The following is a 57,671-nucleotide window of genomic DNA, read 5'->3' as shown; positions in this document are numbered from 1 at the left end:
AGAAGTCGAAAACAATTTTAAAGTGTCGCCCAATGTTTCGGTGCCTGCTTCAGATTTATTAGCGCAGTTGCAAGGTATTGTTGCAGCATTAATTGAGCAACATAAAGAAGTGAGTGCTGAGCTTACGGAGTTATTTGTTGATATTAAACCAACACCTGATCAGCAAACCATCGCCAGTGAACTTCGAATAAATGATAACGCCTGTTTGTTAGTAGGGCAGTCGGCACTGGAGCATTCAAAAAGCAGTCATATACGATGGCTGGCGAAAACAATCAGTGATTTGTCCGGTTGCGCCTTTGGTGAATTGACCGCGGGTGCCAATACCGCAGGCGGTTACATTGCCGGAGCATTACCACACCGTTTATCAGCTGCAGAAGAAAGTAATATTTGTGGTTGGAATACTCAGCAGATGTTGCAAAAAGGCTTGTCGGCTTATTTATTAATGAATACTGAGCCGGAACTCGATTCCAGTTACCGCGATGCCGCAAGAGTATCATTATTAAAATCGAAGTTTGTGGTTATGATGACGCCATTTGCGAAAGGTGAGTTTCTCGATTATGCCGATGTATTATTACCAATTGCCGGGTTCACGGAAACCTCAGGTACCTTTATCAATGTGTGCGGAGAATGGCAAAGCTTTACCGCTGCAGTAAAAGCAAAAGGCGAAGCAAGACCAGCCTGGAAAGTATTGCGGGTATTGGGTAATTTACTGGAGCTCGATGGGTTCGATTATGTTTCGTCGCAAGAGATAAACGCAGCCGTAAAAGAACGCTTTGAAAGCACAACCGATGCAAGGGTGGGACATTTTCAGCGGCCTGATTCGCTTGAGTCCGGTGGCGAAAAACCTCGTCCTTTGTCCATGTACGACATGGACAGTTTGACGCGTCGCTCCTTGTGTTTGCAAATGTCGGTGCAGGGGCAGGACAACTGGCGCCGGGATCAAATTGAACATTTGGTGGCTTCTCAATCATTGCCAGAAACCGAGTCGCCCGACAGTCTGATAAATCTTTCGGCATCGTCTGCTGAATCAGAAACCGCTTCATTGCAGGAGTCCTCCGATGCTTGAATGGTTTAATGAGTTAATGTGGATCCTGTTGAAAATAGGATTTATTTTATTGCCATTGATCCTTGCGGTTGCTTATACCACTTACGCCGAACGCAAAGTGATTGGCTATATGCAACTACGAATGGGACCTAATCGAGTTGGCCCAAAAGGTTGGCTGCAACCGTTTGCCGATGTTATCAAGTTGGCAACAAAAGAGATTGTACTGCCATCTGGTGCTAACAAACCGATGTTTTTATTGGGGCCAATTTTATTTATTGGGCCATCGCTTGCTGCTTGGGCGGTTATTCCGTTTGATGCCGAGTTAGTATTGGCGGATATCAACGCAGGATTGATTTATTTATTGGCGATGACGTCGATTGGAGTTTACGGAATTATCATTGCCGGGTGGGCATCCAACTCCAAATACGCTTTTTTAGGCGCTATGCGTTCGGCATCTCAGGTGGTGTCCTACGAAATAGCAATGGGCTTTACATTGGTTGGTGTTTTGATGTGCGCCAACAGCATGAATCTTGGCGACATTATTACTCAGCAGTCGGGCAGTGTTCTGGACTGGTTTTTTATTCCACTGTTTCCACTTCTGGTTATCTTCTGGATTTCAGGTGTGGCAGAAACCAATCGCGCACCCTTCGATTTACCTGAAGGCGAATCGGAAATTGTGGCCGGTTTTCATGTTGAGTACGCCGGTACGGCTTTCGCTTTATTCTTTCTGGCTGAATACGCCAATATGATTCTGGTTTCCTGTTTAACCGCCATCATGTTTTTTGGTGGTTGGCTCTCGCCGTTTCAGGGCATTCCGTATCTTGATGCCATGACCAGCTGGATTCCGGGAACCTTCTGGTTATTATTAAAAGCCGCATTTTTCTTATTCGGTTTACTCTGGCTTCGCGCCACGTTTCCACGGTTTCGGTATGATCAAATTATGCGGCTGGGCTGGAAAGTATTTATTCCGGTGACTATTGTCTGGATTGTGGTACTGGCGGCCTGGATAAAATTGCAATGGTGGCCCTTTAATGGTTAATCGAATGTCGCTTAAACAAGTCAGGTGTCTTTATGCTGCTTAAGTTAAAACAGTTTTTTGATACATTTTTTTTGGTTGAGTTGTTAAAAGGGCTCAGCGTCACCGGTCGTCATTTGTGGAAACAGAAAATTACCGTTTTATACCCAGAAGAAAAAACACCCATGTCACCACGGTTTCGTGGGTTGCATGCGTTACGTCGTTATCCTAATGGTGAAGAGCGTTGTATTGCCTGTAAATTATGTGAAGCGGTATGCCCTGCGCTTGCCATTACAATTGACGCAGGGCCAAGGCAAAGTGACGGTACTCGTCGAACAACCAAGTACGAAATAGATTTATTTAAATGCATCTATTGTGGCTTTTGTGAAGAGTCATGCCCGGTGGACTCAATCGTTGAAACACGCGTGTTTGATTATCATTTTGAAAAACGCGGTGAGCACATTATGACCAAGGCAAAATTACTGGCCATTGGTGATAAGTTGGAACCACAAATTGCGGCTGATCGGGCTGCCGATGCTAAATATCGATAATGATGATTAACGATAACAATAAAATGACAATCCATAAAAAGATAAACCGAGCAAAAATAATATGGAACTGACTTTTCAACAACTGGTTTTTTACGGCTTTTCAACGCTACTGTTGTTGTCTGCCCTGATGGTTATTCTTTCGCGCAACAGTGTTAAAGCCGTTATGTTTCTGGTGCTTTGCTTTGTCGCAACGTCAGGTTTGTGGATGTTGTTACAAGCAGAGTTTTTAGCCGTTGCATTGGTGTTGGTTTATGTTGGTGCAGTGATGGTGTTGTTCCTGTTTGTGGTGATGATGCTCGACATCGACATTGCCGCACGTCGACATGGTTTTACGAAATTATTGCCATTGGCATTGCTGGTTGCTATTGCGTTTTTATTTATACTGCACTGGCTTGTGGGTGATAATCACTTTGGGCTTGAGCAAATGGAAGCGCCATCGGATCATGATGCCAGCTACAGTAATATTCGTGAGCTTGGAAAAATGCTCTACACCGATTACTTTTATCCATTTGAGTTAGCTGCCGTTATATTGCTGGTGGCAATGGTTGCTGCCATTAGCTTAACGTTTCGAGGCAAGCGCAGTCGCAAAAGTCAGGATATCGATAAGCAGGTGAGAGTAACCAAGGCGGATCGATTAAGAGTGATAAAAATGGAATCCAGTTCATCGAGCCAGCAAACCGACAGTAAATCAGACGAAGAGAGCAACGAAAATAAAGATAAGGAGCAGGACAAATGATAGGTTTATCGGATTATCTGTTTGTTGCTGCAATATTATTCGCCATTAGTGTTGCGGGCATTATTATTAACCGAAAAAATGTCATCACTCTGTTGATGTGTATTGAGCTGATGTTGCTATCGGTCAATATCAACTTTATTGCATTCAGCCGTTACCTTGATGATCTTCAAGGTCAAATTTTTGTGTTTTTTATTTTAACGGTGGCGGCCGCTGAGGCTGCCATTGGTCTTGCTATTTTGGTGGCACTTTTTCGAAACCGTTCAACCATAGATGTTGAAGAGCTTAATCAGCTAAAAGGATAAGCCATGCAAACCACACTTCTGACCATCGTTTTGCTGCCGCTTATGGGAGCCCTTATTGCCGGATTGTTTGGTAAACAAATCGGCGAGCGAGGAGCGCATGGGGTCACGATTATAGGTGTCGGTGTTGCCTGCTTATTATCGTTTCAGTTGATGTGGGGAATGATTGAAGGCGATATTCCAAATGTAAACCTGACCATCTATCAGTGGGGAACCATGGGCGGTTTATCGCTTGAAGTTGGGTTTTTACTGGATTCTTTATCCGCTTTAATGCTTTGTGTTGTGACTTTTGTTTCCTTGATGGTTCACATTTACACCATTGGGTATATGAAAGGTGATCCGGGTTATCAACGTTTTTTCAGTTACATAAGTTTGTTTACGTTTGCCATGTTAATGCTGGTATTGGCAAATAACTTTTTACAATTGTTTTTCGGTTGGGAAGCCGTTGGACTGGTGTCTTATTTACTGATTGGATTCTGGTTTAAAAAAGACTCCGCTGTTTTCGCAAATTTAAAAGCGTTTCTGGTTAATCGTGTCGGAGACTTCGGCTTCTTAATCGGTATTGCCGGCGTTCTGTATTATTTTGGTTCACTCGATTATCAAACCGTTTTTGCTCAGGCGACAGTTGTTGCAGCAGAAGGCGCGACCTTATCATTAGGATTTGGTGAATGGTCGGCGATAACGTTTATTTGCATTTGTCTGTTTATTGGCGCCATGGGTAAATCAGCGCAGGTGCCTTTGCATGTCTGGTTGCCAGATTCAATGGAAGGCCCAACACCCATTTCAGCACTGATTCATGCGGCGACTATGGTGACGGCCGGTGTGTTTATGGTGTCGCGAATGTCTCCATTATTTGAGCTGTCGACTACAGCGTTATCCTTTGTATTGATCATTGGTGCCATTACCGCCTTTTTTATGGGGCTGTTGGGTATTGTACAAAACGACATAAAACGAGTGGTGGCCTATTCGACCTTATCACAACTGGGGTATATGGTGGCAGCACTGGGCGCATCCGCTTATGCAGCAAGCATGTTCCATCTAATGACCCATGCGTTTTTTAAAGCGTTACTGTTTTTGGCGGCAGGCTCGGTTATCGTTGGCATGCATCATGTTCAGGATATTCGAAAAATGGGGAATATCCGAAAGTATATGCCGATAACCTGGATCACCGCATTAATCGGTACACTGGCGTTAGTGGGTATGCCGTTTTTCTCCGGCTTTTATTCGAAAGACGCTATTATCGAAGCGGTTGGTCATGCATCTCTGGTTGGCAGTGACTTTGCCTATTACTGTTTATTGTTTGGGGTTTTCTTTACCGCACTTTACAGCTTTCGAATGTTCTTTCTGGTGTTCCATACCAAAGAACGTATGAATGCCGATACCCGGCAACACTTGCAGGAATCTCCGCGAGTTATCTGGATACCTCTGGTGCTGTTGGCGATTCCTTCGGTGATGATTGCCTGGTGGACCGCAGAGCCGCTGCTATTTGGAAACTTCTTTAATGACGCGATAAGGGTGCAGCCAGAACATAATACCTTGGCCATGGTTTCGCGTCAGTTTGTTGATGTCTGGAGTTTCGCACTGCATGGCTTTCAAACGTTGCCTTTCTGGTTGATGATGGCCGGTCTGTTTACCGCGTTGCTGGTTTACGTCATCAAACCCTCTTTGTCCGAATCAATAGCCAATCAGTTTGCGCCGCTCAAACGTCTACTCGATAACCATTATTATTTTGATGCCTTTAATCAGAAAGTGATTGTGCCGATCACCATGATGGCCGGTAAAGGGCTCTCCAAATTCGGCGATGAAAAACTGATTGATGGATTGGCCGTTAATGGCAGCGCTAAATTAGTCAATGCTGTTGGTCAAATCAGTCGTAAATTTCAAAGCGGCTATTTGTATCACTACGCATTAATGATGTTGATTGGATTGTTGGCCGCATCGATATGGTTCTTTTGGCCACAACTTAATGTTTAATGCAGTTATCAATTGAACTAAACGTTTAAAAAGGTTAGTGCTATTCGCATGATGAATCAGAACAACAAAAAACGGATGATGGCATGACATATCAAGTCCCATGGTTAAGCCTGTTAATATGGTTGCCGGTAATCGGCGGCTGTATATTGCTGTTCAGCACGGGTGAGAAAAAACAAACCTTCAGTAAATGGTTTGCACTTACCGTGGCGATTGCAACCTTTTTACTGACCATTCCGGTTTATCTGGCGTTCGATAATACAACGGCAGCATTACAATTTGTTGAGCGGGATATCTGGTTTGATTCGTTAAACATTGAGTATTTTCTCGGGATAGATGGTTTCTCGTTGCCCCTGATAATGCTGACATCGTTTATTGCAGTAATTGTTGTGATTGCTGGCTGGCGTTCCATCGAACATCGGGTCGCCATGTATCTGGCAGCTTTCTTAATGATGTCCGGATTAATGAACGGTGTTTTTGCCTCCGCCGATGCGATTCTTTTTTATGTGTTCTGGGAAGCTATGTTGATCCCGATGTTTCTGGTGATTGGCATCTGGGGTGGTCCAAACAGAGTTTATGCCACCATTAAGTTTTTCCTTTATACCTTTTTAGGTTCGGTTTTAATGTTGATTGCCCTGATTTATCTGGGCATAGAGGCGCAAAGTTTTTCGATTAAGTCGATGCAGCAATTGCCATTGCCGATGAATGCGCAACATTATATTTTCTGGGCTTTTCTTTTGGCATTCGCCGTAAAAGTGCCAATGTGGCCAGTGCATACCTGGTTACCTGACGCTCATGTCGAAGCGCCTACTGGTGGTTCGGTTGTGCTGGCGGCCATTATGCTGAAAATGGGCACCTATGGATTTGTTCGATTCAGCTTACCGGTGACGCCCGATGCGTCATTTTACTGGGCCGATATGATGATTGTGTTGTCGCTGGTGGCCATTGTTTATATCGGGCTTGTGGCTCTGGCACAAAAAGACATGAAAAAATTAATCGCCTATTCGTCCATCGCTCATATGGGATTTGTGGTACTTGGATTTTTTATTGTGTTTGCTTTAGCGACAGACAATAAAACAGACGCAGCGATTATGGGGTTGCAGGGCGGCTTGGTACAAATGTTGTCCCATGGGTTTATTTCTGGCGCTTTGTTTTTGTGCATAGGCGTGCTGTATGACCGGTTACACAGTCGACAAATTAACGATTACGGTGGCGTCGCCAATGCGATGCCTAAATTTGCCGCTCTTTTTATGGTGTTTGCTATGGCCAACGCAGGCTTACCCGGTACATCCGGTTTCGTCGGTGAGTTTTTGGTTATTCTGTCCTCTTTTCAAACGAATATCTGGTACGCGCTCCTGGCGGCAACAACTTTAATTCTGGGCGCTGCCTACACCTTGTTTATGTACCGACGGGTTATGTTTGGCGCTGCTAAAAATAAAAAAATTGCGGCACTGGATGATTTGTCTCCGCGCGAGTTTTGTATGTTATTGCTGCTTGCCATACTGGTGATTATGTTTGGCGTATGGCCGGCGCCTATGTTTGATGTAATGAACAGTTCCGTTGAGCATTTAGTGGAGTGCGGCATACAAAGTAAATTAACGCTGGAAGGGATGTGCATAGAATGAATTCGTTTGATATTACCCCTTTTCTGCCGGAAGTATTGATGTTGATACTGGCGTGTCTGGTATTGATGATCGATCTTTATTCCAATGATCGAGAAAAACAATTGTGTTACGTGACCACTCAAATTGGTCTGGTGGCTATTTTGGTTTATTTGTTGGGCCAGGTAAATATTGAACCGGTAGTTGCATATGGCGGCACCTTTGTTAAAGACTCTCTGAGTCAGTTATTAAAAATAGGGATTATTATTATTTCGGGTGTGTCATTGGTTTATGCTCGGGTATTTATTCGAGGTCGCCGCTTTTTAAGAGGGGAGTATTACAGCCTTACTGTTTTTGCGGTACTCGGTATGATGGTGATGGTGTCGGCTAATCACATGCTATCACTGTATTTAGGATTGGAATTATTATCGTTAACCTTGTACGCCATGATAGCGATGGAGCGTGACAATAAACTGGGCGTTGAGGCTGCGATTAAATATTTTGTCACAGGCGCTATTGCTTCCGGCTTTTTGCTTTATGGGATATCGCTGCTTTACGGGGTTACCGGTCATTTACAACTGGATTCCATGGCAAAAGCTCTGGCAGTTGAAGGTGACTTTTCGTTGGTTGCAAAATTTGCAGTTGTGTTTGTGGTGGCTGGTCTTGCTTTTAAGCTGGGGCTGGTTCCGTTTCATATGTGGCTTCCTGATGTTTATCAGGGTGCACCGGTGTCGGTTACTGCTTTAATTGCTAGTGCACCAAAAATTGCCGGATTTGGCTTTGCCATTCGGTTGTTGGTAGATGGACTTGAACCATTAGCCATAGACTGGCAGCAATTACTTCTGGTGGCGGGTATTGTTTCCATTGCATTAGGTAATCTTGTGGCGATAGCACAAGATAATTTTAAACGGCTGCTGGCTTACTCTGGTATAGCTCATATGGGCTATTTTATTCTGGGGTTTTATGCTGGCGATAATGGCGGCTATGCCGCATCTATGTTTTACGTGCTGGCCTATGCATTAATGGCACTTGCCGCATTTGGTTTGATTGTGTTTATGAGTCGCAGCGGCTATGAATATGAAACACTGGACGATATGCGCGGGCTGGGTCGCAAAAATCCCTGGTATGCATTAATGATAACCTTTGTCATGGTTTCTATGGCAGGATTACCTCCGTTTATTGGCTTTTGGCCAAAGCTCGAAATTTTTCGCAGTTTAGTTGCTTCGGGTTATTGGCAACTGGCCGTTTATGCCATCGTCTTTTCAGTGGTTGGACTATACTACTATTTACGAGTTATAAAAGTGGTTTACTTTGATGCGCCAGAGCAGGAGTTTTCATTTTTACCGAGCCGAAGCATTCGTTTTGCCATTACCTTTAACTGTATCTCGTTACTCTTGTTAGGATTGATTCCGGACAGTATTTATCGTTACTGCCTGATGGCACTGAGTTAATATGTTTGAGCAACTGCAGACTTTCGCAGACTTTATCAAGTTGTGGTTACCCAATCCCTGGATACAGGCAACACTATGGTTGGTTGCAGGATTGGTGTTATCGTCTTTTTCAACTTTTATTTTTCGTCATTTGCATTGGCGTGGTTCTTCAAAAACAGAAAATAAACTCGATGACCTGCTGGTTGAAAACTTAAAGACACCGGTACGTTGGAGCATTATTTTTATAGCGCTCTACTTTGCTTTTCAGAGTTTCTCTCTTGAGCCAATCTGGCTTGAAATTTTAGTGTCTATAGAAGCAACCTTTGTGGTTATTTTGTGGGGCAGCTTTATTTATAAGGTGGTCCACTTTGCGTTAAGTAAATCTGCAAACTCAGAGCGCACCAGCCGATTTGTGCAAAAAAGAACATTGCCTCTATTTGAAAATCTATTGCTGATTTTATCCATTGTTACAGGCGCTTATTTTATTCTTGTGGTATGGGATATCAATGTTGGGCCAATTATTGCGTCTGCCGGGATATTGGGTCTGGCCATGTCATTGGCAGCCAAAGATACCATGGCCAATTTATTTGCCGGTGTGTTTATTATGGCAGATGCGCCTTATCAAATTGGTGATTATATTGTGTTAGATGGAGGTGAGCGCGGAAAAGTGACGCATATTGGTATTCGAAGTACCCGAATTTTGACCAGGGATGATGTTGAAGTCACCATTCCCAATGCCATCATGGGCAACAGCAAAATCACTAATGAGTCTTCAGGTCCCCATGAAAAATACCGTATCAGGGTTAAAGTTGGACTTGCTTATGGATCTGATATTCAATTGATTCGAAAAGCACTGATGTCAGTCGCAGAAAATAATAAGTCGATATGTGATGATCCGGCAGCACGGGTCAGGTTTCGAAATTTCGGAGACTCATCTCTTGATTTTGAGCTACTTTGCTGGGTGCCTAATCCTGAGTTAAGAGGACGAGTTTCCGATGAATTAAATGAACAAGTGTACAATGCATTAAATGAAAATAACTTGTCCATTCCTTTTCCACAGAGAGATGTGCATCTGTATCAAGTTCCTGAAAAGAATAATCACTCCGACTAAACAGAGCGACTTGATAAAGTTTTAATGGTTTAAACTACTGTTGTCATTGCCAATGAGCTTTAATAACTGGTTTTGATTCAGCGGCTTTGACAGTAAGTGGCCTTGAAAGTAACTGCAGTTATTAGCCTCTAAAAACTTAAGTTGCTCACTGTTCTCGACTCCTTCGGCGACCACCTCTACACCAATGGTTTTGGATAACTGAATAATTGTTTTGATGATAGCTTCGGTATTGCCATCAATGCCAATACCGCGAATAAATGAACGATCAATTTTGAGTCGATCAATATCAAAATCTTTAAAGTGGTTCAGCGAAGAGTAACCGGAACCAAAGTTATCAATAGCGATTTTTAGACCAAGATCCTTTAATTCTGAAAGCAGTTGTGCAGAGTTACTTTTATTTTGCATTAAGGTACTTTCGGTAACTTCTAGTTCAATATTGCTATAATTAATGTCATGTTCACGCAAACGGTTTTTGATAACGCCAACCAGATCATAATTTAAAAAGTGGTTGGCCGATAAGTTGATTGAAAACTGTAAATGTTGCAGTTCTTCTTCATGTTGCTCTACCAGGTAACATACATCAGTTAATAGCTTATCAGTAATTGGTAATATTAAGTTGAGCTTTTCTGCTACCGGTATAAATTTATCGGGCTCAACATGTTGTCCTGATGACTTTCTCCACCGAAGCAACACTTCAACTCCAATAACTTTTTTCGATTTGCATTCATATCGAGGATGAAATACTGGATAGAGTTCATTGCTTTTAACAGCAGCTCGAAGCTCTTGCTCCAATGTATGTTGTTCATCAGCCAGCAGAGTCATTTCTTCCGAGAAATAATTGAAAGTATTTCGACCATTACGTTTCGCATGGTACATGGCCATATCGGCATGCTTTAGTAGTTGTTGAGTGTTTCGGCTGTTATCAGGATACTGACTTATTCCCATGCTCGGTGTCATAATCACCGTATGGTTTTGCAGTTTAAATGGCTGCTTCATGATTTCTAGTAAACGCTGGCAAAGAAAGTCTATCTGCTCTTCATGAGCAATCTTTTCAAGCAAAATGACAAACTCATCACCATTAATTCGTGCTAGTGTATCATCTCTGTGCAAACAATGCTTCAGTCGGGAAGATACTTCTATTAATAATTCATCCCCGGAGCGATGCCCAAGAGAGTCATTGATGGACTTAAAATGATCCAGGTCGAGCAAGATAATTGCCAGACTGTGTTTTAAGTGGTTCGCTTTATCAATCGCGTGATCAATTCGTTCTATAAGAAGCTTTCGATTGGGTAGCTGTGTTAATGCATCATAATTAATCAGTTGTTTAAGTTTATGACCGGTTTGTTTGAGTGCACTAATATCGTTCCATATAAAATAATAAAGCCGTCTGTCTTTTGAAGTGGTTCGGCCTACTTTCAAATAAGTAGGAAGGTTAGATGTTTTCTGACTTCTAAGCCAACTTTCACCAGACCAATGTTCATCCTCATCAATAATTGATATTATCTGACTGAAAAAATCCACCGGCTGTTGCGCTGTTTGCAGAAACTCAATGGAGTTGTTTAGTAAGTCTTTTTCTTTGTAGCCCGTTAATGTAAGCAGTGTTGGGTTGGTTGACACGATTTTTAAGTGTTGATCGATTATGGCTACGGCATCATTAGTATTTTGAAAAGTTTGCTCATATAAATTGGAACTATCCTGATAGTTTTTACTCTGGGTGATATCTGTATATGTGCCCATTGCGTGTAAGGCAACTTCTTTTTTAACATCAGTCATTTCTCCTAAATCATGTACCCAGATAAAGTTACCTTGATGGTTAAGTCGATAAACACAATCGAAGCTATTGCTTTTTCTCTGAACAAAAGCACTCCACTTTTCGATAAATAAGTTTTTATCGTCGGGGTGTATTTTACTAATATGATCAGACAGACTCATGGCTGTAAAGTTGTCTAAATAATCTGCTCGCTTATATACTTCGTCATGCTTAAATTTACTCCAGTCCCAAAGCCCGCTGTTAGAACTCGTTAGTGCCAGTTGCAGTCGTTTTTTATTTGCCTGGTATGAAGCCGTATATTGTTGTTTTCTTTGTTTGTACTTGAAATAAAAAGACAAGCTTAAGCCAGTCATTAATAATAAGACCAGTACATAGGCAACTAAAGCAGCATCTGTAAGCCATAGTGGCGGTGCAATAGTAAAAGGTAGTGACAAATTTGCCGTTTCTGGTTTGCCAGATACACCAATATGCAAAACGTGGTCACCATAGGGCAAGCCAGCAAGCGTTATCATGTTTTGCGTGGTAGCTATTGGATCCCGTTTTGTTTTTCCTTCAATCCAATAATAAAAGTTTGTCTTTTTAGTGCTGAAATAATTTTGGTCGGTAATAAATACATTAAAGCCAATGGCGCTGCGATCAAGAGTGAGCGTTTCGACCGATGGAATGAAATAGTCGTGGGTTTGAAAAGGTTCTATTAACTGAATTTGACTGATGGTGACCGGATAAGCACTTTTTGATTCTCGGAAAATATTTTTGGGTTGTATTTTAAATAAACCGTTAACACTACCAAAAATTAATTCACCTGAAGGGAGCTGGGTATGTGCTCCCTGATTGAACTCTTCTTCGGCAATGCCATTAAAGGCTGTCAATTGAGTAAAACTATTATTTTCAGTGTTGAACTTAATGATGCCCTGATGGCTGGCGATCCAGAAATTACCCTGATGTTTATACAAACTGTAGAGTGTTGAATCTGGCAGTCCATTCTTGCTGCTGTAATGTTTTATTACTTCGCTGCCTTCGTCTTTAACTCTTAATTTATACAGCCCCGCCCCCGAATAGGCGACCCATAATTCATGCTGATTTTCACGATGGATGGCAGATGCCGTTAAAAAAGGATCGTCGGGTTTAAAGGTTTGCTGGAAGATTTTTTTAAGCGTAAAGTCTTTTGTATTTGCACGATATAGTCCTTTGTTGGATGCTAGCCAGATATCATCAAAACTGTCCTGTTGTATAAAAAAGACCGTTTTATCAAATGGTTGGTCAGCAGTGTTGGTAAAATCATTTAAAAACTTTTTCGTCTCTAAAGAATAAACAGAAACGCCGTCACTGTGTCCAATCCATAAGTTGTTGTTATTATCTTTATGTAAAGCGGTATAGCTGCGTTGCTTTATAAGTTGTTTAAGTGCCTTGTGTTTGTCTGGTAACTCGGCGGTTTTTTGAGAAACAGAATCAAATACCCGAATGCCGTGGTAGGTGGCAAGCCATAGTTGATAATCAACATCGACAATTTTATAAACCGCTCGTTCAGTGTGATGCCAGTCTTCAGGAGTTATCTGGTATTCATTGATTAATTCAAAATCGCGGTTAAATTTAAATAAGCCGTTTTCTGTACCCACCCAGGTGTTGTTCTCGTCCGCATAAATCGACCAGATATTTGAAAACTGACCATAGCGAGAAGAATCTTGTTGATTTCGTAAATAAGAGGTAACCGATAAGCTCTGTGGATCCCACTGGAATACACCGTTGCCAGATGTGCCCATCCATAGGTAGCCTTGTTGATCAAATAGCAGACTGTAAACCGCATTGTTCTGACTGACGAAGTTACCATTATTCAAATTAAATACTTTGGATAAATGTTGAGTACTGTGATTAATTTTATAGACACCGTCTGCAGTGGCGACCCATGTTTCATTATTAAATTGACGAAACGAATAACTAATAGCAGGTACCAATACGGGCGTTCGTGTGATCTGGTTATCGATAAGTGCATCAATTGAAAGCTGGAATAAACCTTGTTCTGTGGCGATCCATATATGCTGCTGGATTACTGCTATATCACGAACAGCCGCGTCATTAAGTGCAGGGTGGTTAAGTTCGGCAAAGCGTACTTTTTTTAAGCGCTGTTGTTTTTTGTCGGTGACATAAAGTCCCCGTGTTGTGCCGATAAATATTTGCTGTTGAAATGCGGCTACACTTAAAATTCCTTCGTTGTTGAAATCTATTTCGGTCAGAGGTGTTTTAAATGCTTTGGCAACCTGCGTGCCTTGTTCCAGATAATAAATACCATCCCATCTGGCAAACCAGAGAGTATCATTGCTGTCCTGTTTGATTTGCAATACAGGGTGAGAGGTCGTTTGGCTGAACTGATCGCCTTCAAATAACTGTTCTTTAATATTAAGAGTGCCTGGATCTATGGAATAGGCTGATTTTTCGTTGGCTACCCATAAACGGTTACTTGAGTCGAGAAATAAATCTGAAACTAGGGAGCCTTCAAAAATATTATCCGGCCCTTTAATATCGATAACACGGTAACTGTCGTATCGTTGTAAGCCGTTAGCAGAACCAACCCAGATAAAGCCATAGGGATCCTGAGCCAGGGTTTTGACCCAGCGGGAATTCAATCCTTGTTCTTGCGAAAGTTGCTTAAAATAGGGGGTTGAATGAGAAGGCTGGTGTTTTGCTGAAACAGTAATACTGAACAGTAGTACACAGAGGCTTCGAAAAATAACGCTCATCATTAAGTATTAATATCCTGTTTGACGCATGGCTTACTGTGGCCAAAAATTTATTCGTCTTATGCGAATTCAGGTTAATTATGCCTTATACTTGTGATTCTTGCTCGTATTCGTTAAAATTCCGGCACTTTGATGCGGGGTGGAGCAGTCTGGTAGCTCGTCGGGCTCATAACCCGAAGGTCGTTGGTTCAAATCCGGCCCCCGCTACCACAGGTTTTTATATCAAAAAGCCCCGTTTTATGGGGCTTTTTGTTAGGCAAAGCGAAAATAACGGTGCGGTATTTCGCCCACAGGTTGTTTGAAAAATGGGCGTTTTATGCCCATTTTTTGTTTATACACACGGTTAAGAGGTGCTCTGGTGGCGGTTATAGAAGAACTGAATGGTCTGATTGAGCCTGCCGTTGAAGCGGTTGGCTTCGAATTTGTCGGGCTTGAGTACGTAGCAGAAGGACGCCACTCGGTACTGCGCGTCTTTATTGACCATGAGCAAGGCATAAATGTTGATGACTGTGCCACCGTCAGTCGCCAAGTCAGTGCCATTCTGGATGTCGAAGATCCTATATCGGGTCATTACAATCTGGAAGTGTCTTCGCCGGGAATGGACAGGCCATTGTTCAAGCTTGAACACTTTCAGCGGTTTGAAGGTGAAGAAATTAAATTAAGAAGTCACGCACCCGTTGACGGGCGGCGTAACTTCCGCGGCGTACTGCTTTCTGTAGAAGGTGAGCAAGTACTAATGAACGTCGATGGGCAGGTGTTTACCATTGCCTTCGACAATGTCGATAAAGCTAATATTGTCCCAAATTTTGGTGAGAAGTAAGTACAACCGAGGTTTAACCTATGAGTAAAGAAATACTATTGGTAGTTGACGCTGTATCCAATGAGAAAGATGTTGAGCCAGAATTGATTTTTGAAGCTCTGGAAGCAGCTATTGCAACAGCGACCAAAAAGAAAAATGGCGGTGAAATTGATGTTCGCGTTGCCATTGATCGCGTCTCGGGTGAGTACGATACTTTTCGCCGCTGGGAAGTGGTTGAAGATACCGATACCGGCCTTGAATCGCCTTATACACAGATCAGCTTATCGGCTGCTCAGGTTGAAGAGCCTGAAATTGAAGTTGGCGGCCATGTTGAAGAGCAAATTGAATCGATAGAGTTTGGTCGAATTGCGGCACAAACTGCAAAACAGGTTATCGTACAAAAAGTTCGCGAGGCTGAGCGAGCTAAAGTTGTTAAAGCATTTGAGCACCGAGTGGGTGAGCTGGTCACTGGCGTGGTTAAAAAGGCCAACCGCGAAAGTATCATTCTTGATTTGGGTAACAATGCCGAGGCAATTATTCCGCGTGAAGAAATGATGACGCGCGAATCCGTTCGAACCGGCGATCGTATTAGAGGTTTACTCTATGCGGTTAAGCCTGAAGCCCGTGGTCCGCAATTATTTGTCAGCCGTACACGGCCTGAAATGCTGATTGAATTGTTCCGTATAGAGGTTCCTGAAATCGCTGAAGAAGTGATTGAATTGAAAGGTGCCGCTCGTGATCCTGGTTCTCGCGCCAAGATAGCCGTTAAAACCAATGATAAACGAATTGATCCTGTGGGTGCCTGTGTTGGTATGCGCGGTTCTCGTGTTCAGGCTGTCTCAGGGGAACTTGATAACGAACGTATCGATATTGTTCTGTTTGATGATAACCCGGCACAGTATGTGATTAATGCCATGGCACCTGCTGAAGTGGCGTCTATTGTTGTGGACGAAGACAGTCACAGCATGGACATTGCGGTGGATGAAGATCAGTTGGCACAAGCCATTGGTCGTACCGGTCAAAACGTACGCTTAGCCAGTGAGCTAACCGGCTGGACGCTGAATGTTATGACCGAAGCCGATTTTGAAGCGAAAAATACGGTTGAAAGCGAAAGTATTGTTAAGAGCTTTATGGACGATTTAGGTGTTGATGAAGACTTGGCGGCTGTATTGGTGCAGGAAGGCTTTACCACGATGGAAGAAGTCGCTTATGTACCGCTGGCAGAAATGTTAGAAATTGAAGACTTTGATGAAGATTTGGTCGAGGAGTTGAGAGCTCGTGCCAAAGATGTTTTATTAACCAAGGCGATTGCCAGCGAAGAAAAGTTAGATGCTTCTGAACCTGCTGAGGACCTGCTTAATATGGATGGTATGGAAAAGCAGCTGGCTTATAAATTGGCAGGCATGGGCATCCGTACCATGGAAGATTTGGCAGAGCAGTCTGTCGATGAGTTGATTGAAATCGAGGGGATGACCGAACAAAAAGCAGGCGAAATAATACTCGCAGCTCGGGCACCCTGGTTTGAAAATGAAGAATCTTAATTCTGGGGGCCGTAACGAATGTCAGAAGTAACAGTCGCAAAACTCGCTGAAACCGTTGGCACTCCAGTAGAAAAGCTACTGGAACAGATGAAAAGTGCCGGACTCAGCATGACCGGAGCCGACGATGTTGTGTCCGATGAGCAGAAACAAACATTGCTCGCGTACCTCAAACAAAGTCACGGTGAGAAAGAAGGTGGTGAGCCACGGCGCATCACTCTAAAGCGTTCAAAAAGAAGCTCGCTCAAGGTTACAGGATCCACCGGTAAGGCGAAAACCGTAACCGTTGAAGTTCGAAAAAAGCGCACCTATGTGAAAAAAGGTGGGGCTGAAACGGCAGAACCAGAAGTGCTTGAAACAAAACCGGAAGAGCAGGTTACCGAAGCTCCGGTTGACACTAAAGCAGAAGCAGTCAGTTCAGGTGAGTCAGAGTCTGCCAAAACCGAAAGCACAAAAGATACGGCTCCTGCTAAAGCTGAAGACGCTGCTACCGAGCAGCAAGAAACTGCGAAAGCCGAGCCATCAGCAGCGGATATTAAAGCGCAGCAAGAAGCCGAAAAAGCGGCTGCTGAACGCGCGGTTATGGCCGATAAAATGAAAGCCGAAGCCGAAGCCATGACACAGGCAGAAGTTGAAGCGCGCATTACCGAGCAGGTTAAGCGGCAGGCAGAAGAAGCAGCCAAAGCCAAGCTTGAAGCAGAAAATGCAGCGAAAGAAGATAAGAGTTCAGGGCCTAAGCGATTACGTCCTGCAGCACCGCCAGCGGATGCTCGAGCAGACGCTACGCCATCGAAGAAAAAGCGCAAAAAGAAGAAGCGTGGTGGCAGTGAGTCGGATAATGATGACATCATCAGTCGTTATTCATCGTCGCGCAGAAAGTCTGAAAAAGTAGACTTGGCGCCGCGCTCTGCAAAACCAATGAAAGCCCCTAAAGCACTGCAGCACGGCTTCTCAAAACCACAGGATAAAAAAGTTATCAACGTAGAAGTTCCTGAAGAAATCACCATCGGCGATCTGGCTCAGTTAATGTCGATCAAAGCGGCCGAACTGATCAAAAACTTAATGAAAATGGGCACCATGGCAACCATCAATCAAATGATTGATCAGGATACCGCTATGTTGCTGGTTGAAGAGATGGGTCATACAGCAGTCGCAAAACAAGATGTTTCCGCTGAAGCCGAGTTAATGAGTCAGGCTGATGAAAGTCAGGATTCCGGTGAGTTGTCACCGCGTGCTCCGGTTGTGACAATTATGGGTCACGTTGATCACGGTAAAACATCGCTGCTGGATTATATTCGAACCGCTAAAGTTGCCGATGGCGAAGCCGGTGGTATTACCCAGCACATAGGTGCCTACCATGTTGAAACCGCTCGTGGCGGAATCACCTTCCTAGATACGCCAGGTCACGCAGCGTTTACTTCTATGCGTGCTCGTGGTGCCAATGCAACGGACATCGTTATCCTTGTTGTTGCTGCAGACGATGGCGTTATGCCTCAGACTATCGAAGCCATCCAGCATTCAAAAGCGGCCGGTGTGCCAATGATTGTTGCGGTTAATAAAATGGATAAGCCTGAAGCGGATCCAGATCGTGTGAAAAATGAATTATCACAACAGGATGTACTGCCAGAAGACTGGGGTGGTGACACTCAGTTTATTCATCTTTCTGCTAAGTCTGGTGAAGGTGTGGATGAGCTGCTTGATGCTATTTCACTTCAAGCAGAACTGCTTGAATTTAAAGCGCCACGAGAAGGGCATGCCAAAGGTCTTGTGATTGAAGCAAGACTCGATAAAGGCCGCGGTGCGGTTGCGTCGGTATTGGTTCAGTCCGGTACCTTACGTAAAGGCGATATTATGTTGGCCGGTCATCATTATGGTCGAATTCGGGCATTAATTGATGATCAGGGACAACAGGTTCAAGAAGCCGGTCCATCGACTCCGGTCGAGGTATTGGGTCTGTCTGGTGTACCTTCTGCGGGCGATGAAATGCTGGCGGTTGAAAATGAACGTAAGGCACGAGATGTTGCGTCATCTCGTGAAAGCAAGCAGCGTGATGACAAGTTGGCCAAGCAGCAAAAAGCCAAGCTGGAAAACATGTTTGCCAATATGACCGAGTCGGAAAAGAAAGTACTCAGTGTTATTGTTAAAGCGGATGTTCAAGGTTCGGCGGAAGCCATTGTTAAATCGTTAACCGATTTATCCACTGATGAAGTGTCGGTCAATGTGATTGCCACAGGCGTTGGCGGTATTGCTGAAACCGATGTGTCATTAGCGGCAGCTTCAGATGCTTTTATTGTCGGCTTTAATGTACGTGCTGATGCCGCTGCCAGAAAAGTTGCCGAAAACGAAGCGGTGGATTTACGCTACTACAGTGTTATTTATGACGTTATTGATGAAATCAAAGCGGCTATGTCCGGTATGTTATCACCAGAACGTCGTCAAGAAATTATCGGTCTTGCGGAAGTTCGTGACGTGTTCCGCTCACCCAAGTTTGGCGCCATTGCCGGCTGTATGGTGACTGAAGGTTCCGTAAAACGAAACAATCCTATCCGTGTATTGCGCGACAATGTTGTGATATACGAAGGTGAACTTGAGTCATTACGTCGATTCAAAGACGATGTGCAAGAAGTCAGAAACGGCATGGAATGTGGTATTGGTGTGAAAAACTACAATGATGTTAAGTCTGGCGATCAAATCGAGTGTTTCGAAGTGATTGAAGTTGCACGTACCATTTAATCGACTGTTACTTGAGGAAAACGAACCATGAATCGAGAGTTCAGTCGTACTGATCGCGTTGCAGAACAACTGCAGCGCGAACTGGCACTCATACTACAACGCGAGATCAAAGATCCTCGCGTTGGTATGCCAACGGTGCTGGCCGTAGAGATCACCCGCGATCTCCAACACGCCAAGGTGTTTGTTTCCTTTTTGGGTAAAGATGAACCTGAGGAAATTACCGAAGCCTTGCGTGTTCTGGAAAAAGCGGAAGGATTTATACGCACTACTCTGGCGAGTAAGGTGCGTATGCGTGTAATGCCGCAATTACACTTTAAACACGACACCTCAATTGTCCGGGGGCAGGTCATGTCCTCTTTGATTGATAAGGCTCGTTCGAAAGATACCGATGTGAATAACAACGGAACTGACGAAAACGAATAATCCTTATTCATCATCTATAACTTACAAGATTACCTTAATATATGGCTCGTCGAAGAAAAGGTCGCCCATTGGATGGCATACTTCTGTTGGATAAACCCACCGGAGGCTCGTCTAATTTCGTTCTGCAACAGGTTAGACGAATGTATAACGCTCAAAAAGCCGGTCATACTGGCAGTCTTGATCCTTTAGCAAGCGGTATGTTGCCTATTTGTTTTGGTGAAGCCACCAAGTTTTCCCATTATCTACTGAACTCAGATAAAGCCTATAAAGTCACCGCTAAATTAGGTGTCACCACGACAACTGCTGATGCCGAAGGCGACGTAAGAGATGTTCGGGAAGTTTCGGCGACAGAACCAGAATTACTTAAAGTAATCCAGTCATTTGCTGGCGAATCGATGCAAATTCCATCGATGTTTTCTGCACTAAAACACAATGGCCAACCGCTTTACAAACTGGCTCGTCAAGGAATTGAGGTAGAAAGGAAAGCAAGAGCCATCCATATTTACCGCATAGAACTGACCGAGTTTACAGCCGATTCGTTCTCAATGTATGTTGAGTGCAGTAAAGGGACCTACATACGCAATCTGGTGGAAGACATTGGTGACCAGTTAGGTTGCGGTGCCCATGTAACAGCCTTGCGACGTGAGTGGGTTGCTCACTTTAAAGCACAAGATATGATTACCATGGCTGAGCTCGAGGCTCTGAGAAATAACGATGCTTTTACCGATATGGATGATTTATTGTTGAGCAGTGATGAATCGTTGATGGGGTATCCTCATGTGACTCTGGATGACGAGTCTGCAAACTTTTTTCTACAAGGGCAGCCAGTAAATTCTCCTGATGCAAAAGATGAAAACAGCCCGGTTATCAAAGTTTACGATGAAGCCCATCGCTTTTTAGGTGTGGCGGCGCTTAACGATGAGTTCCTGTTAGCACCAAAACGACTGATTGCTAATTTAACGCGTTAAGGTTTTTGTGGCCACCAACTTGGTGAGTTTGTATCAACATTATAGTGCGGTGTTTCATTCGCTTCATTTTGAGTTTTTTCTTGTTGCATCAAAGGTTTAACTTTCAACTGATAGCCCGTATTTAAAACGGTTTCAATGGAAACACCCGATGCACCCGGTTGCTTGAGTATGGTTCGCAACATACAAATGGCATGGGTTAAGCCTTTTTCGCCAATGTAATAATTTCCCTTCCAGACACGATTGATCAACTCTTCTCGTGTCACAGGTTTTCCCTGATATTCCATCAGAACGATCAATAGGTGAAACAGTTTAAGGCGTAAGTGATGTGAGGTTTCATTGATGATTAGAGTCTGGTTTTGAAGATTTAGTGTAAGGTTACCGAGCGATATTATTGAGGGAAGATTACTGTTGTTGCCTGACGACGATAATTGAGATGACCGCTGCTTTGCATGACTATCTGGCTGATTCATTATTGTAGGTTCCATTTGTTGTTACGACCATGATTATTATTTAAGCAGTTATAATCTGATTAATGCGTGTCGGGCTGTAATAAATTGTGTCAAATGTGTATCTGGATTCAAAGCTGCGTTGGAAAGTTGCGCTGGATTGTTATTGCAAATTTGGGTAGGAATTGGAGTGTGTTTTTTAAGTTAGTTCATACCTGTTTATCTCAGGGCGCGCAAACCTGTTGAATACGACAAAAGTGTGTAAAATATAGAAAAAATTTTAGAGTGATTGATACATGGTTTCCCAGAATATTGAACATTGGAGCGGCTACTGGTCGCAAGGCAACATCACGTCGCTGCCGGTTGGTTTTCGTGATAATTACGATCGAGAAATTAAACACTTCTGGTTCGAGCAATTTAAACAACTGCCTGAAAGCGCGGTCATATTGGATGTTTGCACCGGTAATGGCGCTATCGCATTGTTAGCGGCGGAGTTTTCCGATATCCATCAAAAGAACTTTTCTATTATTGCGGTTGATGCCGCTTCAATCGATATTGCAGCAATTAAGGCACGTTACCCTCAGTTAGAGCCGTATTTAAATCAGATCCAATTTAAGCCATCGACAAGAATTGAAGAGCTTAGCTTTGATGATGATTCATTTGACTTGATATGCAGTCAGTACGGTATTGAGTATTGTAACTTAGGTGTTGTCGGAGTGAAGTTATCTAAGTTATTGAAAAGTAAAGGTACAGTTGCAATTGTTTCACATACTAGCGACGCACGTATTCTTGAAGTTACAACAAACGATTATAAGCTACTTGAACCTATATCTTTTTTTAGTCGAATTAGAAAGTTAGTTCGAAATGATGCAAGTCAAAAAGAACTCCAGCCTTTAATGAAGCAAACCTTCGATGAACTAGATAGAAGTTTACTTACAAAAGCATCACCGATGCTTAAGCTGTTATTAGAGTCCTGTAAATTTGTTATTTCTGCTGAACCTACTGTGTTTATGCAGAATAAGCACAGATTATTTGATTTTTTTCAAGCGCTTCAAAATGGCAAGGCTAGAATGCTTGACTTAGTAAATGTGCATAAAATGATGAAGGATAATCCAGTTTGGTATAAGAAAATCGAGAACAATGGCGTTGAATTAATAGAGAAAGGCAACTTGATTTATAATAATAGTCATACCGCTGGTAATTACTTTATTTACAGAAAGGTATGACTGTTATTGCTCTGAGGCTTGAGCTCAGGTAGAATCGCGTCCGATGTTGTAGCTTTGAACTGAATTAGTGATTGGTTCTGAGCTATTTTTTGAAAAGTCACTAACGGAGAAATATATGTCATTAAGTGCAGAAGCGAAAGCGAGCATTGTTGCTGAACACGGTCGTGGTGAAAACGATACTGGATCACCTGAGGTTCAAGTAGCGCTTTTAACCGCTCAAATCAATCATCTTCAAGGCCATTTTAAAGCCAATAAACACGACCATCATTCGCGTCGTGGATTATTAAGAATGGTAAGCCAGCGTCGTAAGTTGCTGGACTACTTGAAGAAGAAAGACCAGGGTCGTTACAGTGACCTAATCAGCAAACTGGGCTTACGCCGATAAAAGTTTGAGTTTAAAGGGGCTTATTAAGCCCCTTTTTGCTACTGAATAATCGCACTTTTCAATAGACTACACTGGCATTTAGAGCAAGGTTCGTTTTTAGCCAGAAAGTGACTGATTTTTTTATCAACAATTACCCGTCGTTCGGGTTTCAATAAAAAGTCAGTCACTTTCTGGTTAGTCTAAAAACACCATTCTTTGCTTGTGAAGTCTAATTTAACTACAACGAAAACAATTGCATAAGCAATTAAGGACTTTAATAAGTGAATCCAATTAAACGAAGTTTTGAATTTGGTGGCCGTACCGTCACTATGGAAACTGGTGAAATCGCACGCCAAGCATCATCTGCGGTTATGGTTGATGTTGATGGAACAACCGTATTGGTATCGGTTGTCGGTAAAAAAGAGGCCAAAGAAGGTCAGGGCTTTTTCCCATTAACGGTTAATTATCAAGAAAAAACCTACGCGGCAGGTAAAATTCCTGGCGGATTTTTCAAGCGTGAAGGGCGTCCATCTGAACGTGAAACATTGATTGCTCGTTTGATCGATCGACCAATCCGTCCTTTGTTCCCCGAAGGTTTTATGAATGAAGTTCAGGTTATCGCAACGGTTGTGTCTATCAACCCTGACGTAGAGCCTGATATTGTTACCATGATTGGTACATCAGCAGCATTAGCGACTTCCGGTATTCCATTTAGCGGACCAATTGGTGCGGCCCGTGTTGGTTATAAAAGCGGTGAATACGTACTTAATCCTGCTCTAAGTGAAATGGATGACAGTGCTCTTGATCTGGTTGTTGCCGGAACTAAAGACGCAGTATTGATGGTTGAATCAGAAGCTGACCAGCTGTCTGAGTCTGTAATGTTGGGTGCTGTCATGTTTGGCCATGCAGAAATGCAAGTGGCGATTAAGGCGATTCAAGAGTTTGCTGATGAAGTTGCGACACCTGCGTGGGACTGGAAGCCTGAAGCTGAAAACACCGAGTTAACAACTCGCGTGGCCAGCATGGTTGAAGCGGAAGTAACAGAAGCTTATCAGATAGCTGATAAAATGGCGCGTAAAGATAAGCTGAACGAAATTTGTGATAAAGCGGTTGAAGCTATTGCCAGTGAAGAAGGTGAGCCTTCTGCTGACGAAGTTCGTGATGTTTTCCACGGCATTGAAAAATCCGTTGTTCGCAGTCGCATCGTTAACGGCTCTCCTCGTATTGATGGACGTGATAACGATATGATCCGTGCCTTATATGTAAAAACAGGCGTTCTGCCACGGGTACACGGTTCTGCGTTATTTACTCGTGGGGAAACTCAAGCATTGGTTGCAGCCACATTAGGCACCGAGCGTGATGCACAAATCGTTGATAACTTGCTTGGTGATTCTAAAGACACCTTTATGCTTCACTACAATTTCCCTCCTTACTGTGTCGGTGAGACAGGTTTTGTCGGTAGCCCTAAGCGTCGAGAAATTGGTCATGGTAAGTTAGCGAAGCGTGGTATTCAGGCGATGATTCCGGATCAATCTGAATTCCCTTACACGTTACGAGTGGTATCAGAAATCACAGAGTCAAACGGTTCAAGCTCAATGGCATCTGTGTGTGGCACCAGTTTGGCGCTTATGGATGCTGGTGTGCCTCTTAAAGCACCGGTTGCCGGTATTGCAATGGGTCTGGTAAAAGAAGGTGAGAAGTACGTAGTCCTTTCAGACATTTTGGGCGACGAAGATCACCTGGGTGATATGGACTTTAAAGTGGCTGGAAGCGACGCCGGTATTACCGCTTTGCAGATGGACATTAAAATTGAAGGCATCACCAAAGAAATTATGGAAGTGGCGCTACACCAGGCAAAAGCCGGTCGTTTGCACATACTTAAAACCATGAATGAAGCGATTCATACACACCGTAGCGATATTTCTTCTTACGCGCCGCGTATTACATCATTAAAAATTGACCCAGAGAAAATTTCCGAAGTGATTGGTAAAGGTGGTTCAACCATTCGATCCATTACTGAAGAAACGGGCGCTACCATTGAAATTGATGATGACGGTACCGTGCGAATTGCAGCGGTTGATAAATCGGCGGGTGATGCCGCGGAACAGCGTGTTAAAGATATTGTTGAAGATATCGAAGCAGGCGCAATTTACGAAGGTAAAGTGGCCCGTTTAGCAGACTTTGGTGCGTTCGTTAACATTAAACCTGGCAAAGACGGTCTGGTGCATATTTCACAAATCGCTCACGAGCGTGTGAATAAAGTAACCGATCATTTAAGCGTTGGTGATGTTGTAAAAGTTAAAGTACTGGAAGTGGATCGTCAGGGACGCGTGCGTTTAAGCATGAAAGAGCTGCTTGATCCGCCAGCTAAAGATGATAACGCTGGCAACGAATAATCTTCAGGATTTATTCAATGTTGATAAAGCCGTTTACTGAAAAGTAAGCGGCTTTTTTTTACCCATAATTTACAGGTTTAATTTAAACTGCAAACTTTAAACACTGAAATTAATTAAACAAAAACACGTTAAAAAATTCTTATGGACAAAGTTATTAGGTTGAATCAGTTATTTATTTATCCGGTTAAGTCGCTGAAAGGTATTGAGCTTGATGAATCAGTGGTTACCGAGAAGGGACTTTTGCACGATCGTCACTGGATGATCGTGAACCCAAAAGGAATGTTTATCACTCAGCGGCAGTTTCCACAGATGGCGCTGTTGAGCACTCACATTAATAACGATTACCTCGTTATTGCCAATCAACAAAGCGGCCAATCAATAGAGGTTCCGCTAGTACCAACCAAGCCGCTCCCAAAATGCGAAGCTACTGTCTGGAAAAATAAGTGCCAAGTTTTGCAAGAGTGTGATGATGTTGGACGTTGGCTTACCGAGCAGCTAAAAACCCCTTGGCCGGTGCGCCTGGTTAGGATGGCTGAAGGTTTTACCAGACAGGTTGATCAATCGGAAAAATTTGGTGTTGGCGATCATTTTGTCGAAACACAATTTGCAGATGGGTTTCCATTTTTAATCGCTAACCAGGCTTCATTGGATGAGCTTAATCGTCATCTTGAAATGCCGGTTCCAATGAATCGTTTTCGGCCGAATATGGTGATTGAAGGTTTGGAGCCGTTTGAAGAACACAGAATTAAGTCATTAGTGAATGAAAGCATAAGATTTGACTTACGGTATCCCTGCGAGCGCTGCATTGTCACCACCGTTGATCAGAAACTGGGTACCAAACACCCATTGCAAGAACCATTAAAAACGTTAATCAAACTTAACCCCATGCCGAATAATAACAATGCTGCGGCGTTTGCAGAGAATGCGACCGTGGTGATAAAGAATAACCACCCCCTAAAAAGAGGCGAGCAATTTTACTTTACTTAGAACTATACAAGTGCTGTTTGTAAGTGAGCTTTCTAACGGTACTTGGGTAGATCTCAATGATGCCATTATCTGTACTGTTATTATCTGAGAATGCTTTAATTATGTCGTTTGTGTGAATTTTATACAGGCTAAATGGTAGTTTATCTGCTAAATTTGATAACAGTGTTTGTTTTTTAAACAAGGTTGGCGGTAATGCGGGTAACAACTGTTCTTAATATAATTATTTTTCTGACAATGGTGGTAGTGAACGGATCTGCTGTTGCAAAAAACACAAAAAAATACGGTAATACAAGCACTTACATGGTTCAATTGACTCAGCCTCCTCTGGCTCAATACAAAGGTGGGATTGGTCATTATAAAGCCACAAGTATCGCGGTAACCGGTAAACGCAAGCTTGACGTTAAATCGGCAAAATCGAGAGCCTACACCAATTTCCTTAAAGTTAAGCAGGATGAGCTTTTGGTCGCCGCGAGTAAGGCGTTAAATACCACACTTACACCAAAGCGCCGCTTTTCAGCGGCTCTAAACGGTTTTACGGTTGAGCTTACTGCCAAGCAAGCGCAAACACTGCTGCAATTGCAGGGGGTTAAATCGGTACAGCCGACAAAAATCTATAAGGCTCACACCGACCGTGGGCCAACAATGATTAAGGCGCCAGATGTCTGGAACGGGATATTTAATAGCACTCAGGCCAGAGGCGAAGGTGTAGTTGTTGGTATCATTGACACAGGTATCCGTCACGATCATCCTTCATTTGCGGAAGTCTCTCCTTCTGACGGTTACACCCATATCAATCCATTGGGAAACAACGTTTTTCTTGGAGACTGTGTTACACAGCCCAGTTTGTGTAATAACAAGTTGATAGGCAGTTACAACTTTGTTGATGGTAACTCAGAGCCTGGTGATGAAGGCGGCCATGGTACACATGTTGGTGCGACAGCTATTGGAAATACGCTGGATTTTGATTTAGGTAATGGCAATAGTTTTGAGTTATCTGGCGTGGCGCCAAGAGCGAATGTTATCGCCTATAAAATAGCCGATGCAGAAGGGACTTCTAGTGGTGGCGCATCTTCTTCAGCAATTGAACAAGCCATTTTAGATGGCGTTGATGTTATCAACTATTCCTTTGGTTCCGACTCGGTGGGTTCTCCCTGGAATGATTCCACTGCTATGGCTTATTTATCGGCCAGAGAAGCAGGAATTGTGGTTATGACCTCTGCAGGTAATTCAGGACCAGCGGCAGAAACAGTGGGATCGCCTGCCAATGCACCCTGGTTAACCAGTGTTGCTGCAACCACACACGATCGAGGTGCTTTCCCTGATAAAAATTTAACCTCAATGACCGGTGGTAGCACCACACCACCGTCCGACATTGTCGGTCGAAGCCTTACCGGAAGCATTACCGCTCCCATCGTATATGCCGGTGATTTTGATAATGGTGATACCAACCCTGAGCAGTGTCTTTCTCCTTTTCCTGCAAATACATTCAGTGGCCAAATTGTGCTGTGTGATCGCGGTGAAATTGCTCGGGTAGCAAAAGCGAAAAACGTTGCTGACGGCGGTGCCGGTGGCTTTATTTTGGCTAATTTACCGGGCGGTGCGAGCAGTATAGTCGATGATATTTATGTTATCCCCGGCATACATATCGGTGCGTCGGATGGTACTAATGTGCGTAACTGGGTAACCGATGGTGGTAGTGGTCATATGGCTACAATTACCGGCACCAATGGTTCTGTGGGGGTTGATCCTTCTGCGGGTGATATTGTTGGTGGATTCAGTTCAAGAGGACCCAATGTTAATCCTTCATCGATTCTTGCGCCATCACTGGCAGCACCGGGTGTCTCCATTCTGGCTGCCGATATATTGCCAGTAGATTATGGCTTTAAAAGCGGAACCTCCATGGCCAGTCCTCACGCAGCTGGTGCCGCTGCGTTATTAATACAGTTGCAGCCTAGTTGGACGCCAGCGCAAATTCATTCCGCACTATCGACTTCAGGTTCTATTGCACTGACGAAAGAAGATGGTACAACAACCGCGGATGCTTTTGATATTGGCGGTGGCCGGATCGATATTCCCTCAGCATTGAATGCCGGTTTGCTAATCAGTGAAACAGGCACTAATTTCAGAAACGCTGATCCGGCTTCTTCGAGTCCGACTCTGGAGCCAAAGGAATTAAACCTGCCTTCCATGGCAGACAGTAACTGTTTGTCGGACTGTGCATGGTCTCGAACGCTTACTGCAGTTGGTGCGACAACGTGGAATGTTGATATTACTCAGCCAGCAAACGGCACCATTTCTGTATCGCAGAGTAGTTTTTCTTTAAATGCCGATGACTCCATTACTCTGGATGTTGATTTGACGGTCAATGGGGCAGCTCAAAATGAATGGTTAATGGGCGCGGTAATTTTAGTTCCAACAGGTGGTGGCTTTACGTCAACCAGACTGCCCGTTGTTGCAAAAAATATTAACAGTTCTTTTGCGGGTCATATTGATTTGGTCAGTAGCGATACATCTGGTGCGCATCAATTTGCAGATGTCATCAGTATTGCTGAATCAAATGCTACCACCACCGTTTTCTCTAATCAGGCAACAGTCGAAACACTGAGTTTAGCGGAAGATTCCGATAATACCGATGTTTATGATGACTTATCGGATGGTGTTGCTTTTCGTACCGTAACGGTTGCTGCAGGGACTCAGCTTCTAGTGGCTAAAACGGATAATTCCAGTGCGACTGATATGGATCTTTATGTGGGTCTTGATCAAAATGCCAATGGTCAACCCGATGAGTTCGAAGAGCTTGAAAGCAGTACTTCTCCGGATGCGGATGAAGCGATTGTGATCGATTTTCCTGCTGCGGGTACTTACTGGATTCTGGTGCAAAACTGGAGTGCGAGTGGTTCTTCAAACGATAGTGTCGACTTAAGCTATGGTGCTGTTGGCAATACTGAGAGTACAAATATTACATTAAGTGCGCCAACCACTTTGGATGGAACAACCAGTTTTAACATTGATATGGCCTGGTCTGGGCTGACTCAATCGGGGGGTAAATGGTTGGGGGTTGCTGCTTTAGGTAATGCATCGGATCCGGATTTTCTGGGAAGGCATTCGTTTGTTATTAGCAGACCTACTGAAGCTAATGCGCCAGAAGCAGACTTTAGTTTTACAACAAATGATCTAACGGTTACTTTTATCGACGCAACCAGTGGCGGGCAGGGAGCTTTGAGTTACGCCTGGGATTTTGGTGATGGCAATAGCTCAACGTCTCAGTCTCCAACTCATACCTATAGCACTGCCGGTAGCTATGCCGTGCAGCTGACAGTAACAGACAGCCAGAGTATTAGTGATACTGTCAATCGTTCCGTTACTGTTACAGCCCCTGCAGATTCCGGTGGTGGCGGTGGTGGCAGTATTCCACTGTTAATGCTATTGGGGTTATTAGCGCTTTATATAAAACGTCGTTAATTAAACGCTAAAACCAAAAAAGCCGTTCAATTAATTGAACGGCTTTTTTATTAGTGCGCCAATAATAATGGGATTTTTTCATTATCGAGCAACTCTTTGGTGGTGCTGCTGAACAAGAGTTCTCTTATGTTGGAGTGGTCGTAGGCGCCAGTGACTAATAAGTCGTAATGATGATTCGTTATTTGTTGCTCTAATAATTCACTGATGTCTTTGTCTGACTTATCTTGATCAATCATGTCAATTGAAAGCCCATGCGCGTGCAAATATTGCAGCATGCTTTTTTTCGAGGCTTCGTAATCAGTAATGGAAACATGTTCGCCACGAGCACAAAATAACGTGATGTTATTTGCCATGGTTAAAAAAGGAAGTGATTGATGTATGGCACTTGAGGATTCAACACTGCCATTCCAGGTAAGAAGAACATTATTGGATGATGCTTTTAAAGGTTTGTTGTTTGGGATCACCAAAACAGGGCAGCTTGTATGCACGGCTATGTCGGTGGCCGGAGGTTTTACTTGTAATAGCGGATCACCATCTATTTCATTGGTCATTATGATTAAGTCATTAAACAAACCCAGCTCGGACAATACACGTCTTGTATTACCCCGTTTAGATTGCCAATGTATCGATTGCAAAGACGACTGGCGAATCGATTCAAGTTTGTCTTCTATGCTTTTCTTTTGCTGTTTTACCCGCTCAATGTGTGGCGTTAATTCATGAGTGACCGGCTCCGAAAATTCATTCATGCAGTTGGTTTCACTGGCTAAAGAAGCAGGAATTTGAGGCTCTACATAAACACCATGTATATCCGCATGAAAACTATTGGCGATCAAAAGAGATGTTTTCAAACGATCATCACAGGTATTGCTGTCATCAAGATGAACCAGTACGCGTCTAATACTCATAAGCTTACCTCTATTGATTGCCGTGTTTCATTGATCGGTTCTTTCTTCATTCCAGAGAATTAATGTTCAATTAATTTGGGTTGTTTTACCACTCGATTAGGCAGCACACCAAAGGCCTCTGTAATTAGCTCGAGCAAATATTCTCTGATGGTGTAAAAGTGATCATCAAACATTTGCTGCATATCACCGCGTAGCTTAAGTAACGAACGGTGATTTGCCTGTGTTTCCTTTAATAACCGGTTAATCAGAACCAATTGTCGAGTATTATTGTTGTTCAATGACCGTGTTTTACTTTTGCTTAACACACGCAGTGTACTTGCAGTTTCTTTGAGCGCATCATCCAGTTCAACCATGGCCTTTTTATGTTCCAGATAATGAGCCTGATCAAATATTTTATTGTTTGGTAACGGATTGGTTATACGGATAGTGAGCTCCTTTAAAGCTGTAAATCAGTGAGCGAATTAAAATTCGTTTAATTTTCTGTGTAAGATGTTGCATGTTATATGCCAATCATAAAATTAAAAAAGATAGGCATTTACAGGCGGTTTAAACGCTTGGCAGGATTTTGAAGTTTTTTATGCGGGGGATATGAGCCAGCCCGCAGGGGGATATGGCTCTATTAATTAGAGAGCAAGTTGATCCAACAGCGAATTGATCAGACAATTAATCAAACAGTAAATTTTGCTTCGTTGCTGCGGTTATTGTTTCAAAGCTCAAACTTTTTCATTCGGTAACGCATGGTCTCGCGAGTAATTTTTAGCCGCTTGGCGGCAGCGGTGACATTATTATCTTCAAGTAGCAGTGCTTTGGTGAGCATGGCCAGCTCAACATCTTCCAGCCCCATGGTGCCGTCAATAGGGATAGAGATATGGTCTGCACTGGGCGCTTGCTGTGCATTGTAGGAGCCGCTAGAACTCAGTTGTAACCATTCATCGGGTAAGTGTTCATTGTTGGATAACAGTACACATCGCTCCAACACATTGCGCAGTTCTCGCACATTGCCGGGCCAGTCATAGCTTAAGAGTTTTTCCCATGAGGCATCGGAGATGTGGTTAACACGTTTATTGGCCTTGGTATTAAACTCGCCAATAATACGTGGCACCAGCTCCATTAAGTCATCTTTGCGCTCACGCAGTGACGGTAAGTGGACTTTAAATACGCTGATCCGGTGATACAGGTCATCACGAAACTGACCCTGGGCAATGGCTTCATTCAAATTAACACCGGTTGCGGCAATCACCTGTACATCAACATGGATTTCTTTTTCACTGCCAAGGCGGCGAATGGTTTGATCTTCAATGGCTTTGAGTAATTTAGATTGCAACTCAATATCCATATCGCCAATTTCATCGAGAAACAGTGTGCCACCATCGGCCTGTTCAAATAGACCGCGAAACTTTTTCGCCGCACCAGTAAATGCGCCAGACTCATGACCAAACAGTTGCGACTCAAGCAAATCTTTGGGTAATGCCGCACAATTAAGCTCAACTATTGGCCCATCGCTGCGCAATCCGGAGTGATGAATAATTCGAGCGACCAGGCCTTTACCTGTACCGGTTTCTCCGGTGATGATCATGGCACTGATGGGAATATCCACCAGTTTATTGAGCATGGTTTTTAGCGATTTGGCCTGCTGACTTGAGCCATAAAAACTGTCCACATGATATTTTTGTTTATGCTGGCTGGAGTAGCTTTGCGCCAGCCGTTCGGTTAATACCGTTCGCAGTGCGCGCCGGGTGATGGTATCGAGGCGTTTTATATCGTAAGGCTTGTGTAGAAAGTCGAAGGTTAAATCGTCAATTCGGGAGTCATCGCTGCTACTGCCGGGTTCATAAAGAAATACCCATTCGGTCAGGCCTACCTGTTCTTGCAGTTCTTCGAGATGATCGAGAATGTTGCCATCGGGTAAACCCAGATCAGCAATAATGACGTGAGGGTTAAATTCATCTTCGAGCAGTATCGACTTTGCATCGTTAACACCTAAAGCGGTTTCAACCTGCCATTGCCGTTGACGAAAGTGCTGCACAAGATGATCGTTCGATTCGGCATCATCTTCAATTATCAACAGTCGGTGGGCCATAAATATCCTGCATTATCAATATTTTAGACATTATGACCGAATAGCGGTTGTTTGCAAAGTAGCGAGTATTTAAAGAACGCTCTAGTGTGTTTGGTTAAGCAGAAAATCTCGAGTTAAATTTATGTTTGCCTCAAAGGTGAATTTAATTTTCAGGCAAAAAAAAGGCGGTTGGGGAAACCGCCAAAGTACTACTGGACTAAAAGAATTACTGGATTAAAAAGAGCTACTGGATTAAAAAGAACTACTGAATTAATTTACGACAGTAGCAATCAGGAAATTGTCGCGCGCAGCATCCAGGCATTTTGTTCATGTTGACCAATACGATCGGTGAGTAAACCGGCGGTCATAACATCATCGCAATTTTCCGCTTCGGCTACCGCCTCTCGAATACGTCTAGCGCACATTTCGTTGCCCTCCACCAAAGAGGCAATCATTTGTTCGGCGCTCATTTCTTTTTTATCTTCTTCCAGAGCGGAGTAGTTCATAAACTCGGTAAATGTACCGGGTGATGTAAATCCAATGGCGCGAATACGTTCGGCGATATCATCAATGGCGTCTGCCATATCGAGGTACTGCTTTTCAGTCAGTTCGTGGATGCTGAAAAACATCGGACCCATGACATTCCAGTGAACATTCTGGGTTTTTAAATACAGCATATAGGAATCCGCCAGAGCTTCTGACAAACGCATGGCCAGCATTTTTCGATCGCCTCGTTTAACGCCGATATCCATTTTTGATTCTTGAGATACTGATTTTAGAACGGCTGTTTTTGTCTTACTCATATTGTCTCCTATGTTTTATAAAAATAACTGACTAAGAGTTGTTAGTGTGTAAAATATAATTGTATTTTGTCTCTAGGTCTGAATAGTGCAGCTTACATGCCAACCTATTAAAAACCATGGTGTAAGGGCTGTAGAGACGAGTCGGATTAGACGAAATAAGTAAAAGGGGCATATCACCCGCTGGTAACAGCAAATCCACAAGGCTGCGGTGATTTATAATTCGAATGATAAACACGCTCTAATCTTTGGTTTAATTTTTTTGAATTGAAAAAGCCGACACATCTGATCATTTTAAGGAGTAGCAGTTATTAATCACTTAAATAATCTTAAAATAAAACTTTTAAGCACCGAATATCCCAGGTGGCGAAACTTACTTTCAAACAGCATTCTTGCGGTATTGGTAACCGGTATGGTGTTTGCTTTTTGGACTGTTTACTTCACCACTCCTGAAGCTACTTGTTATCAATGGATGCTTTATTTTTCTGGCTTCTGGTTGATTGCGCAATGGTTGGTAATTGGGTTTATGGTGATGAGTCATCAACTACCAATGATCGCACGACAATCCATAACCTTGTTGATATTGATCAGTAATATCTGGTTTGGCTTATTGATATTTTCTTTACAACCCTGCGGCGGTTAAATGTCGTTTGTTTATTTTTTCGTAAGGATTGCCAAATCTCAAATTGCTGCTTAAACAATTAAACCGTTAACCTATTCATTGTTTTGAAATAGAGCGTGTTTATCTTTCATTCTTTGAGATGTTGAGAGTTAAAATTAAGCCAATCGAGGCGTGAATTTTGAGGTTTAGTTATTCTAAATAAGAAATTCTCAACAAAGAGTGGTTTAATTTTAGCCTCAACCCTTCGGGCAGGGGTGATTTTATGACACAAATGCGTTATCGGTCATTCAAATACGACTACAGGACGTAGGTGGTAGAACGACTCAGGAGACAAAGTCGAGAATAACTATTCATCACTCCCTCAGCCTTGTTGTGCCATAAAATAACCACCTGCATCTCAAATAATGAAAGATAAACACGCTCTAGATATAACCATTTAATCTATTGTTAATTGACATCGCTGTCACAAAAGTGAAATCATATGACAGCGATGTCATTTTGTTGCTGTTATGGTTTTAAATGACGCAGTTCGCCAATTCTACCTTTGGCAAAGGATGGCTTCGTTGTTGGGTAGCTTATTCAATGACCAACCAACCAGTCATCGGCAAATGATGAAAAGCTGCTAGTCCGATGAGGCGATATTTTTACTCCTCACGTTACGGTGTATTGCCCGGTACAAATGTTGGTTTCGATCACAGTAGGGCAGGTTTATGAACACTCGTAATTCTTTCTGGCTGCTAATTGGCAGTCTTTTGTTTGCAACACCCTTGTTAGCGGTTGATTGCTCCCCGATAGATGTTTGGCAAAGTAATCAGGTTTATACCCAGGGTGATCGGGTTAAAACCGATCAACAGGCGTATCAAGCTAACTGGTGGACGCAAAATCAAAACCCGGGTGATAACTCAGGGCAATGGCAGGTGTGGCAGCGTCTTGGTAGTTGTGATGGTGGCGACGGTGGAAATCAGAAGCCAGTAGCCGAAGCCAATGGGCCTTATTCTGCCCTGGTGGCGCAAGATATAACATTTTCCAGTGACGGATCGTCTGATCCGGATGGCACTATCAGCCGTTTTCAGTGGGACTTTGGCAACGGGCAATCCAGTACACAAGCCAATCCTGTCTACCAATATGCGCAAGCCGGCCAATACACCGTATCGTTAACAGTAACGGACGATGACGGCGCAACGACAATGACTGAAACTCAGGTAGCTATTACTACCGAAGGCGGTGGCGGTAACTGTGTAGCGCCGCAATATGTGGCGGGAGCCAGCTATCAGGTTGGCGATGAGGTCAGTAATGTTGGACGTCGTTTTCAGTGCAATATTGCAGGCTGGTGTTCCTCCGATGCGGCCTGGGCCTATGAGCCCGGTGTTGGCGCTCATTGGCAAGATGCCTGGCAGGATCAGGGGCCATGTAATGATAATGGCGGCGAAAATCAGTTACCGCAGGTAAGCATAAATGGTCCGTATACAGGGCGAGTCGATCAGGCCGTGTTGTTTAGTAGCCGGGGATCGGTTGATGCCGATGGCAATATTGTTGAATATCTGTGGCGCTTTGGCGATGGAGCCGAAAGTAATAATGCAAATCCTTCCCATGTTTATCTGGCGTCGGGTGTTTACACCGCGCAATTAACGCTCACCGACGATCAGGGGGCTATGGCCAGTGAAACGACCCGGGTTACCATTTCTGAAAAGGATAGCGACTCGCCATTACCGGAACATTTGCTGGTGGGCTACTGGCATAACTTCGATAACGGTTCTGGCGTTATTAATATGGCCGATGTGGATACCGCATGGGATTTTATAAACGTTTCCTTTGCTGAAAATAAACCCGGTGGCGCAGAAGGCGAGGTTGCCTTTGTTCCTTTTGCCGAAACCGATGAAGCGTTTATCCAGGGTGTTCGTTATCAACAATCACTGGGCAAAAAAGTATTGATTTCGTTGGGTGGTGCTAACGCGCATATTCAACTGAACAGTGAGACTGCACGAGAAAATTTTGTTCGAACCATGGGCGATATCATCGAACGCTATGGTTTTGACGGAATGGATATTGATTTGGAAGGCGGCTCGTTAAACATGACGGCTGGCGATACCATCAATAACCCGAAAACACCGGCAATCGTCAATCTTATTGCAGCAACGAAGCGTTTAAAGTCTCGTTTTGGCTCTGGCTTTATTCTCACCATGGCACCAGAAACCGCCTATGTTCAAGGTGGTTTAAGTAATTTCTCGGGTATTTGGGGCGCCTACTTGCCGTTAATTCATGCACTCAGAGATGATCTTACCCTGTTGCATGTTCAGCATTACAACACCGGCTCGCTTACCGCCACCGACGGTAATATTTACAGCCCCGGAACGGTGGACTTTCATGTGGCCATGTCCGATATGCTACTGACAGGATTTAATGCTGGTGGTGAACCCGATAATTATTTTCCACCACTGCGACCGGATCAGGTAGCCGTTGGTTTACCTTCCGGCACGTCGTCAGCCAGTAGCGGTTACACCTCCCCAGACAAAGTACATCAGTCGCTGAACTGTTTAATGGAGCAGTTGCAATGTCAAAACTATCAGCCTGCGCAAGCCTATCCCATGTTTCGCGGATTGATGACCTGGTCAATCAACTGGGACGCTCATCGCGGTAATGAATTTTCGGCACCGCATCGTGCGTTTCTGGATCAAAAATTTTAGAGCAAACAAAGCGAATGCAAAAGCAATCGGCCGGTTTATATCGGTCGATGTTTTTGCACCTGAAATCGCGTACACACTGTGTGGTGCGCAACAGGATTATTAAACAAAACACAGTTAACAAGAACGTTTATTAGCCAGAATGTTTGTTAACAAAAGCGTTTAGAAGAATAGAGTTAACAGGAGACAAATTATGAAAATTAAAATTAACATCACCGGCTTGGGGTGCCTCGCCGCTTTATTATGCCTGCCACAATTGTTGCAGGCTCACGGATATGTGAGCAGTCCTGAGTCACGCTCATTGCTTTGTCACGAAAGAGTCAATAGCAACTGCGGGCCAATTCAATGGGAGCCGCAAAGTGTTGAAGGCCTGGATCGATTTCCGGAAACAGGACCCGCCGATGGTGAAATTGCTTCGGCAGGGTTGGAGCAATTTTCTCAGCTTAACGAGCAAACGATTTCTCGCTGGAGCAAAGTAGACATCGCCAGTGGGCAGCAATCTTTCAGCTGGCGTTTTACTGCAAACCACGCCAGTCGGGATTGGCGTTATTACATCACCAAAGCAAACTGGAATCCGAACCAGCCATTAACACGGGCATCATTTGATTTGAGTCCGTTTTGTACGGTAGACGGAAATTATCAGCGACCGCCAAAACAAATGACTCATCAATGTTATGTGCCCGAGCGCAGTGGTTACCATGTGATTTTAAGTGTTTGGGATGTGGGCGATACGGTGAATTCGTTTTATCAGGTAATTGATGTGATGTTCGCTGGCGATCAACCTCCACCAGAGTGGAACGATATTGGTGATATTAATCCGGTTATGGATTTACAAGTCGGTGATAGCGTCGGCGCACGATTTTTCAGCGAGCAGGGTGAGCAAACTGATTTACGAGTCGATACCAATATTGAAACCGCACAACAAGGTGATAAAAACAGTTGGCCAAAACAACTGGCAGAAGCGGTTAACCGAACCCACAGTCATTTGAAAGCTGGAATAAAAAACAACAATGGCGATATTGTTCCCAGCAATGGTAAAAATGATGTTTTTGCGGCTGTTGGCAGTAACATCGTACGGGCCGAAATAGAGATATCTCCGGCAACACAGCAGCCGGAATTTACTGTGACAGGCTTAGCGTCTTCCTACGACATTGAAAATGGCTCTGCGACTTTATCTTTTGAAGTGCATCCTGAAACGGCATCGGCGGATAATGTTATTTCTCTTAGTGCAGTCTTGTACAACAGCAGCAGTGCAGAAGTAGTCTCTGACACAGCAGAAGCCACGTCATCACATTCGTTTACTTTAACGGCGCAAGCGGTTGAAGCGGGTGATTATACTCTGGTGATCATTGCAGAAAACAGCGATGGACAACGCGAACAACAAAGTTTTGCTTTGGTGTTGACGGAGGTAGGCGATCAGCCATTTGATTTTGTTTATCCTCAAAATATTGAACAGTATGAGGCGGGTACTCGAGTGAAAGCTTCCGATGGCAGTATCTACCAGTGTAAACCTTACCCGTATGATGGCTGGTGCAGAGTTTACTCACCAAATGCCAATCATTATGAGCCAGGTGAGGGCAGTCATTGGCAGGATGCCTGGGTAAAACTTTAGTGCAATAAAAAGATAAACCCGTTTAAAGGATATCTTGGTTTCAAGTATTGTTTTAAACGGGTTTTATCGATTTTTTTGATACTCAAATTTAACCCTGTCCGGATTAAGTATCAATGTTGATACATTTCACAGATGTTTTTATTGATAAGTAATTACATTCGCAGCTGTTACATACGTAAGCTGTTACATACGTAAATATGACGCACCATTCACATCGATAATGGTGCCGCTGCTAAACCGACTTTTATCTGATGCCAGAAACAATACTGCGTTGGCCACTTCTTCTGGTTTGGCAACGCGGTTCAGCGGACTTTGCGAGCGAATGGCATCGCCTTCGGTGCCTTTTAATTTGTGAGCGGTCAGTTCGGTATCGACAAATCCGGGGGCCACGGCTGCAACAGAAATATTAAATGGAGCGAGTTTAACCGCCAGTGACTGGGTCAATGCATTAATCGCAGCTTTCGATGCGCCGTAGGCTGGCTTATCCGGTTCACCACGAAAGGCGCCGCGGGATGACACATTCACTATACTGCCTCCACCATGATCCATCATATATTTTGCTGCGCAAAAACATAGATTGCTTGGGCCAGTTAAATTGGTGGATAAGGTTTGCTGCCAGGCTTGTTGCCATTGCTGATAATTAATTTGTTCAAGCGGATGGTAATCGCCAATGCCGGCGTTATTCACCACAACGTCCAACCCTCCCAGTTCACGGGTTACCTGTGCGACCATTTGCTCAACTTGATCAGGTTGACTGATATCGGATTGCACTTTTATATGATGACTGCCGTTAAGCGATGATAATGTTTGCTCTGCAGCGGATTGATTCTGTTTATAAACAATGGCTACGTGAGCTCCTTGTTGGGCAAACGCCTGAGCAATGGCTTTGCCAATTCCCCGGGAACCACCGGTGATTAATACTTTTTTATCCTGAAACGACGTCATAGAAACCTCATATCAAATGAATGATTGTTATATCTAATTTGCAATAAACGATTGTGATCGAAATTGCCGATACGTTTAATTGATTAAAGTGTGCCGAGTTATAACTTGAGTTTAAACCCTTCGTGCGTATCTTTGAAACCCAGCGAGCGATAAAAAGCCAGGGCATCGGTTCGTTGTTTATCGGACGTTAACTGCACGATGCTGCATTGTTTTTGTGTCGCTTGTTGAATTGCCCAGAGAAACATTTGTCGGCCATAGCCTTTACCGCGAAAACGTTCATCAACCCGTACGCCTTCAATTAAACAGCGCCAGGATCCCAAGTGCGTTAAGTAGGGAATAAACGTCAACTGTAAGCTACCTATGATTTGGTCATCCCTTTCAGCAATAATCAATTCATTGTTGTCGCTGTTGTTAATCGCTTCAAAGGCTTTTATGTAGTTTTGATGAGGCGGTGACTGAACTTTTTTACGTGTTTTACCGATAGGATCGGCGGCTAATAATTCAACCAAGGTTGTTAAGTCATTTAAAGTTGCGTGTCGAAAAGTTAAAGACATAGTAAACATCCTGTTGCTGAAACGGTGATATAGCGTTTAGTGGTAACCAAGATTTGATCTTATGATGGTAACATTTTACTGTTAAGCTATTCATTTCCATTAAAAATGTTTGTTAAAAACTTCTTGTAAGAGTGTCTATTAAGAGTTTTTATTAAGCACTTATGGATTAACTCCATGTTTAATTAACACGGAATCAGGAGAGAGTGTAAAACACCATGAATCAGCTGGAGCAATTAAAACGATTCACCAAAGTTGTCGCAGATACCGGAGACTTTAGTGCCATTGAGCAATACCAACCTCAGGATACTACCACCAATCCGTCACTGTTATTGAAAGCCGCAGAGCAGCCCGAATATTCCGGGTTGATAGAATCCGCTATTGATTTAGCAAAACGTGATTTAGAAAAATATGAATTAGCAAGCAATGAATCTGATATAACGGATAACCGCAGTTCTAATCATTTGGTCGAAGCGGCGTGCGATCACCTGAGTGTGTTGATTGGAGCGCAATTAATCGAACGCATACCGGGACGTAATTCCACCGAAGTCGATGCGCGTTTGTCGTTTGATAGCGAAAAAACCGTGGCCAAGGCAAAGCGGTTAATCGATTTGTACCAGCGACAAGGTATTGCGGCGGATCGGGTATTAATTAAAATTGCTGCGACCTGGGAGGGCATTAAAGCTGCCGAGCAATTGGAGCAACAAGGCATTCAATGCAATTTGACGCTGCTGTTTAGCATGGCACAGGCACGGGCCTGTGCAGAAGCGGGCGTGTATTTAATTTCACCCTTTGTTGGCAGAATATTAGACTGGCATAAACAAAAACATGGGTTAAGTTCGGTATCGGTGGAGCAGGATCCGGGTGTCATCTCGGTGACCGACATTTACAATTATTATAAAAGCCGTGAGTTTTCCACCATTGTTATGGGCGCCAGCTTTCGCAATAGTGATGAGGTGTTGGCGCTCGCCGGTTGCGATCGCTTAACCATCAGCCCTGCGCTACTAAACGAGTTGCAACAATCAGAGCAATCGGTTCAGCAAAAATTATTCGCCGAGCAGACCATTGTGCCGCGCGATAAGCTGCTAACGGAAGCCGAATTTCGTTGGCAGTTGAATCAGGATGCCATGGCGACGGAAAAAACTGCTGAAGGCATAAGGGCATTTGCCGCCGATCAGGTTAAGCTGGAACACATAATCTCGGCACGGCTGAATTAAGCTTTGTTCAGTGTGTTTGTGCCGTTGTGCAAAAAGACAACGTCCTCATCGATAATTTCAAGCGACATTTGCCAGTGTCTGGCAATCCAGTTAAAGGTCTGTTCGCTGTAAAAACAAATATGCGTGGGATCATTTTTATAGTGCCAGTTTTGAAACCGGGCCTGATCAATCACCCGTTTGGTCATAATGGCTATCAGGCCTTCAGGTTTAAGCAGCTGCTTTAGTTGGCTCAAGACTAAATCGGGTTTGCCCAGATGCTCAATCACTTCGGTGCAAGTAATGAAATCGTATTTTTGTGATAGCACATCATCATCGGGAAAGTAGTAGTGATCATACAGCGCCATTGAGTGGCCATGTTGCTTGAGTTGTTCTGCCAGCGCAGGTGCCGGGCCACAACCAAAATCAAGTCCAGAGCTATTAGCAGGCAGGCGCTGCAGAAGCGGTTGATAAGTTCGCGATAAAAAATTCAGATAGCCTTTATCATCCAATGCATTTTGATGCTTATCGTACTCGGCTTTTTCTTGCTCGGCGGTCAAGTGCATGGACTCTGGCACAAACACCAATAAACACTCGGGGCAGCGCATATAGTCGCGTCGCTTGTCATGGGCAAAGCGATCAAAGGTTTTGCTGTGGCATAAGGGGCACGCCAGTGGCTTACTCATAGTCAACAATCTTTTAAACAATCATTCAGTCAGGGTGTCTATTATGACAATAATTCAGCAATCTGGCGAAGAGTTGACTATATTTAAACTCAGATATTTAAAGTCTGGCGATAGTTTGATGATTGTTTGATGATAGCTTGGTAGCCGTTTTGAATGAAAAGCCGCCTTTAAAGATCTTCAACAATAAAGCATCAATTGAACATCAAGTGATGAATGGAAAGTCGCCCAATTATCAACGCAGTGTATTTCCAAAACTTAAGCATTAGAGCCTGATTATTATTCATGTCAAAAAACCTGTCTTATTCCACACAATCCTTATTGCATAAATTTAATGAATTTCAGTTGCCGGTCAGTTGTGATCTTGAAAACGTAAAGTCGGTTATTAATCAACCGGGCGCTTCAACCAGTGATATTATCTCGCTTACCCGGCACGACCCTGTGTTTTGTTTATACGCACAAAAACTGGCGGGAGAGCGACAAAAGAAACGGGCGGGTGAAGTCTCTGGATTAACCCATGCGTTAAGCCTGTTAGGCGTTGATGGTGTGCGCCAGCTGGTTGCCCGGTTAGCTATTCCAGAAAAACATAAGTATCCAGAGTTAAAACAAGTTCTGGCAGAAAGTGTTTTGGCATCCAGTATTGCCGCAAAATTGGCGGAACTTAAGGGCAGTCCCATTCATGAAAATGAAACCAGCGCTTTATTTTCCCGCACTACCGAATGGCTAATGTATTGGCTGCATCCTCGCAAAAGCTGGCAGTTACGACGCATGTTTTATCGACGTCCATTCAGTGCGGATCATGTCAGCGAAATATTGTTCAACTTTAAGTACAGTCATCTGCAGCAGCAGGTCGCAGAGTCATTCCACTTACCCTATTTAAATCAACGGCTGGCAAACTTTTATTTTTTTAAGGATACACGGGAGTTGCTTACTGCAGTTCGACTGCATCGACAGAAGCAATTGTTATTGGAAGACTGCTCTCGTTCATTCCGGTTAAAAATTGGTGCGCCTGAAATGTTGCCTGTGGTGGCTAATCGGTTGGCTCAGGCTGTCTGTTCACCCTGGTTGAGAAATGCCTGGGGACGATGGTTGGACATTGCCTGTATTCATACCCATAAGTCTAAAAAGAAGATTCAAAAATGCGTGTTGTCAGCTTGTCGCGAAATGATTGAGCAGGGCGTCGATTTTCAGCAGTTTTTCCCAACCAGTGCGCTGCTGAATAACGCATCGGAAACTCCGTATCAAGGCTATATGGTTAATCGAAAAAAAGTTCGAACAAAGGTGCTGTCTGCACTTAATGCCCTTGAGCTGGAAAAAGGTTCAGCAAAAAAACAATCAAAAGCAATTAAAAGCAAGCCGTTAAAAAAATCTTTGTCAGATACTTTGACAGACTCTTCGAGAGAATCTTCAGTAGAGAATTTGACTGACACTTTGAGTGAGTCTCTCGATTCAAAAAAAACGACAATGGAAGCCATTTATTTACAGTCGCAAATCAATAAAATAAGAGCCTATTGTCGACAATTAACCGACAAGCCGGAACGATTTAATAATACAAAGCAGGTTCTGCAAAAAAGTCTAACCGAACTGGTTGAGTCTACGCCCATTGAGCGTGTTGCATTTTTGGTGATTCAACCCAATGGAAAGATACTCAATTACTTATCCACGCGAGCCAAAAAATTATCGGCAGGCAGCCAAGTCGATGAGCCAGAGCTTGATCTAACCACCACTTTTAAGCAAACCCCTATATGGTATAAATTTACTCAGAAAGCTTCGTTTTTGTGTTTTGAAAAAGTAAAGCACGCCAAGTATTGGTCACAACTTCCGGACGCTATTGACAGCGATGAGCGAGTTAACCTGTTTTTATTCAACTCACTGGCTTATGGTGGTCAAGTAAGAGCTTTTTTGTATGCCGATATGGCACTTAGTCAACAATTACCATCGGAAGAGTTAATGAAGGATTTTCGACGACTCGCTCGTGCGTTAAGTGTTGCGCTAAGGTATCATCGAACACAAAAGGCACATTCCTGATTTTTGGCATAGATTTTTAATATAGACATGCAACATAGATTTTTGGTACGGACTTTCAGCATGGATTTTCAGTATCCATTTTAAAATGAATGTCTTGCCAAATGCAGAGTTTAAAATAGAACTTATCGAGTTTAATATGTTGAGCAGAAGGATAAAAAAAGCGGTTGCATCACTGAGTAAATTTATCCGGCAACCGAAACGGCGATGGCAGCAACTGCAAATTGGTGTCGGTATTTTCTTTCTTGCACTGACTACTTTTTTTGTTGCAGCCTACCTGCAGTGGCAATGGTTGTTTTATGTGGCTGTGATTATTTTTACCGTGGCGGTTCTGTTTGTGCTTCCAGCTTATCTGGCTTTATTGATTTGGCGGTTAACAGAAAAACCGGAGGATAAAAACAGTTGAATTTGTTATTAAAAATTGATGATATTTGAAATCTAGATGTCCTTTCTTAATAAATCATCAATAATTGCACAAGTCATGCACTGGTTGGATAAAATTATCCTTGAGGCATGAACCGTCGAGGCATGCAAGCGTAAGCCATGAAAAAGTCGTTTCATGCAACTGTTTTAACGTGAATAGTTGCGTGATTTAAAAGTCATATGATTTAAAAGTAGTATCATTTAAATGTTATAGCACTTAAAAATTGTGTCACTCAACAATAGGAGTTGACCGAATGAAAATATTTATTACCGGTATCAGCGGCTTAATAGGCCGTCACTTAGCAAAAACATTCAGACAATCGGGGCATACCGTATCGGGTCTAACACGCAATACTGAGCGAGCGTCAAAAGTGTTGCCCGCTTCTGTTTCTCTGGTTGACCGTTTGGACGATGCTCAGGACTATATGCCCGATGTGGTGATTAATCTGGCTGGTGCACCCATTGCTGATAAGCGCTGGAGTGATAGCCGTAAGCGCGAACTGAAAAGTTCTCGAATTAAGCTAACCGATGAACTGGTTGACTGGATGCGGCAGATGAAACAACATCCAGATGTCTTTATATCAGGATCGGCGGTTGGGTATTATGGACGACAAGGTGATAAAGACATTACCGAAACCAGCGAGCCGCACCCTGAGTTTACACATGAGCTGTGTCAGGAATGGGAACAAGCAGCATTAAAGGCAGACGATATTTGCCGAGTTTGTTTGCTGCGTACAGGATTGGTGGTCGCACCAAAAGGTGGCTTTTTAGACAAGATGAAACTGCCTTTTGCACTTGGACTTGGCGGACGCATTGGCAGTGGCCAGCAATACATGAGTTGGATCCATCTTGACGATATGGTGAGCGGAATTGAACATTTGATTCAAGACAGCACGTTAAGCGGAGCGTTTAATATGACCGCCCCAAACCCGGTTACCAATCAACATTTCAGTCAGGCTTTGGCGTCCAGCTTAAATCGTCCTGCTATTTTTCCAGCGCCGGGATTTGCACTTAAGTTACTGCTTGGCGAAATGAGCGATCTATTATTAACCGGACAAAAAGTGTTGCCGCAACGACTGACACAATCGGGGTTTCAGTTTCAATTCCCCAATGTCGAGCCTGCTTTGGTGCAAGTGATGGATAAATAATGAAAGATAAACACGCTCTAGATGTATCCGAAGTTGTTTCAATCTATCACGATGAAATAGACGTAAGTACCAGAGTCAATAAATGATTAAAAATAATTAATGCTAAAAGCAAAGACTGTTGAAAAGCGATAGCATTTAAAAATCTGAATAGACTTTGTATCAATCTGTTTCCAGCGACTCAAGGGAGTTCGGTGATTATGATAAAGTCGATGGCTAGTTTTTACAGCTTAAGCTGAAAATTAGCGACAGAGTGTTGTTTATAAAGAGGCAATAATGAATTCAATCGATTCCAGTTACATTAAGCGTTTTTTTCAACAAGAGTCCGCCGCCGGTATTTTATTGATGGTCACGGCTCTGTTAGCCATTCTGGTGGCTAACTCTCCTCTAAATTATTGGTACGATATGCTTATGGACACACCCGTGAGCATTCAGGTTGGCGCTCTGATTATTGCTAAACCATTGTTGCTCTGGGTTAATGATGGCCTTATGGCGGTGTTCTTTTTATTCGTTGGTCTGGAATTAAAGCGCGAAATTGTTGAAGGTGAACTTTCCGATAAGCGAAATATGATCTTGCCGGGTTTAGGGGCATTAGGTGGCATGGTGGTGCCTAGTGTTATTTATATTTTATTAAATAGCCACGATAAAACTTACCTTGATGGTTGGGCCATTCCTGCCGCAACCGACATCGCTTTTGCTCTGGGTATATTAACGTTGCTTGGCGATAGAGTACCCACCAGCTTAAAGGTATTTTTAACGTCACTGGCCATTTTTGATGACGTTGGAGCGATCGTTATTATTGCTTTGTTTTATAACGATCAACTGTCGTTGATGGCGTTAGTGGTTGCTGGTATCTGCTTATTGGTATTGGCCTATTTGAATTACCGTCAGGTTATGGCAAAAAGTATGTACCTTTTTGTTGGCTTGATTATGTGGGTCGGACTATTAAAATCCGGCGTTCATGCAACGTTAGCAGGCGTAATGTTGGCTATTTTTATTCCGATTAAGTCGAAAGACAATCCTGCAGAATCACCGCTAAAAGAATTGGAACACGATTTACACTCTGCTGTTGCGTTTTTCATCTTACCGATATTTGCATTCTTTAATGCAGGGCTTAACTTAAGCGGTGTTGGACTTGAACAAATTACTCATTCTGTTCCATTGGGCATCATTTTAGGATTGGTCGTCGGTAAGCAGCTGGGTATTTTTGGCTTATGCTGGTTAGGTGTGAAACTAAAATGGGCCGAGTTACCCAAAGGTATGGACTTGGGTAGTTTGTATGGTGTTGCTGCCTTATGTGGCATCGGTTTTACCATGAGTCTATTTATTGGTTCTTTGGCGTTCGAAGAGACCGGGGTAAATCTGTTATTTGATGAACGACTGGGTATTTTAATTGGTTCAATCGTGTCTGGAATAATTGGCTTCCTGGTGTTAAATAAAACCCTATCGAAACAGTCGGGCTAATATTTTTTAACGTCGGCTATAAAAACATTACCACACAAAAAAGCCCGCAGTTAATGTGCGGGCTTTTTTGTGTATTCGCGAGACGAACCGCAGAATCGTTTTAATTGCACTTAGTAATAAGGATTCTCGCCTTCGGCGTGCTCGGTGACGTCTTTAACACCTTTACACTCGGGGATTTTTTCCATCAGTGTTTTTTCGATGCCTTCCTTCAAGGTCACATCAACCATGCCACAACCCTGACAACCGCCACCAAACAATAAGATGGCGTAGCCGTCGTCGGTAAATTCCATCAGGTTTACTTTACCGCCATGATTGGCCAGTTGCGGATTGATTTCTGACTCAAGCAGGTAGTTAAGACGATCCGCCACGGGGGCGTCATCGGACACCTTACGAACTTTTGCGTTGGGCGCTTTTAAGGTTAGCTGGCCGCCCATTTTATCGGTTTGATAATCGATTAAGGCTTCGTCCAGGTAAGGCGCCGACTCCTGATCAACATACGCCGAAAAACCTTCGTAAGGGTATTCGGTGTCGGATTCTTCCACGGCGTCTTTAGGGCAATAAGAAACCCCGCATTCGGCATGAGGGGTGCCTGGGTTAACCACAAAAACACGAATGTTGACGTCTTTATCGTCTTGTTGGCTTAGGAGTTTTGCAAAGTGCTCCTGAGCGGACTTGGTAATTTCTATCATAGTATCCAGTTGCTGCTTTAAATTCTGACTGCAATTTTAACAGATTGTGGCGTCAACACTAAACGATCTGTGACGATAAGCGCAAAACAGTTGTATTTAGCAGCAAAATTATTGCAATAGTCTTATTTTCTATGGGGTTACTTTAATGCGAAACCGGCTGGAATTTGCTATAAACGTGCTTCAGTTCAAAAAAAGCATAATGATATACAACCCTATGATAAAAAATATTAGCACCTGTCTGACCTTGATCATTTTGGTACTGGTTTCTGCTAGCTCTGCGAACGCAACGTCAAAACCAGATTTAAATTATTATTTTGGCACGCAAGCCCCGTTTGATGACACCCTGACCTTTGATCCCGATGTGCCCACACCGGAATCGGTTCTTGGTTATCAAGTGGGCGAGTGGCATGTACGGCCAGAGCAAATCGCGGAATACATGTACGCACTTGCGGCCAGTTCCAAGCGGGTCTGGGTGGAAGAGATTGGTCGAAGCTGGGAACAGCGTCCGCTGTTATTGGTGTCTTTTTCCAGCAAAGGCAATATTGCAAAGCTACCGGCCATTCAACAGCAACAAGTGAACATTAAACAGCGCAGTAAACAGGCGCCTGCAGTGGTCTGGATGGGCTATAGCGTTCATGGCAATGAAGCCAGTGGCAGTAATGCGGCGGTATTACTGGCGTATTATTTAGCGGCGGCGCAGGGGCAGCAGGTGCAGCAGTTTCTAGACGATACTGTGGTTCTTCTCGATCCCATGATTAATCCGGATGGCTTAGCCCGATTCGCCAGTTGGGTTAATTCGCGTAAAAGCGCACAGCTGATTTCGGATTCCAATGATATTGAGCACAACGAAGTATGGCCCCAAGGTCGCACCAATCATTACTGGTTTGACTTAAATCGCGACTGGTTGTTAGCGCAACATCCCGAGTCTCGAGCACGACTGGAGCAGTTTCACCAGTGGAAACCGTTGGTGCTTACCGATTTTCACGAAATGGGCACCAACAGCAGTTACTTTTTTCAGCCGGGTGTACCGAGTCGGCAAAATCCCATCACCCCTCAGAAAAATTTTGATCTAACCGCAAAGATTGCCGAGTATCACGGCAAAGCGCTCGATACCATTGGCAGCAGTTATTACAGCAAAGAAGGCTTTGATGATTTTTATTACGGCAAAGGCTCAACCTATCCCGATGTTAACGGCTCCATAGGCATTTTATTTGAGCAGGCCAGTGCCAGAGGGCATGCGCAAGATTCGGTCAATGGAGTGTTAACATTTCCATTTGCCGTTCGTAATCAGCTCACCGCATCTTTTTCCACTTTAAAGGCGGTTCACGAACAAAAAGCAGCGCTGCAGGCTTACCAAAAAGAATTTTATTCGTCGGCAGAAGAGCTGGCCGATGATCATAAAATAAAAGCCTATGTGTATGACGCCGCTGGCGATAAAACCAAACTGCGGGAATTTAATAAATTACTGGCGCAACATAAAATTGAGTTTCATGCATTGGCAAGGGATCTTAACGTTGATGGTAAACAGTTTAAAAAGAGCAATGCGTATATTGTTCCAACCCAGCAACCACAATTTCGTTTGATCCGCAGTTTTTTTGAAACTCAAACCTCGTTTAAAGACAATACATTTTATGATGTGTCGAGCTGGACTTTGGCGTTATCGTTTAATTTAAATTTTTCTGGCCTCGACAGTGGTGACTTTTCAAGTCGTATGTTGGGTAAACCGGGCGATCAGGAAAAACAGCAACCAGTTTTCGTGTTGGATGAAAAAACCATCGCTTTGACTATTGACTGGCATGACTTTAATGCAGCAACACTGACCACCCGACTGATGAAAGCCGGCGTACGCTTAAAAGTAGCCACCAAAAGCAGTCGAATGAAAACCTTAAGCGGAGAGCAAACTATTGCACCCGGCTCGGTAATTTTACCGCTGGGTATTCAGGATATTGCCCGTGAAGAGCTGGCGTATTTAATCGGCGACAGTAATAAAGACTTATCGGTAGCGGTTCAACAAATCACCTCTGGATTAGCCACACAAGGGATTGATTTAGGCAGCCCATCCATAAAGTCATTGATTCAACCAAAACCACTGCTGGTAATCGGCTCGGGCGTTTCTTCTTACGATGCCGGAGAAGTTTGGCATCTGCTGGATCAACGTTTGGAAATCCCTCTGGTTAAAATCACCCAGTCGCAATTATCGTCGATACCTCTGCACGACTATACCCATATTATTTTGGTTAACGGTCGTTATGGGTTTTCAGACAAGACCAATCAAAAAATTGAAGACTGGATCGATCAGGGCGGTCAGCTGGTTGTCAATCGAACCGCTGGTCGCTGGTTGGCCAAGCAGTCCTGGTCGCCGATTGAAAAGGTCGATGATGAAGAGATTATTACCAGTGATATGAGCTACGCGGAACGCGACGATTATTTGTCGGAAAAAGTAATTGGCGGCGCTATCTTTAATACTCGTGTGGATGTTACTCATCCTCTGGGCTTTGGACTGACTGACGAAAACTTACCGGTGTTTCGGCGTGGCACAGACGTATACCGTTCGAAACAAAATCCGTTTTCAACCATATCACGCTACACCGACTCGCCACTTATTTCTGGTTACGCATCAAAAGAAAATCAGGAAAAAATAGCCGGAACCCCAGCCATTGTTGCTGTGCGAAAGGGGCGCGGCGGTGTTATCTATTACGCGAATAATATGAACTTTAGAGCATTCTGGTGGGGCACCAGTAAATTGTTTAGTAACAGTTTGTATTTTCCCTACGCGTATTATTCATCCTATAAGTAGATAGTTTGTAAGTGATACTGTGTTAAAAAAAGGTTCTCCGTTAAAAAAGAGACCCTACTAAAAAAATTGACGAGAAACTAACATGAAAAAATGTCTGATCAGTTTATGCAGTTTGTTAATGGTTTTGCCAGCATTTGGCGAAACCATTAGCCGCTTCACCCAATCCATGTCGGCTAAGCCTGGCTTTTTTGATCTTTACTACGATGCAAAAAAAGCAGCGGTGTATCTTGATGTGGATAAGGTAGATGAAGAATTTATTTTAATGCACAGTTTGCCTTATGGACTCGGATCGAACGACATTGGTCTCGATCGCGGGCGTCAGGGCGGCAGCCAGCTGGTTTTTTTCCGTCGTGTGGGTGATAAACTTTTTTTAGTAGAAAAAAATACCCAGTATCGGGCCAACAGTGATAATGCCGCCGAGCGACAATCGGTTCGCGAAGCATTTGCCGAATCGGTGTTAGCCAGTTTTGATGTGGTGGCGTCCGATAAGGATTCTTACCTGATTTTAATTAACGATTATTTATTGTCCGAGCACATGGGCATAGCTGATCGAATCCAGCAGGTTAATCAGGGCAGTTTTCAGTTAAACAAATCCTTATCCAGTATTGATGAGTCGGTGATTAAATCGTTTCCTGACAATACAGAGTTGCAGTCAATTTTAACCTTTAGTGGAAAAAAGGCCGGCAACCATTTGCGACAGGTGAGTCCAAGCGCATCGTCTTTCACCTTACGCCAGCGCGTTTCGATGGTGGCATTACCGGACGATAATTATAAGCCTCGTGTGTTTCATCCCTATTCAGGTTTCTGGTCGTTCAGTTATCACGATTATGCCGCCGGTTTAACCGAGTCGATGACGCAGCGATTTATACCGCGGCATCGTTTAACTAAGAAAAATCCAGCGGCGGAAAAAAGTGAGGCGATAGAGCCCATTGTATATTATGTGGATCGCGGCGCTCCGGAACAGGTGCGTAATGCATTATTGGATGGCGCCCGCTGGTGGAATCAGGCTTTTGAAGCCGCCGGTTACATAGATGCGTTTCAGGTAAAGGTATTGCCCGAAAATGTCGATCCCATGGATGTTCGTTATAACGTGATCCAGTGGGTGCATCGGGCAACGCGAGGTTGGTCATACGGTGCCGGTGTCACCGATCCCAGAACCGGAGAAATCATTAAAGGTCATGTGACATTGGGATCACTTCGTGTCCGTCAGGATCTGTTGATTGCCCGTGGTGTTACCGCGCCTTTTGACAACGAGCCGGATTTAACAAGGCAGCAACAAATGGCGTTAGCGCGAATACGACAATTATCGGCGCACGAAGTGGGGCACACGCTGGGTATCGCTCATAACTTTGCCGCCAGCGCCGATGGCCGCGCTTCGGTAATGGACTATCCACATCCGTTGTTTCAAATCGAAGACAACAAAATAGTGATGAGCAATGCTTACGATACCGGCATTGGTGAGTGGGATAAACAGGTGGTTAAGTACGGTTACGGCGATGCTGTTCAAAATAATTCAGATGATGTTGATATTAACAGTGATGACCAAACAGCAATCGAGAAGGATTTTTTAAACAGCATAATTGCCGAGTCGAAACAGAAAGAGCTGAGTTATATCAGCGATCCCGATGCCCGTCCGGCATCCGGTCTGCATGCTACGGCGCACCTTTGGGATAATGGTGCCGACGCCGCAAAAGCACTGACGCATATTATGTCCATACGCGAACTGGCGCTGGCAAATTTTAATCAGCAAGTGATCGCCGATGGCGTGCCTTTTTCCCAACTGGAAGAAGTGTTGGTGCCGGTGTATAACCTGCACCGGTTTCAGGTGGAAGCGGCGGTTAAGTTAATTGCAGGGCGTCACTATCAGTATGCGGTAAAAGGTGAAGATGAATTTATTCAGAAAACAGTGGATAAACAGAGTCAACAGGCCGCACTGGATGCTTTACTAAAAACATTGACGCCCGAATTTTTGGCGCTGGATCAACGTATTGTTAATTTGATCCCGCCCAAGGCATACGGTTATTCAAAAAGCCGCGAAAGCTTTAATGGCAAAACAGGGTTGTCGCTCGATCCCTTATCCATTGCAGAAGCGAGTGCCAATCACACATTAAGCTTGTTGTTAAATAAAGAGCGCTTAACGCGACTGGCACAGCAATCGAAGGACAATCAGTTAACCGCAGGCTCTGTATTACGTGCGATAAGCAGTCAGTTAGTGGATACCGACTATCAACAACAGGACGCGTTTCAAATAAATATGCGTGTACTGCATGCTTACATAACGCAGTTGATTAAACTTTATAACTTAAAGTCGTTGCCGATTGAGTCTTTATCGTCGGTGGTGACAGAGCTTGATTATCTGCAGCACTGGACCAAAAAACGACTTGGGCGTGCCCGTAAGTCCGATGACAGTTATGGCTATTACAAAAGCTTACAGTCGTTGTTAAACACTCGTGAAGAATCCTTTGAAGGTGAACGACCTTCGGTGGCATTACCGCCGGGTTCACCAATTGGTAATAACTAAAAAATATTCTTATTTGAGTTTATGGCAAACCAATCGCTTTTTTTAAAAGCGATTGGTTAAACATGCAAAATAAAAACAGCAATATCAACGCTTATGTAATAAAGCGACGCTAAATTTGACTCAGCTAGTGATAAACAGGTTATAGAACAGCTTGTAGAATTATTATCGAACAATGAATGCCCAAAGAGTCAACTTTGAATAATAAATGACTGATCGGTGAATAGTCATTGTTCAGAGATAAAAAGCTAGAGACAAAAAGCTAGAGACCAAAGTCATACACATCAGGTGTAAGGAATAACTGAATTTATGAATCAAAAAGAAGACAATGAGAACCGCCGGGACAATCGTCAAGCGTCTAAGGGAGGGAGTTCCGAAGTTCAAACGGAGCAGACCTCAAACGATCATTCTTCTAATCAGCAAGGTTCTAACGAATCGTTAATGCAAACGCAACAAGCGTCGACTAATCAATCCTCCTCGTTGGATCAAAGCGGGCAAATGCCAGAGCAGGAAAAGCCCCCCGCCAAACAGTCCGTTACCCAGATGACCGAGTCGGTTTTTCTCGCCGCAAAAGCAAAAAATTATTTTCAGATTAGCGGCATTATTTCATTTGCGATTATTTTTCTGATGGCAACCATAGGTACGGTGGTGTTATTTGTTTCGCTACTGACCTTGCCGCCCTGGTGGTTGATTGTGATTGAAGTGTTGTTATTAGCTTGGCTGGCTTACTTTATGATTTCTGTTTATCCAACGAAAAAATATCAGCGCACAAAATGGCGTTTTGATGAGCAGGGACTTTATATACAGCAGGGGATCTGGTGGCGAAAACAATACGCTGTACCGCGATCACGTGTGCAACATATCGACGTTACCCAGGGGCCATTACAACGTAACTACAACATTGCTCAGCTTATTTTGCATACCGCAGGCACCATGAATGCATCGGTGTCTTTAACCGGCCTTAGCCACGAAAAAGCCGTAGAAATTCGCGACGAATTACTGATTCAGGAAAAATATGACGCAGTATAAGGACACGGATATGAGCAATGCGGTGAATACGGAAAAACGGCTACACCCCATGTCGTGGCTGTTTATTATCATCGAATTTATCAAACACTTTTTTGTACCCTTGCTGGTTGCGTTTTTTGCTGGCGGTGGTGACAGTTATGAAACCTTGGCTGCAGTATTTGTGATCCCCGGTGTGTTATTTGCGATCATTCAATACTGGGTGTATCGCTACACATTGGCCGAGAATGAAGTGATGATCCGTGAAGGCGTGTTAATTAAAAATGTTCGACACGTTAAGTACGAGCGCATTCAAAATCTTAATCTAACCCGCAATCCATTACATCGATTGTTTGGTGTGGCACAGCTTGAGCTGGAGTCGGCCAGTGGCGGTAAACCGGAAGCGGTTATGCGCGTGGTATCGCTAACCGCCGTAGAAGAAATCAAACAAAAAGTATTGCAGGCGAAAGCCGCTGTGCATCACGACGATGAAGAAACCGACGAAGCAAGTGATTCGGCAGACCAGCGTCCACCGTTACTGACCATTCCTTTATCAGAGTTAATAAAAGCCGGGGTTATTTCCAATAAAGGCATGCTGGTGGTGGCGTTTGCATTTGGTTTACTGGCACAAACTCGCGCACTGGATAAGTTTTTTGATTGGCTTGAAGTATCCATGGGCGGCTGGTTTGAGGGTATCAATTTTAATATGGATCATCCGCTCAGCATTGCCACTATGGTTGTGCTGGGCATTATTGCCTTTTTTATCTTTATCCGATTGTTATCGATTATTTTTATGGTGTTCACCTATTACGGCTTCGAGTTAATGCGTTCCGGCGATAAGCTTGCGGCACAATATGGTTTGTTAACCCAGTTTAACGCGACCGTACCTGAGCAACGCATCCAAATGGTGTCGGTATCGGAGAACGTATTGCATCGTTACTTTGCCCGGTCATCGGTGCGGATTGCTACGGCAGGCGGTAACGCCGCTGGTCAGCCAGGCGGTGCCCGTAAAATGCTTCGCTGGATTGCGCCGATTATTGATTCGCAACGGGTGAATGATTTTTTAGCCGCTATTCAACCAAAAGTTTCACGCAATGTTGAGCAGTGGCATTCGGTTGCTTTTCGCGGTTGGAAACGCATTGTGCGTGCTCAATCTCTGGTAGTCACAATCATAGTGGCGGTGTCCTGGTTTAAGCTTTCATTTCATGCACTGTGGTTTTCGCTGCTTATGATTTGGGTGGTTATTTACGCACGAAAAACCGTTGCCAGTATGCGTTATGGTTTTTCCGACAATGCACTTATCTATCAAAGTGGCTGGATGGTACAGCACACAACCATGGTGCCAATCAGTAAAATTCAATCCGTTGAGCTGCGCGAAAATCCGCTCGATCGTCGAACTAAAATGGCCTCGGTCGCCATAGATTTGGCCGGACTCGATATGAACCGGCACCATATTTCTATCAAATATCTTGAGCGAGATGTGGCCGAAAAGTTGATCAATACCCTGTACGATAAAGTGAGCGCCACGGTTTATCGTTGGAAGTAATTGAGTGGAAAGCGGTTGCTGTTAATCCATTCGTTATCATTTGGCGTATTGGTTTTGAATGTAAGTGCGATTCAAAAAAATATTTTAAGGATGCATTATGAATTTATTACGATTATTCATCGGGGCTTTGTTTTTTACCTGTGCAATGCTTGTGTTTGCATCCAATGATAAGGTTGATGGGTCGAATAACGATACGGCTTCTATGCAGAAACCAAGTACTGCCAATAGCGACACTTCTTTATTAAGTCTTGAATCCGCCACAGAAACCTTGCACGAAACTGTCATGGGTATCGTTAAAAACTTTATAGCTCATACGCCTTATTTAATCGCCGGGTTATTTGTACTTATTTTAACCGGCCTGTTTGCCATGCTGCTGGGTAAAGTGGTATTTAAAATGACCGGCAAAAGCAATATGCGCACATCACTGCGTGAGCTTTTAACTCGAATGACACGCATTTCGGTGTGGCTGTTTGGTTTTTTACTGGCTGCGATGGTGGTGTTTCCCGGTTTAACCCCTGCCAAAGCATTAGGTGGTTTAGGGCTTGCGTCTATCGCGATTGGTTTTGCTTTTAAAGAAATTTTTGAAAACTTTTTTGCCGGTATTTTATTGTTGTGGAAATACCCGTTTGAAACCGGTGACTTTATTGAATGTGAAAGCATTGTCGGTAAAGTTGAAGATGTGTCGGTAAGAATGACGCAAATTCGAAAAACCAATGGCGAATTGGTGTTAGTCCCCAATTCATTTTTATTTAAAAATCCGGTGTATGTGTTAACCGAACAAGATGAACGTCGAATGACATTAATGACCGGCGTCGCTTACGGTGAAGACGCCAATGCCGCGCTTCCTGTTATTGAAAAAGCCGTAGATGCCTGTGAATCAGTCAACAGTGATCAACCGATTCAGGTGTTTTTGCACGGTTTTGGTGACAGCAGTATTGATATTGAAGTCACCTGGTGGACCGAAGCAACACCCGTAGGGCAACGACGTTCACGCAGCGAAGTAGTCGGTGCCATCAAACAGGCTCTGGATGATGCCGGAATTGAAATTCCATTCCCATACCGTACATTAACGTTTAAAGAACCGTTAATGGTTAAGCAGTCGGCAGAGGGGTGAGTTTTGGGTGTTCTGCAGATTTTTGCACTTCCGAAAACTTATCAAAAAATTTACAGTCGCGGTGGATGAATTCAACACGAGATTTGGCATATTGAATAATATTTTATTACTATTATTTTTGGGAGTTAACTTAAAGCTGACAGCAAATATCCCTGTTGTATATACTGCGCTAGATGAAAAATTACGAACTAATGTTGTAAAATCTTTTCAATTTAGTTCAAAAGGTGCTGTAGATTATAGCGAACTGTGTGACAGCAATAACTTATTAGAGCAGTATTATTGTGTAGTTAAAAAAGAGACGTTAGCGTCTAATGAGAAAATCGTGTTGTTAGAAAATCTTGGTGATAAAGGAGTTTACTCCGCGTATCTTTCTCTTGCAGAGTATTACTTCAACTTAGAGGGGCGAGTAAATTCAAAAAAAGCTGTTAGTTATTATAGAAAACTATCTGATAAAGGTGATGTATATTCTATAAAGAAATTGGCTTTATTTTATTTCGAAGGTGAGATTGTTGAAAAAGACTTAAATAAGTCTAAACGATTGCTTCAACAGATACTATCGTATGATGACGGAGCAGTCAGCTATAATCTATCTGTAATTAGTGAACAGCTTGGTAATATTGGAAAGCAAAAGCATTATTTATTGAAATCTGTATCTCATGGTCACCCGCAAGCACGAAGGAATCTTTTCTCGATATATATGGATAATGGGATGGGGAGAGAAGCTATCAAGTTATTTGATAAAGTTAAAGAAAAATCATTGGAGGATTGTTACTTTTTAGGAATGGCTTATCTTAATGGAGACGGTGGTATAGAAATTGACTACCGAAAAGCAAAGGAGTTTTTATTAAAGGCTGCTAAAGGAGGAGTTGAAAAATCTTATCGTCCACTGGCTTTTGTTTATGTTAAAACCATGAAGACTAACAATGATTTTGAAATTGCTGAGCATTATTATATTAAAGATGCATGTTTAGGAGGTTTTGATTCATTAATCGATTTACTAGAGTTGTACAGGGTTGTGTCTAAAGTTGATGGGTTTGAGTATTTAGAGAAAAAAATATTTGATATTAAGAATAGTGGTAAAGACGGTTTGTCGTGTTTTTCTAATTAAAGTGAATAAGTGATGGGTGATGCGATAAACACCTCCCTACTAACGGCGTCATAATGCGCCATACTTAGTTTTGGAACTTAAGTGATCAGAGAGGTATTCATCATGAATAATATTAAACTAGTTTCTATTGATTTAGCAAAGAACGTATTCCAAGTTTGTGGTATTAATCAGGCAGGTAA

The 57,671-nt window shown here is 43.5% G+C and carries 43 protein-coding genes and 1 tRNA gene (1 of these 44 running past the window's edge); 34 read left to right on the top strand and 10 right to left on the bottom strand.

Features of this window, described 5'->3' with window-relative positions; translation table 11 throughout:
- The 9 genes from nuoG to C8D97_RS12680 form a co-directional block, all read left to right on the top strand.
- Positions 1–1,066 carry the 3' portion of an NADH-quinone oxidoreductase subunit NuoG gene (gene nuoG, locus C8D97_RS12720; RefSeq protein WP_109764168.1) on the top strand. It extends 1,226 nt beyond the left edge of the window, so only the last 1,066 of its 2,292 coding nucleotides appear in the window; its start codon lies beyond the left edge, outside the window; its stop codon occupies positions 1,064–1,066.
- On the top strand, positions 1,059–2,084 hold the full coding sequence (nuoH, locus tag C8D97_RS12715) for an NADH-quinone oxidoreductase subunit NuoH (RefSeq protein WP_109764167.1): 1,026 nt from the start codon (positions 1,059–1,061) through the stop codon (positions 2,082–2,084). The genes nuoG and nuoH overlap by 8 nt, the downstream gene beginning before the upstream one ends.
- A 32-nt stretch (positions 2,085–2,116) precedes the next feature.
- Positions 2,117–2,611, top strand: coding sequence for an NADH-quinone oxidoreductase subunit NuoI (nuoI, locus tag C8D97_RS12710; RefSeq protein ID WP_109764166.1), 495 nt, complete (start codon positions 2,117–2,119; stop codon positions 2,609–2,611).
- A gap of 61 nt (positions 2,612–2,672) precedes the next feature.
- Positions 2,673–3,347: an NADH-quinone oxidoreductase subunit J gene (locus C8D97_RS12705; RefSeq protein ID WP_245411447.1), complete on the top strand. Its 675-nt coding sequence runs from the start codon at positions 2,673–2,675 to the stop codon at positions 3,345–3,347.
- Positions 3,344–3,649 (top strand): NADH-quinone oxidoreductase subunit NuoK, encoded by a 306-nt coding sequence (gene nuoK / locus C8D97_RS12700; protein ID WP_109764165.1) that lies wholly within the window; start codon positions 3,344–3,346, stop codon positions 3,647–3,649. Before C8D97_RS12705 ends, nuoK begins: the two co-directional genes overlap by 4 nt.
- 3 nt (positions 3,650–3,652) lie before the next feature.
- Positions 3,653–5,620, top strand: a complete 1,968-nt coding sequence (nuoL, locus tag C8D97_RS12695) for an NADH-quinone oxidoreductase subunit L (RefSeq protein ID WP_109764164.1) — start codon at positions 3,653–3,655, stop codon at positions 5,618–5,620.
- 83 nt (positions 5,621–5,703) lie between these two features.
- Positions 5,704–7,242, top strand: a complete 1,539-nt coding sequence (locus C8D97_RS12690; RefSeq protein WP_109764163.1) for an NADH-quinone oxidoreductase subunit M — start codon at positions 5,704–5,706, stop codon at positions 7,240–7,242.
- Positions 7,239–8,669 (top strand): NADH-quinone oxidoreductase subunit NuoN, encoded by a 1,431-nt coding sequence (gene nuoN / locus C8D97_RS12685; RefSeq protein ID WP_109764162.1) that lies wholly within the window; start codon positions 7,239–7,241, stop codon positions 8,667–8,669. Before C8D97_RS12690 ends, nuoN begins: the two co-directional genes overlap by 4 nt.
- 1 nt (position 8,670) lies before the next feature.
- Positions 8,671–9,759: a mechanosensitive ion channel family protein gene (locus C8D97_RS12680; RefSeq protein WP_109764161.1), complete on the top strand. Its 1,089-nt coding sequence runs from the start codon at positions 8,671–8,673 to the stop codon at positions 9,757–9,759.
- Positions 9,760–9,780: 21 nt separating this feature from the next.
- Here C8D97_RS12680 and C8D97_RS12675 read toward each other — a convergent pair whose 3' ends face one another.
- A complete protein-coding gene (locus C8D97_RS12675) occupies positions 9,781–14,268 on the bottom strand; it encodes an EAL domain-containing protein (protein ID WP_109764160.1) in 4,488 nt (1,495 codons plus the stop codon).
- A 130-nt stretch (positions 14,269–14,398) separates the two neighbouring features.
- On the opposite strand from C8D97_RS12675, the gene C8D97_RS12670 reads away from it, so the two are divergent.
- The 6 genes from C8D97_RS12670 (at position 14,399) to truB (ending at position 20,726) form a co-directional block, all read left to right on the top strand.
- Positions 14,399–14,475: transfer RNA gene (locus C8D97_RS12670), tRNA-Met, on the top strand.
- Positions 14,476–14,581: 106 nt separating this feature from the next.
- Complete coding sequence (rimP, locus tag C8D97_RS12665; RefSeq protein WP_210204940.1) at positions 14,582–15,085, top strand: ribosome maturation factor RimP; 504 nt, start codon at positions 14,582–14,584, stop codon at positions 15,083–15,085.
- A 20-nt stretch (positions 15,086–15,105) separates the two neighbouring features.
- Positions 15,106–16,605 carry a transcription termination factor NusA gene (gene nusA, locus C8D97_RS12660; protein ID WP_109764159.1) on the top strand — a complete coding sequence of 500 codons (1,500 nt, stop codon included), beginning with the start codon at positions 15,106–15,108 and terminating at the stop codon, positions 16,603–16,605.
- An 18-nt stretch (positions 16,606–16,623) separates the two neighbouring features.
- Positions 16,624–19,335 (top strand): translation initiation factor IF-2, encoded by a 2,712-nt coding sequence (gene infB / locus C8D97_RS12655; RefSeq protein WP_109764158.1) that lies wholly within the window; start codon positions 16,624–16,626, stop codon positions 19,333–19,335.
- A 27-nt stretch (positions 19,336–19,362) separates the two neighbouring features.
- Complete coding sequence (rbfA, locus tag C8D97_RS12650; protein WP_109764157.1) at positions 19,363–19,758, top strand: 30S ribosome-binding factor RbfA; 396 nt, start codon at positions 19,363–19,365, stop codon at positions 19,756–19,758.
- 41 nt (positions 19,759–19,799) lie between these two features.
- A complete protein-coding gene (gene truB / locus C8D97_RS12645; RefSeq protein ID WP_109764156.1) occupies positions 19,800–20,726 on the top strand; it encodes a tRNA pseudouridine(55) synthase TruB in 927 nt (308 codons plus the stop codon).
- On the opposite strand, the gene C8D97_RS12640 is transcribed toward truB, so the two are convergent.
- Entirely contained in the window at positions 20,723–21,196 is a 474-nt protein-coding gene (locus C8D97_RS12640; RefSeq protein WP_109764155.1) for a winged helix-turn-helix domain-containing protein, read from the bottom strand. The genes truB and C8D97_RS12640 overlap by 4 nt on opposite strands.
- A 272-nt stretch (positions 21,197–21,468) precedes the next feature.
- Between C8D97_RS12640 and C8D97_RS12635 the strand changes: the two genes are divergently transcribed.
- The 5 genes from C8D97_RS12635 to C8D97_RS12615 all read left to right on the top strand — a co-directional run bounded on the left by C8D97_RS12635 (position 21,469) and on the right by C8D97_RS12615 (position 29,607).
- Complete coding sequence (locus tag C8D97_RS12635; RefSeq protein ID WP_109764154.1) at positions 21,469–22,398, top strand: class I SAM-dependent methyltransferase; 930 nt, start codon at positions 21,469–21,471, stop codon at positions 22,396–22,398.
- Positions 22,399–22,513: 115 nt separating this feature from the next.
- The gene (gene rpsO / locus C8D97_RS12630) at positions 22,514–22,783 is read left to right on the top strand and encodes a 30S ribosomal protein S15 (RefSeq protein ID WP_109764153.1); all 270 of its coding nucleotides are present in this window, start codon (positions 22,514–22,516) and stop codon (positions 22,781–22,783) included.
- Positions 22,784–23,043: 260 nt separating this feature from the next.
- On the top strand, positions 23,044–25,158 hold the full coding sequence (gene pnp, locus C8D97_RS12625; protein WP_109764152.1) for a polyribonucleotide nucleotidyltransferase: 2,115 nt from the start codon (positions 23,044–23,046) through the stop codon (positions 25,156–25,158).
- Positions 25,159–25,317: 159 nt separating this feature from the next.
- A complete protein-coding gene (locus tag C8D97_RS12620) occupies positions 25,318–26,145 on the top strand; it encodes an MOSC domain-containing protein (RefSeq protein ID WP_170115247.1) in 828 nt (275 codons plus the stop codon).
- 243 nt (positions 26,146–26,388) lie between these two features.
- On the top strand, positions 26,389–29,607 hold the full coding sequence (locus C8D97_RS12615; RefSeq protein WP_210204939.1) for a S8 family serine peptidase: 3,219 nt from the start codon (positions 26,389–26,391) through the stop codon (positions 29,605–29,607).
- Between the two features lie 50 nt (positions 29,608–29,657).
- Here C8D97_RS12615 and C8D97_RS12610 read toward each other — a convergent pair whose 3' ends face one another.
- From C8D97_RS12610 to C8D97_RS12595, 4 genes are all read right to left on the bottom strand, one after another.
- Positions 29,658–30,512 carry a universal stress protein gene (locus tag C8D97_RS12610; protein ID WP_109764149.1) on the bottom strand — a complete coding sequence of 285 codons (855 nt, stop codon included), beginning with the start codon at positions 30,510–30,512 and terminating at the stop codon, positions 29,658–29,660.
- A gap of 59 nt (positions 30,513–30,571) precedes the next feature.
- Complete coding sequence (locus C8D97_RS12605; RefSeq protein WP_109764148.1) at positions 30,572–30,865, bottom strand: hypothetical protein; 294 nt, start codon at positions 30,863–30,865, stop codon at positions 30,572–30,574.
- Between the two features lie 353 nt (positions 30,866–31,218).
- Entirely contained in the window at positions 31,219–32,592 is a 1,374-nt protein-coding gene (locus tag C8D97_RS12600) for a sigma-54-dependent transcriptional regulator (RefSeq protein WP_109764147.1), read from the bottom strand.
- A 269-nt stretch (positions 32,593–32,861) separates the two neighbouring features.
- Complete coding sequence (locus tag C8D97_RS12595) at positions 32,862–33,374, bottom strand: Dps family protein (protein ID WP_109764146.1); 513 nt, start codon at positions 33,372–33,374, stop codon at positions 32,862–32,864.
- A gap of 409 nt (positions 33,375–33,783) precedes the next feature.
- Between C8D97_RS12595 and C8D97_RS12590 the strand changes: the two genes are divergently transcribed.
- The 3 genes from C8D97_RS12590 (at position 33,784) to gbpA (ending at position 38,286) form a co-directional block, all read left to right on the top strand.
- Entirely contained in the window at positions 33,784–34,014 is a 231-nt protein-coding gene (locus C8D97_RS12590; protein ID WP_245411446.1) for a hypothetical protein, read from the top strand.
- Between the two features lie 689 nt (positions 34,015–34,703).
- Positions 34,704–36,677 carry a PKD domain-containing protein gene (locus tag C8D97_RS12585; protein WP_109764144.1) on the top strand — a complete coding sequence of 658 codons (1,974 nt, stop codon included), beginning with the start codon at positions 34,704–34,706 and terminating at the stop codon, positions 36,675–36,677.
- 190 nt (positions 36,678–36,867) lie between these two features.
- A complete protein-coding gene (gbpA, locus tag C8D97_RS12580) occupies positions 36,868–38,286 on the top strand; it encodes an N-acetylglucosamine-binding protein GbpA (protein WP_109764143.1) in 1,419 nt (472 codons plus the stop codon).
- Between the two features lie 183 nt (positions 38,287–38,469).
- Here the strand turns inward: gbpA and C8D97_RS12575 are convergent, their stop codons facing one another.
- Both C8D97_RS12575 and C8D97_RS12570 read right to left on the bottom strand, forming a co-directional pair.
- Positions 38,470–39,231: an SDR family NAD(P)-dependent oxidoreductase gene (locus C8D97_RS12575; RefSeq protein WP_109764142.1), complete on the bottom strand. Its 762-nt coding sequence runs from the start codon at positions 39,229–39,231 to the stop codon at positions 38,470–38,472.
- Between the two features lie 98 nt (positions 39,232–39,329).
- Positions 39,330–39,785 carry a GNAT family N-acetyltransferase gene (locus C8D97_RS12570; RefSeq protein WP_109764141.1) on the bottom strand — a complete coding sequence of 152 codons (456 nt, stop codon included), beginning with the start codon at positions 39,783–39,785 and terminating at the stop codon, positions 39,330–39,332.
- Positions 39,786–40,000: 215 nt separating this feature from the next.
- On the opposite strand from C8D97_RS12570, the gene tal reads away from it, so the two are divergent.
- Positions 40,001–40,999, top strand: coding sequence for a transaldolase (gene tal, locus C8D97_RS12565; protein ID WP_109764140.1), 999 nt, complete (start codon positions 40,001–40,003; stop codon positions 40,997–40,999).
- On the opposite strand, the gene C8D97_RS12560 is transcribed toward tal, so the two are convergent.
- Complete coding sequence (locus tag C8D97_RS12560) at positions 40,996–41,661, bottom strand: class I SAM-dependent methyltransferase (RefSeq protein ID WP_109764139.1); 666 nt, start codon at positions 41,659–41,661, stop codon at positions 40,996–40,998. The two genes, tal and C8D97_RS12560, sit on opposite strands and share 4 nt — an antisense overlap.
- A gap of 282 nt (positions 41,662–41,943) precedes the next feature.
- On the opposite strand from C8D97_RS12560, the gene C8D97_RS12555 reads away from it, so the two are divergent.
- The 4 genes from C8D97_RS12555 (at position 41,944) to nhaA (ending at position 46,715) form a co-directional block, all read left to right on the top strand.
- Positions 41,944–43,686, top strand: a complete 1,743-nt coding sequence (locus tag C8D97_RS12555) for an HDOD domain-containing protein (RefSeq protein ID WP_109764138.1) — start codon at positions 41,944–41,946, stop codon at positions 43,684–43,686.
- A 136-nt stretch (positions 43,687–43,822) separates the two neighbouring features.
- Positions 43,823–44,089: a hypothetical protein gene (locus tag C8D97_RS12550; RefSeq protein WP_146196144.1), complete on the top strand. Its 267-nt coding sequence runs from the start codon at positions 43,823–43,825 to the stop codon at positions 44,087–44,089.
- Positions 44,090–44,360: 271 nt separating this feature from the next.
- Positions 44,361–45,254 carry a TIGR01777 family oxidoreductase gene (locus tag C8D97_RS12545; protein ID WP_109764136.1) on the top strand — a complete coding sequence of 298 codons (894 nt, stop codon included), beginning with the start codon at positions 44,361–44,363 and terminating at the stop codon, positions 45,252–45,254.
- A 273-nt stretch (positions 45,255–45,527) separates the two neighbouring features.
- Positions 45,528–46,715 (top strand): Na+/H+ antiporter NhaA, encoded by a 1,188-nt coding sequence (gene nhaA / locus C8D97_RS12540; protein WP_109764135.1) that lies wholly within the window; start codon positions 45,528–45,530, stop codon positions 46,713–46,715.
- Between the two features lie 110 nt (positions 46,716–46,825).
- Here the strand turns inward: nhaA and nfuA are convergent, their stop codons facing one another.
- Entirely contained in the window at positions 46,826–47,404 is a 579-nt protein-coding gene (nfuA, locus tag C8D97_RS12535) for a Fe-S biogenesis protein NfuA (RefSeq protein WP_109764134.1), read from the bottom strand.
- A 214-nt stretch (positions 47,405–47,618) separates the two neighbouring features.
- Here nfuA and C8D97_RS12530 point away from each other — a divergent pair, with 214 nt between their 5' ends.
- The 6 genes from C8D97_RS12530 (at position 47,619) to C8D97_RS12505 (ending at position 57,492) form a co-directional block, all read left to right on the top strand.
- Positions 47,619–50,201, top strand: coding sequence for a M14 family metallopeptidase (locus tag C8D97_RS12530; RefSeq protein WP_170115245.1), 2,583 nt, complete (start codon positions 47,619–47,621; stop codon positions 50,199–50,201).
- Positions 50,202–50,283: 82 nt separating this feature from the next.
- Positions 50,284–52,722, top strand: a complete 2,439-nt coding sequence (locus C8D97_RS12525) for a zinc-dependent metalloprotease (protein WP_109764132.1) — start codon at positions 50,284–50,286, stop codon at positions 52,720–52,722.
- A 306-nt stretch (positions 52,723–53,028) separates the two neighbouring features.
- Positions 53,029–53,748, top strand: coding sequence for a PH domain-containing protein (locus tag C8D97_RS12520; protein WP_109764131.1), 720 nt, complete (start codon positions 53,029–53,031; stop codon positions 53,746–53,748).
- Positions 53,735–55,270, top strand: a complete 1,536-nt coding sequence (locus C8D97_RS12515; RefSeq protein ID WP_109764130.1) for a PH domain-containing protein — start codon at positions 53,735–53,737, stop codon at positions 55,268–55,270. The genes C8D97_RS12520 and C8D97_RS12515 overlap by 14 nt, the downstream gene beginning before the upstream one ends.
- Positions 55,271–55,367: 97 nt before the next feature.
- A complete protein-coding gene (locus C8D97_RS12510; protein WP_210204938.1) occupies positions 55,368–56,384 on the top strand; it encodes a mechanosensitive ion channel family protein in 1,017 nt (338 codons plus the stop codon).
- Between the two features lie 91 nt (positions 56,385–56,475).
- Entirely contained in the window at positions 56,476–57,492 is a 1,017-nt protein-coding gene (locus C8D97_RS12505) for a tetratricopeptide repeat protein (RefSeq protein ID WP_170115244.1), read from the top strand.
- The last annotated feature ends 179 nt before the right edge of the window (positions 57,493–57,671 follow it).

This window comes from Pleionea mediterranea (genome assembly GCF_003148745.1).
GTDB lineage: Bacteria > Pseudomonadota > Gammaproteobacteria > Enterobacterales > Kangiellaceae > Pleionea > Pleionea mediterranea.
Note: the sequence above shows the minus strand (reverse complement) of the source record. Positions and strands in the feature narration are given on the sequence as shown.

Bases quoted from the DNA above. Each gene is read 5' to 3' on its own strand.
- nuoH (WP_109764167.1), top strand. From the start codon at position 1,059: ATGCTTGAATGGTTTAATGAGTTAATGTGGATCCTGTTGAAAATAGGA.
- nuoI (WP_109764166.1), top strand. From the start codon at position 2,117: ATGCTGCTTAAGTTAAAACAGTTTTTTGATACATTTTTTTTGGTTGAG.
- C8D97_RS12705 (WP_245411447.1), top strand. From the start codon at position 2,673: ATGGAACTGACTTTTCAACAACTGGTTTTTTACGGCTTTTCAACGCTA.
- nuoK (WP_109764165.1), top strand. From the start codon at position 3,344: ATGATAGGTTTATCGGATTATCTGTTTGTTGCTGCAATATTATTCGCC.
- nuoL (WP_109764164.1), top strand. From the start codon at position 3,653: ATGCAAACCACACTTCTGACCATCGTTTTGCTGCCGCTTATGGGAGCC.
- C8D97_RS12690 (WP_109764163.1), top strand. From the start codon at position 5,704: ATGACATATCAAGTCCCATGGTTAAGCCTGTTAATATGGTTGCCGGTA.
- nuoN (WP_109764162.1), top strand. From the start codon at position 7,239: ATGAATTCGTTTGATATTACCCCTTTTCTGCCGGAAGTATTGATGTTG.
- C8D97_RS12680 (WP_109764161.1), top strand. From the start codon at position 8,671: ATGTTTGAGCAACTGCAGACTTTCGCAGACTTTATCAAGTTGTGGTTA.
- C8D97_RS12675 (WP_109764160.1), bottom strand. From the start codon at position 14,268: ATGATGAGCGTTATTTTTCGAAGCCTCTGTGTACTACTGTTCAGTATT.
- rimP (WP_210204940.1), top strand. From the start codon at position 14,582: ATGCCCATTTTTTGTTTATACACACGGTTAAGAGGTGCTCTGGTGGCG.
- nusA (WP_109764159.1), top strand. From the start codon at position 15,106: ATGAGTAAAGAAATACTATTGGTAGTTGACGCTGTATCCAATGAGAAA.
- infB (WP_109764158.1), top strand. From the start codon at position 16,624: ATGTCAGAAGTAACAGTCGCAAAACTCGCTGAAACCGTTGGCACTCCA.
- rbfA (WP_109764157.1), top strand. From the start codon at position 19,363: ATGAATCGAGAGTTCAGTCGTACTGATCGCGTTGCAGAACAACTGCAG.
- truB (WP_109764156.1), top strand. From the start codon at position 19,800: ATGGCTCGTCGAAGAAAAGGTCGCCCATTGGATGGCATACTTCTGTTG.
- C8D97_RS12640 (WP_109764155.1), bottom strand. From the start codon at position 21,196: ATGAATCAGCCAGATAGTCATGCAAAGCAGCGGTCATCTCAATTATCG.
- C8D97_RS12635 (WP_109764154.1), top strand. From the start codon at position 21,469: ATGGTTTCCCAGAATATTGAACATTGGAGCGGCTACTGGTCGCAAGGC.
- rpsO (WP_109764153.1), top strand. From the start codon at position 22,514: ATGTCATTAAGTGCAGAAGCGAAAGCGAGCATTGTTGCTGAACACGGT.
- C8D97_RS12610 (WP_109764149.1), bottom strand. From the start codon at position 30,512: ATGAGTATTAGACGCGTACTGGTTCATCTTGATGACAGCAATACCTGT.
- C8D97_RS12605 (WP_109764148.1), bottom strand. From the start codon at position 30,865: ATGGTTGAACTGGATGATGCGCTCAAAGAAACTGCAAGTACACTGCGT.
- C8D97_RS12600 (WP_109764147.1), bottom strand. From the start codon at position 32,592: ATGGCCCACCGACTGTTGATAATTGAAGATGATGCCGAATCGAACGAT.
- C8D97_RS12595 (WP_109764146.1), bottom strand. From the start codon at position 33,374: ATGAGTAAGACAAAAACAGCCGTTCTAAAATCAGTATCTCAAGAATCA.
- C8D97_RS12590 (WP_245411446.1), top strand. From the start codon at position 33,784: ATGGTGTTTGCTTTTTGGACTGTTTACTTCACCACTCCTGAAGCTACT.
- C8D97_RS12585 (WP_109764144.1), top strand. From the start codon at position 34,704: ATGAACACTCGTAATTCTTTCTGGCTGCTAATTGGCAGTCTTTTGTTT.
- gbpA (WP_109764143.1), top strand. From the start codon at position 36,868: ATGAAAATTAAAATTAACATCACCGGCTTGGGGTGCCTCGCCGCTTTA.
- C8D97_RS12575 (WP_109764142.1), bottom strand. From the start codon at position 39,231: ATGACGTCGTTTCAGGATAAAAAAGTATTAATCACCGGTGGTTCCCGG.
- C8D97_RS12570 (WP_109764141.1), bottom strand. From the start codon at position 39,785: ATGTCTTTAACTTTTCGACACGCAACTTTAAATGACTTAACAACCTTG.
- tal (WP_109764140.1), top strand. From the start codon at position 40,001: ATGAATCAGCTGGAGCAATTAAAACGATTCACCAAAGTTGTCGCAGAT.
- C8D97_RS12560 (WP_109764139.1), bottom strand. From the start codon at position 41,661: ATGAGTAAGCCACTGGCGTGCCCCTTATGCCACAGCAAAACCTTTGAT.
- C8D97_RS12555 (WP_109764138.1), top strand. From the start codon at position 41,944: ATGTCAAAAAACCTGTCTTATTCCACACAATCCTTATTGCATAAATTT.
- C8D97_RS12550 (WP_146196144.1), top strand. From the start codon at position 43,823: ATGTTGAGCAGAAGGATAAAAAAAGCGGTTGCATCACTGAGTAAATTT.
- C8D97_RS12545 (WP_109764136.1), top strand. From the start codon at position 44,361: ATGAAAATATTTATTACCGGTATCAGCGGCTTAATAGGCCGTCACTTA.
- nhaA (WP_109764135.1), top strand. From the start codon at position 45,528: ATGAATTCAATCGATTCCAGTTACATTAAGCGTTTTTTTCAACAAGAG.
- nfuA (WP_109764134.1), bottom strand. From the start codon at position 47,404: ATGATAGAAATTACCAAGTCCGCTCAGGAGCACTTTGCAAAACTCCTA.
- C8D97_RS12530 (WP_170115245.1), top strand. From the start codon at position 47,619: ATGATAAAAAATATTAGCACCTGTCTGACCTTGATCATTTTGGTACTG.
- C8D97_RS12525 (WP_109764132.1), top strand. From the start codon at position 50,284: ATGAAAAAATGTCTGATCAGTTTATGCAGTTTGTTAATGGTTTTGCCA.
- C8D97_RS12520 (WP_109764131.1), top strand. From the start codon at position 53,029: ATGAATCAAAAAGAAGACAATGAGAACCGCCGGGACAATCGTCAAGCG.
- C8D97_RS12515 (WP_109764130.1), top strand. From the start codon at position 53,735: ATGACGCAGTATAAGGACACGGATATGAGCAATGCGGTGAATACGGAA.
- C8D97_RS12510 (WP_210204938.1), top strand. From the start codon at position 55,368: ATGAATTTATTACGATTATTCATCGGGGCTTTGTTTTTTACCTGTGCA.